Source organism: Floridaenema aerugineum BLCC-F46 (genome assembly GCF_041929345.1).
Taxonomy (GTDB): domain Bacteria; phylum Cyanobacteriota; class Cyanobacteriia; order Cyanobacteriales; family Aerosakkonemataceae; genus Floridanema; species Floridanema aerugineum.
In genome coordinates this window covers 57,672-112,161 of the sequence record NZ_JBHFNQ010000013.1, presented here as the reverse complement: position 1 = coordinate 112,161, position 54,490 = coordinate 57,672, and the positions used below count along the sequence as shown (strand labels likewise).

The 54,490-nt window shown below is 40.7% G+C and carries 65 protein-coding genes, 5 pseudogenes and 1 riboswitch (2 of these 71 only partly in view); of the genes and pseudogenes, 37 read left to right on the top strand and 33 right to left on the bottom strand.

Features of this window, described 5'->3' with window-relative positions:
* Positions 1-2,610, bottom strand: partial view of a PAS domain S-box protein gene (locus ACE1CC_RS01710; RefSeq protein WP_413268743.1) — the 5' portion only. It extends 1,008 nt beyond the left edge of the window; 2,610 of the gene's 3,618 nt are visible here — the first part of the coding sequence; its start codon is at positions 2,608-2,610; its stop codon lies off the left edge, out of view.
* 236 nt (positions 2,611-2,846) lie between these two features.
* On the opposite strand from ACE1CC_RS01710, the gene mtnA reads away from it, so the two are divergent.
* On the top strand, positions 2,847-3,908 hold the full coding sequence (gene mtnA, locus ACE1CC_RS01705) for an S-methyl-5-thioribose-1-phosphate isomerase (RefSeq protein WP_413268742.1): 1,062 nt from the start codon (positions 2,847-2,849) through the stop codon (positions 3,906-3,908).
* 322 nt (positions 3,909-4,230) lie between these two features.
* The gene (locus ACE1CC_RS01700; protein ID WP_413268741.1) at positions 4,231-4,776 is read left to right on the top strand and encodes a type IV pilin-like G/H family protein; all 546 of its coding nucleotides are present in this window, start codon (positions 4,231-4,233) and stop codon (positions 4,774-4,776) included.
* A 9-nt stretch (positions 4,777-4,785) separates the two neighbouring features.
* Here the strand turns inward: ACE1CC_RS01700 and ACE1CC_RS01695 are convergent.
* Positions 4,786-5,028, bottom strand: a pseudogene (locus ACE1CC_RS01695) (Uma2 family endonuclease); the annotation flags it as partial.
* A gap of 358 nt (positions 5,029-5,386) precedes the next feature.
* On the opposite strand from ACE1CC_RS01695, the gene ACE1CC_RS01690 reads away from it, so the two are divergent.
* Positions 5,387-5,605, top strand: a complete 219-nt coding sequence (locus ACE1CC_RS01690; protein ID WP_413268740.1) for a hypothetical protein — start codon at positions 5,387-5,389, stop codon at positions 5,603-5,605.
* A 63-nt stretch (positions 5,606-5,668) separates the two neighbouring features.
* Here the strand turns inward: ACE1CC_RS01690 and ACE1CC_RS01685 are convergent, their stop codons facing one another.
* The gene (locus ACE1CC_RS01685; RefSeq protein ID WP_413268739.1) at positions 5,669-6,709 is read right to left on the bottom strand and encodes a 1,9-bis(guanidino)-5-aza-nonane synthase; all 1,041 of its coding nucleotides are present in this window, start codon (positions 6,707-6,709) and stop codon (positions 5,669-5,671) included.
* Here ACE1CC_RS01685 and ACE1CC_RS01680 point away from each other — a divergent pair.
* Positions 6,698-6,910, top strand: coding sequence for a hypothetical protein (locus tag ACE1CC_RS01680; protein ID WP_413268738.1), 213 nt, complete (start codon positions 6,698-6,700; stop codon positions 6,908-6,910). The genes ACE1CC_RS01685 and ACE1CC_RS01680 overlap by 12 nt on opposite strands.
* Here ACE1CC_RS01680 and ACE1CC_RS01675 read toward each other — a convergent pair.
* Positions 6,907-7,068: a hypothetical protein gene (locus ACE1CC_RS01675; protein WP_413268737.1), complete on the bottom strand. Its 162-nt coding sequence runs from the start codon at positions 7,066-7,068 to the stop codon at positions 6,907-6,909. The genes ACE1CC_RS01680 and ACE1CC_RS01675 overlap by 4 nt on opposite strands.
* Before the next feature lie 416 nt (positions 7,069-7,484).
* Between ACE1CC_RS01675 and rocD the strand changes: the two genes are divergently transcribed.
* The 5 genes from rocD to ACE1CC_RS01650 all read left to right on the top strand — a co-directional run bounded on the left by rocD (position 7,485) and on the right by ACE1CC_RS01650 (position 11,903).
* The gene (gene rocD, locus ACE1CC_RS01670; protein ID WP_413268736.1) at positions 7,485-8,726 is read left to right on the top strand and encodes an ornithine--oxo-acid transaminase; all 1,242 of its coding nucleotides are present in this window, start codon (positions 7,485-7,487) and stop codon (positions 8,724-8,726) included.
* 145 nt (positions 8,727-8,871) lie between these two features.
* Positions 8,872-9,017: riboswitch (cobalamin riboswitch) on the top strand.
* A complete protein-coding gene (locus tag ACE1CC_RS01665; RefSeq protein ID WP_413268735.1) occupies positions 9,018-10,385 on the top strand; it encodes a TonB-dependent receptor plug domain-containing protein in 1,368 nt (455 codons plus the stop codon). It abuts the riboswitch before it with no gap.
* A 9-nt stretch (positions 10,386-10,394) separates the two neighbouring features.
* On the top strand, positions 10,395-11,276 hold the full coding sequence (locus tag ACE1CC_RS01660) for a (2Fe-2S) ferredoxin domain-containing protein (RefSeq protein ID WP_413268734.1): 882 nt from the start codon (positions 10,395-10,397) through the stop codon (positions 11,274-11,276).
* A 37-nt stretch (positions 11,277-11,313) separates the two neighbouring features.
* Positions 11,314-11,550: a hypothetical protein gene (locus tag ACE1CC_RS01655; protein ID WP_413268733.1), complete on the top strand. Its 237-nt coding sequence runs from the start codon at positions 11,314-11,316 to the stop codon at positions 11,548-11,550.
* A 5-nt stretch (positions 11,551-11,555) separates the two neighbouring features.
* Positions 11,556-11,903: a metallophosphoesterase family protein gene (locus ACE1CC_RS01650; RefSeq protein WP_413268732.1), complete on the top strand. Its 348-nt coding sequence runs from the start codon at positions 11,556-11,558 to the stop codon at positions 11,901-11,903.
* Between the two features lie 242 nt (positions 11,904-12,145).
* On the opposite strand, the gene ACE1CC_RS01645 is transcribed toward ACE1CC_RS01650, so the two are convergent.
* Together ACE1CC_RS01645 and ACE1CC_RS01640 are read right to left on the bottom strand one after the other, a co-directional pair.
* Positions 12,146-12,544: an ExbD/TolR family protein gene (locus ACE1CC_RS01645; RefSeq protein WP_413268731.1), complete on the bottom strand. Its 399-nt coding sequence runs from the start codon at positions 12,542-12,544 to the stop codon at positions 12,146-12,148.
* Positions 12,531-13,178, bottom strand: coding sequence for a MotA/TolQ/ExbB proton channel family protein (locus tag ACE1CC_RS01640; protein WP_413268730.1), 648 nt, complete (start codon positions 13,176-13,178; stop codon positions 12,531-12,533). Before ACE1CC_RS01640 ends, ACE1CC_RS01645 begins: the two co-directional genes overlap by 14 nt.
* Positions 13,179-13,295: 117 nt before the next feature.
* Here ACE1CC_RS01640 and ACE1CC_RS01635 point away from each other — a divergent pair, with 117 nt between their 5' ends.
* From ACE1CC_RS01635 to ACE1CC_RS01620, 4 genes are all read left to right on the top strand, one after another.
* Positions 13,296-14,957 (top strand): TonB family protein, encoded by a 1,662-nt coding sequence (locus tag ACE1CC_RS01635; protein ID WP_413268729.1) that lies wholly within the window; start codon positions 13,296-13,298, stop codon positions 14,955-14,957.
* Between the two features lie 17 nt (positions 14,958-14,974).
* Positions 14,975-16,009, top strand: a complete 1,035-nt coding sequence (locus tag ACE1CC_RS01630) for an MORN repeat-containing protein (protein ID WP_413268728.1) — start codon at positions 14,975-14,977, stop codon at positions 16,007-16,009.
* A 146-nt stretch (positions 16,010-16,155) separates the two neighbouring features.
* Positions 16,156-18,681, top strand: a complete 2,526-nt coding sequence (locus ACE1CC_RS01625) for a TonB-dependent receptor domain-containing protein (RefSeq protein ID WP_459563779.1) — start codon at positions 16,156-16,158, stop codon at positions 18,679-18,681.
* Positions 18,682-18,698: 17 nt separating this feature from the next.
* On the top strand, positions 18,699-19,886 hold the full coding sequence (locus ACE1CC_RS01620) for an MFS transporter (protein WP_413268726.1): 1,188 nt from the start codon (positions 18,699-18,701) through the stop codon (positions 19,884-19,886).
* Between the two features lie 60 nt (positions 19,887-19,946).
* Here the strand turns inward: ACE1CC_RS01620 and ACE1CC_RS01615 are convergent, their stop codons facing one another.
* The 5 genes from ACE1CC_RS01615 to ACE1CC_RS01595 all read right to left on the bottom strand — a co-directional run bounded on the left by ACE1CC_RS01615 (position 19,947) and on the right by ACE1CC_RS01595 (position 23,126).
* The gene (locus tag ACE1CC_RS01615) at positions 19,947-20,279 is read right to left on the bottom strand and encodes a hypothetical protein (RefSeq protein ID WP_413268725.1); all 333 of its coding nucleotides are present in this window, start codon (positions 20,277-20,279) and stop codon (positions 19,947-19,949) included.
* Positions 20,280-20,298: 19 nt separating this feature from the next.
* Positions 20,299-21,051, bottom strand: a complete 753-nt coding sequence (locus ACE1CC_RS01610; RefSeq protein WP_413268724.1) for an alpha/beta fold hydrolase — start codon at positions 21,049-21,051, stop codon at positions 20,299-20,301.
* 95 nt (positions 21,052-21,146) lie between these two features.
* Positions 21,147-21,659, bottom strand: a complete 513-nt coding sequence (gene fldA / locus ACE1CC_RS01605) for a flavodoxin FldA (protein WP_413268723.1) — start codon at positions 21,657-21,659, stop codon at positions 21,147-21,149.
* 51 nt (positions 21,660-21,710) lie between these two features.
* Positions 21,711-21,911: a hypothetical protein gene (locus ACE1CC_RS01600; RefSeq protein WP_413268722.1), complete on the bottom strand. Its 201-nt coding sequence runs from the start codon at positions 21,909-21,911 to the stop codon at positions 21,711-21,713.
* Between the two features lie 186 nt (positions 21,912-22,097).
* Positions 22,098-23,126, bottom strand: coding sequence for a chlorophyll a/b binding light-harvesting protein (locus ACE1CC_RS01595; RefSeq protein WP_413268721.1), 1,029 nt, complete (start codon positions 23,124-23,126; stop codon positions 22,098-22,100).
* Positions 23,127-23,609: 483 nt separating this feature from the next.
* Here ACE1CC_RS01595 and ACE1CC_RS01590 point away from each other — a divergent pair, with 483 nt between their 5' ends.
* Positions 23,610-24,836: an FAD/NAD(P)-binding protein gene (locus tag ACE1CC_RS01590; RefSeq protein ID WP_413268720.1), complete on the top strand. Its 1,227-nt coding sequence runs from the start codon at positions 23,610-23,612 to the stop codon at positions 24,834-24,836.
* Between the two features lie 78 nt (positions 24,837-24,914).
* Here ACE1CC_RS01590 and ACE1CC_RS01585 read toward each other — a convergent pair whose 3' ends face one another.
* From ACE1CC_RS01585 to thrS, 3 genes are all read right to left on the bottom strand, one after another.
* Complete coding sequence (locus tag ACE1CC_RS01585) at positions 24,915-25,919, bottom strand: CobW family GTP-binding protein (protein WP_413268719.1); 1,005 nt, start codon at positions 25,917-25,919, stop codon at positions 24,915-24,917.
* Between the two features lie 159 nt (positions 25,920-26,078).
* Positions 26,079-26,459, bottom strand: coding sequence for a DUF1636 family protein (locus ACE1CC_RS01580; RefSeq protein WP_413268718.1), 381 nt, complete (start codon positions 26,457-26,459; stop codon positions 26,079-26,081).
* 15 nt (positions 26,460-26,474) lie between these two features.
* Positions 26,475-28,343, bottom strand: a complete 1,869-nt coding sequence (gene thrS, locus ACE1CC_RS01575) for a threonine--tRNA ligase (protein WP_413268777.1) — start codon at positions 28,341-28,343, stop codon at positions 26,475-26,477.
* A gap of 173 nt (positions 28,344-28,516) precedes the next feature.
* On the opposite strand from thrS, the gene ACE1CC_RS01570 reads away from it, so the two are divergent.
* From ACE1CC_RS01570 to ACE1CC_RS01560, 3 genes are read left to right on the top strand one after another with little or no spacing between them, the layout of a single operon-like run.
* The gene (locus ACE1CC_RS01570) at positions 28,517-29,293 is read left to right on the top strand and encodes a GTP-binding protein (protein WP_413268717.1); all 777 of its coding nucleotides are present in this window, start codon (positions 28,517-28,519) and stop codon (positions 29,291-29,293) included.
* Positions 29,290-30,105, top strand: coding sequence for a metallophosphoesterase family protein (locus ACE1CC_RS01565; RefSeq protein WP_413268716.1), 816 nt, complete (start codon positions 29,290-29,292; stop codon positions 30,103-30,105). The genes ACE1CC_RS01570 and ACE1CC_RS01565 overlap by 4 nt, the downstream gene beginning before the upstream one ends.
* A gap of 46 nt (positions 30,106-30,151) precedes the next feature.
* Positions 30,152-30,901, top strand: coding sequence for a metallophosphatase (locus ACE1CC_RS01560; protein WP_413268715.1), 750 nt, complete (start codon positions 30,152-30,154; stop codon positions 30,899-30,901).
* 176 nt (positions 30,902-31,077) lie between these two features.
* On the opposite strand, the gene ACE1CC_RS01555 is transcribed toward ACE1CC_RS01560, so the two are convergent.
* The 16 genes and pseudogenes from ACE1CC_RS01555 to ACE1CC_RS36685 all read right to left on the bottom strand — a co-directional run.
* On the bottom strand, positions 31,078-31,920 hold the full coding sequence (locus ACE1CC_RS01555) for an energy-coupling factor ABC transporter ATP-binding protein (RefSeq protein ID WP_413268714.1): 843 nt from the start codon (positions 31,918-31,920) through the stop codon (positions 31,078-31,080).
* Between the two features lie 11 nt (positions 31,921-31,931).
* Positions 31,932-32,723, bottom strand: a complete 792-nt coding sequence (gene cbiQ / locus ACE1CC_RS01550) for a cobalt ECF transporter T component CbiQ (RefSeq protein WP_413268713.1) — start codon at positions 32,721-32,723, stop codon at positions 31,932-31,934.
* Positions 32,724-32,744: 21 nt separating this feature from the next.
* Positions 32,745-33,068: an energy-coupling factor ABC transporter substrate-binding protein gene (locus ACE1CC_RS01545; protein ID WP_413268712.1), complete on the bottom strand. Its 324-nt coding sequence runs from the start codon at positions 33,066-33,068 to the stop codon at positions 32,745-32,747.
* A gap of 3 nt (positions 33,069-33,071) precedes the next feature.
* A complete protein-coding gene (locus ACE1CC_RS01540; protein WP_413268776.1) occupies positions 33,072-33,794 on the bottom strand; it encodes an energy-coupling factor ABC transporter permease in 723 nt (240 codons plus the stop codon).
* Between the two features lie 297 nt (positions 33,795-34,091).
* Positions 34,092-35,207, bottom strand: a complete 1,116-nt coding sequence (locus ACE1CC_RS01535; protein ID WP_413268711.1) for an ABC transporter ATP-binding protein — start codon at positions 35,205-35,207, stop codon at positions 34,092-34,094.
* 26 nt (positions 35,208-35,233) lie between these two features.
* A pseudogene (locus ACE1CC_RS01530) lies at positions 35,234-35,623 on the bottom strand (HD domain-containing protein); the annotation flags it as partial.
* Between the two features lie 177 nt (positions 35,624-35,800).
* Positions 35,801-37,489 (bottom strand): annotated as a pseudogene (gene ltrA / locus ACE1CC_RS01525) (group II intron reverse transcriptase/maturase); the annotation flags it as partial.
* Between the two features lie 667 nt (positions 37,490-38,156).
* Positions 38,157-38,336 (bottom strand): annotated as a pseudogene (locus tag ACE1CC_RS01520) (HD domain-containing protein); the annotation flags it as partial.
* A 160-nt stretch (positions 38,337-38,496) separates the two neighbouring features.
* Positions 38,497-38,868 (bottom strand): hypothetical protein, encoded by a 372-nt coding sequence (locus ACE1CC_RS01515; protein WP_413268709.1) that lies wholly within the window; start codon positions 38,866-38,868, stop codon positions 38,497-38,499.
* Between the two features lie 311 nt (positions 38,869-39,179).
* A complete protein-coding gene (locus ACE1CC_RS01510) occupies positions 39,180-39,407 on the bottom strand; it encodes a hypothetical protein (protein ID WP_413268708.1) in 228 nt (75 codons plus the stop codon).
* A 68-nt stretch (positions 39,408-39,475) separates the two neighbouring features.
* Positions 39,476-40,378 carry a hypothetical protein gene (locus ACE1CC_RS01505; protein WP_413268707.1) on the bottom strand — a complete coding sequence of 301 codons (903 nt, stop codon included), beginning with the start codon at positions 40,376-40,378 and terminating at the stop codon, positions 39,476-39,478.
* A gap of 53 nt (positions 40,379-40,431) precedes the next feature.
* On the bottom strand, positions 40,432-40,863 hold the full coding sequence (locus tag ACE1CC_RS01500) for a bis(5'-nucleosyl)-tetraphosphatase (protein WP_413268706.1): 432 nt from the start codon (positions 40,861-40,863) through the stop codon (positions 40,432-40,434).
* A 16-nt stretch (positions 40,864-40,879) separates the two neighbouring features.
* Positions 40,880-41,122: a hypothetical protein gene (locus tag ACE1CC_RS01495; protein WP_413268705.1), complete on the bottom strand. Its 243-nt coding sequence runs from the start codon at positions 41,120-41,122 to the stop codon at positions 40,880-40,882.
* Positions 41,122-41,409 carry a hypothetical protein gene (locus ACE1CC_RS01490; RefSeq protein ID WP_413268704.1) on the bottom strand — a complete coding sequence of 96 codons (288 nt, stop codon included), beginning with the start codon at positions 41,407-41,409 and terminating at the stop codon, positions 41,122-41,124. Before ACE1CC_RS01490 ends, ACE1CC_RS01495 begins: the two co-directional genes overlap by 1 nt.
* Positions 41,410-41,473: 64 nt before the next feature.
* The gene (locus ACE1CC_RS01485) at positions 41,474-41,884 is read right to left on the bottom strand and encodes a hypothetical protein (protein ID WP_413268703.1); all 411 of its coding nucleotides are present in this window, start codon (positions 41,882-41,884) and stop codon (positions 41,474-41,476) included.
* A 55-nt stretch (positions 41,885-41,939) separates the two neighbouring features.
* Positions 41,940-42,038: pseudogene (locus ACE1CC_RS36685) on the bottom strand (type II toxin-antitoxin system Phd/YefM family antitoxin); the annotation flags it as partial.
* Between the two features lie 253 nt (positions 42,039-42,291).
* Here ACE1CC_RS36685 and typA point away from each other — a divergent pair.
* The 19 genes from typA (at position 42,292) to ACE1CC_RS01390 (ending at position 50,953) form a co-directional block, all read left to right on the top strand.
* Entirely contained in the window at positions 42,292-44,082 is a 1,791-nt protein-coding gene (typA, locus tag ACE1CC_RS01480; RefSeq protein ID WP_413268702.1) for a translational GTPase TypA, read from the top strand.
* Between the two features lie 219 nt (positions 44,083-44,301).
* Complete coding sequence (locus ACE1CC_RS01475) at positions 44,302-44,865, top strand: NUDIX domain-containing protein (protein ID WP_413268701.1); 564 nt, start codon at positions 44,302-44,304, stop codon at positions 44,863-44,865.
* A 123-nt stretch (positions 44,866-44,988) separates the two neighbouring features.
* The gene (locus ACE1CC_RS01470) at positions 44,989-45,252 is read left to right on the top strand and encodes a hypothetical protein (protein ID WP_413268700.1); all 264 of its coding nucleotides are present in this window, start codon (positions 44,989-44,991) and stop codon (positions 45,250-45,252) included.
* 43 nt (positions 45,253-45,295) lie between these two features.
* Positions 45,296-45,553 (top strand): hypothetical protein, encoded by a 258-nt coding sequence (locus tag ACE1CC_RS01465; protein ID WP_413258434.1) that lies wholly within the window; start codon positions 45,296-45,298, stop codon positions 45,551-45,553.
* 210 nt (positions 45,554-45,763) lie between these two features.
* Positions 45,764-45,997 (top strand): hypothetical protein, encoded by a 234-nt coding sequence (locus tag ACE1CC_RS01460; RefSeq protein ID WP_413268699.1) that lies wholly within the window; start codon positions 45,764-45,766, stop codon positions 45,995-45,997.
* Positions 45,994-46,461 (top strand): PIN domain-containing protein, encoded by a 468-nt coding sequence (locus ACE1CC_RS01455; RefSeq protein ID WP_413268698.1) that lies wholly within the window; start codon positions 45,994-45,996, stop codon positions 46,459-46,461. The genes ACE1CC_RS01460 and ACE1CC_RS01455 overlap by 4 nt, the downstream gene beginning before the upstream one ends.
* 187 nt (positions 46,462-46,648) lie before the next feature.
* Entirely contained in the window at positions 46,649-46,894 is a 246-nt protein-coding gene (locus ACE1CC_RS01450) for a hypothetical protein (RefSeq protein WP_413268697.1), read from the top strand.
* A 50-nt stretch (positions 46,895-46,944) separates the two neighbouring features.
* Positions 46,945-47,103, top strand: a complete 159-nt coding sequence (locus ACE1CC_RS01445) for a hypothetical protein (RefSeq protein ID WP_413268696.1) — start codon at positions 46,945-46,947, stop codon at positions 47,101-47,103.
* A 62-nt stretch (positions 47,104-47,165) separates the two neighbouring features.
* Positions 47,166-47,426: a type II toxin-antitoxin system ParD family antitoxin gene (locus tag ACE1CC_RS01440; RefSeq protein WP_413268695.1), complete on the top strand. Its 261-nt coding sequence runs from the start codon at positions 47,166-47,168 to the stop codon at positions 47,424-47,426.
* Positions 47,426-47,635 (top strand): type II toxin-antitoxin system RelE/ParE family toxin, encoded by a 210-nt coding sequence (locus ACE1CC_RS01435; protein ID WP_413268694.1) that lies wholly within the window; start codon positions 47,426-47,428, stop codon positions 47,633-47,635. The genes ACE1CC_RS01440 and ACE1CC_RS01435 overlap by 1 nt, the downstream gene beginning before the upstream one ends.
* A 92-nt stretch (positions 47,636-47,727) precedes the next feature.
* Positions 47,728-47,970, top strand: coding sequence for a type II toxin-antitoxin system Phd/YefM family antitoxin (locus ACE1CC_RS01430; protein WP_413268693.1), 243 nt, complete (start codon positions 47,728-47,730; stop codon positions 47,968-47,970).
* Complete coding sequence (locus tag ACE1CC_RS01425; protein ID WP_413268692.1) at positions 47,967-48,353, top strand: type II toxin-antitoxin system VapC family toxin; 387 nt, start codon at positions 47,967-47,969, stop codon at positions 48,351-48,353. The genes ACE1CC_RS01430 and ACE1CC_RS01425 overlap by 4 nt, the downstream gene beginning before the upstream one ends.
* Positions 48,354-48,412: 59 nt before the next feature.
* Positions 48,413-48,562 carry a hypothetical protein gene (locus ACE1CC_RS01420; protein ID WP_413268691.1) on the top strand — a complete coding sequence of 50 codons (150 nt, stop codon included), beginning with the start codon at positions 48,413-48,415 and terminating at the stop codon, positions 48,560-48,562.
* A gap of 114 nt (positions 48,563-48,676) precedes the next feature.
* Positions 48,677-49,093 carry a XisH family protein gene (locus ACE1CC_RS01415; protein ID WP_413268690.1) on the top strand — a complete coding sequence of 139 codons (417 nt, stop codon included), beginning with the start codon at positions 48,677-48,679 and terminating at the stop codon, positions 49,091-49,093.
* Positions 49,081-49,416, top strand: a complete 336-nt coding sequence (locus tag ACE1CC_RS01410; protein ID WP_413268689.1) for a XisI protein — start codon at positions 49,081-49,083, stop codon at positions 49,414-49,416. Before ACE1CC_RS01415 ends, ACE1CC_RS01410 begins: the two co-directional genes overlap by 13 nt.
* A gap of 155 nt (positions 49,417-49,571) precedes the next feature.
* A complete protein-coding gene (locus tag ACE1CC_RS01405; protein WP_413268688.1) occupies positions 49,572-49,838 on the top strand; it encodes a hypothetical protein in 267 nt (88 codons plus the stop codon).
* Between the two features lie 13 nt (positions 49,839-49,851).
* A complete protein-coding gene (locus ACE1CC_RS01400; RefSeq protein WP_413268687.1) occupies positions 49,852-50,088 on the top strand; it encodes a DUF2283 domain-containing protein in 237 nt (78 codons plus the stop codon).
* 212 nt (positions 50,089-50,300) lie between these two features.
* Positions 50,301-50,555 (top strand): hypothetical protein, encoded by a 255-nt coding sequence (locus tag ACE1CC_RS01395; RefSeq protein ID WP_413268686.1) that lies wholly within the window; start codon positions 50,301-50,303, stop codon positions 50,553-50,555.
* Entirely contained in the window at positions 50,534-50,953 is a 420-nt protein-coding gene (locus ACE1CC_RS01390; protein WP_413268685.1) for a type II toxin-antitoxin system VapC family toxin, read from the top strand. The genes ACE1CC_RS01395 and ACE1CC_RS01390 overlap by 22 nt, the downstream gene beginning before the upstream one ends.
* A 27-nt stretch (positions 50,954-50,980) precedes the next feature.
* Here ACE1CC_RS01390 and ACE1CC_RS01385 read toward each other — a convergent pair whose 3' ends face one another.
* The 3 genes from ACE1CC_RS01385 to ACE1CC_RS01375 all read right to left on the bottom strand — a co-directional run bounded on the left by ACE1CC_RS01385 (position 50,981) and on the right by ACE1CC_RS01375 (position 53,850).
* On the bottom strand, positions 50,981-51,205 hold the full coding sequence (locus ACE1CC_RS01385) for a hypothetical protein (RefSeq protein ID WP_413268684.1): 225 nt from the start codon (positions 51,203-51,205) through the stop codon (positions 50,981-50,983).
* Positions 51,206-51,229: 24 nt separating this feature from the next.
* The gene (locus ACE1CC_RS01380; protein ID WP_413268683.1) at positions 51,230-52,543 is read right to left on the bottom strand and encodes a WD40 repeat domain-containing protein; all 1,314 of its coding nucleotides are present in this window, start codon (positions 52,541-52,543) and stop codon (positions 51,230-51,232) included.
* A 128-nt stretch (positions 52,544-52,671) separates the two neighbouring features.
* On the bottom strand, positions 52,672-53,850 hold the full coding sequence (locus ACE1CC_RS01375) for a TRAFAC clade GTPase domain-containing protein (protein WP_413268682.1): 1,179 nt from the start codon (positions 53,848-53,850) through the stop codon (positions 52,672-52,674).
* Between the two features lie 157 nt (positions 53,851-54,007).
* Between ACE1CC_RS01375 and ACE1CC_RS01370 the strand changes: the two genes are divergently transcribed.
* A protein-coding gene (locus ACE1CC_RS01370) for an NB-ARC domain-containing protein (protein ID WP_413268681.1) crosses the window boundary here: on the top strand, positions 54,008-54,490 show its 5' end (the start). 894 nt of this gene lie beyond the right edge of the window; 483 of the gene's 1,377 nt are visible here — the first part of the coding sequence; its start codon is at positions 54,008-54,010; its stop codon lies off the right edge, out of view.

The window sequence follows — 54,490 nt, the reverse complement described above, 5'->3', positions numbered from 1 at the left end:
CGCCACTAATGCCATGCCAATTGCGGCATCATCAAATGCTAGTCGGAATCTGGCTTCACTTTCGCGCAAAGCTGCTTCGGCACGTTTGCGATCGCTAATATCTTGCACAATCCCATGCCCAACAATGTCACCATTGTCTCGCTTTTCCAAGAAAGAACGCCTCGCCAATAACCACTTCAACTTACCCGATGGCGTAATCACTCGCCATTCATAAGAGAACGGCTCTAAGGTGATCAAATTTTGGCGCACAGCTGTATTATAGGCTTCTACATCCAGAGGATGCCATTGTTTATAAATTAGCGAAAAATCTGCCAAAGCTTGCTCAGGCTTAATTTCTAATATATCTTCAACGGCTGCACTGATATATTCCAGCCGAGTAGATCCATCTGGCGAATGAACAATAGTGTAAATCATTCCGGGTACATTACTCACCAACTGCTGAAACCTGGCTTCACTTTCGCGCAAAGCTGCTTCTGCACGTTTGCGATCGCTAATATCCGTAATCAGTGCATAATATCCGTGAACAGTTTCATGTTCATCCATATCTGGAACTAAAACCGCAGAAATATGGCGAGTTTTATTACCTTGATAAGCAACTTCTGCTTCGTAGGTGACAGTTTTTCCCGCCAAAGCTTGAGTGATGTATGGAAGTACTTTTTGATAAGCTTCTTGTCCAATTACTTCCTGAATAGTCTTGCCTAAAATATCTTCTTTGTGACAATTAAACCAGACTTCGTAGGTTTTATTCACGAAACGGTAACGTTGAGAAGCGTCAGTATAAGAAATACAACCAAAAACCGAATCAGTAATTAATTGCAACTGAGCTTTGCTTTCTCTTAATGCCTGTGTTTGTTTTGCAACCTGTTGCTCTAATTCTCGCTCATAGTTGGCTCGTAGTTGTTCGCTTTGTCGTCGTTCGCTAATGTCTCGAAAAGCATTGATTGCATAGAGCACTTTACCACTTTTATCAAAAACCGGAATGGTGTTAACTTCGATCGGCACTCGTCGTTTATTCACTTCAATTTCCATATCATCAATATAAACCGATTCCCCTTGCAATCCTCGAATTGCCGGAAGTTCTTCGGTTGGGTAAAACTCGTTAGTACCTGCTATATAAAGCTGATAAACTTCGGAAAGTTTTTCCGCAGGAGTTGAAGTCACTCCCGGCGTTAAAATTTCTTTGCCTTTGTTATTAACAAAAATGACTTGTCCAGAAGGAGCATGAACGCTGATCCCAACTGGAACACTATCCAAAAAAGTTTCCAGGGTTTGTTGATTTTCTTGAAGTGCCTGAAAAGAAGCGTTAAGCTGAGTCATCATTTGATTAAACCCAACTCGCAGGGCATCGACTTCTTGAATGCCAGTGGGAGTGAGTGGCGAAACGGGTTTTCCCGCAGAAAATGCTTGAGTGCAAAGGTTCAGCGTTTGAATGGGTTGAGTAATTTTCCGCGCCGTCCACAAACCCAGTAAAATGGAACCCATCAAGGCTAAACTACAGAGTAGTGCAGTGCGATAAGTATTTGCCTGGATTTCGCCGAGAAAATCCGATTCTGGAACTACAATTACAATTAACCAATCCAGTCCAAATCGATCGCGAAATGGTATAACTTGAACAAATTGTGTTGCGTTGTTTTGTGCAATATCAAACTGTTCAGTATCATTAATTTGGCTTAAACTTTGGAAGCGTTTGATTAATTGTAGAGTTGTTTCTCGAATGATGGGATTTTTGCTTTCTGTGGCTTTAGTACGCTGCAATTTTCCGCCTTTAGATGTGAATAAGGGGTAGTCGGTGGAACTAGCAATTAATAATCCCGATCGCTCGATCATAAAAACTTGCCCTGATGGACTAATATGCAGAGATGAGAGAAATTGATTGAAATAATCGAGGGTAATATCGGTTGCTACCACTCCCTTAAGTTTGCCGAAACTGTTATAAATTGGTAATCCAGCCGAAATTCCCAATGTTTCTGTGCGGGTGATAAATTGGTAGATCGGACTCCATGTTGCCTGACCTGCTTGCTTGGGAGTTTGATACCAAGGTCTGATTCTGGCATCATAATTCTCAGTCATTACCAGGGTGCGGATCTTGTTACCTTTGGCATCAGTATCAGAAATAGAATATGCGCCTTTGGTAAAGCGTTGAGTGCGGTAAAGACTAATTGATTTTTTTTGCCCAGAATCAATCATACCAGGTGAAGGGAAAGAGGTTCTTTGCGCCGAACCAATCATTCCTCCGCGTTCGTTGGCGATCGCTATTGTACTAACTGAAGGAAACCGCGAGATTTGTTTCCCAAAAAATTTTTCTAAAGTTTCTGTATCTTCTGTTTGGAAGTCGGGTATTATCCCTAAATTAATGGCATCGGCGTTAAGTTGGTTAACCAGATGCGGAACTTCCAGGGTTTTTTCTAGGTAAAGTGTGGTGCGATTTCCAACTTCTTTGCTCAACTGATGCGCTAGGTTTTCAACAACCCGCTGCCCGCTGCGAAAGGATAGATAGCCCACTAAGGTTACTGCGCCTACGGTTTGCAACACAAAGGGAACCACTAACACCCATCGCAAGGGGAGGTTTAACTTTGGGTGAGAGAGGCGTTGCAGGGGAGCGATCGGCATAAAAGTTAGCTGAACAAAGAGATATAATTGAAACCCTGACAATTCCGATTATTCCCCAGACTTTTCTTTAATTCAAGCTTTATAGCAAAAAGCAAAAGGTAAAAGCCAACAAAAGCAATGGTTTTACCAATTAAGAAAGTTCATTAAGCTGTGACAATTGCTCTACAATAAAATTTGCTTTTCTCTATTTTGTGTCACAATTAGGTGCAAAGTAGTTCACGATCTCACTAACTGTTATGACATCTACCGAGTCTCATGTTTATCCGGTAATTTGGCAAAAAGACCAGGTTTTGCTAATAGATCAAAATCGTTTGCCTGCTGAGTATACTTTAGTAGAAATTAGTAACTCTGATGATATGGCATTGGCAATTAAAACGATGATTGTTAGGGGTGCGCCTGCGATCGGAGTTGCTGCTGCTTACGGAATGTATTTAGGGGCGCGAGAGATTCAAACCGAAAACCGGGAATTGTTTTTAACCCAGTTGGAAAAAGTTGCCGAAAAGTTACGCGCCACTCGCCCAACTGCGGTAAATTTATTCTGGGCAATTCAAAGAATGTTAACTACTGCCCGTCGCACTTTAGGCTCAGTAGAATATCTGAAAGAGTTATTACTAGAAACGGCAAAAAATATCAATTTAGAAGACTTACAAACTTGTCGCTCTATAGGCGATTATGGTTTAGAAGTTTTACCAAAAACCCCAGAAAAATTAACAATTTTAACTCATTGTAATGCTGGCGCTTTAGCTACTGCTGGTTATGGTACGGCTTTGGGTGTAGTCCGTTCTGCTTGGCGAGAAGGACGTTTAGCAAGGGTTTTTGCTGATGAAACTCGTCCCCGGTTACAAGGGGCAAAATTAACCGCTTGGGAATGTGTCCAAGATCAGATTCCGATTACTTTAATTACTGATAATATGGCAGCCCATTGTATGAAACAAGGTTTAATTCATGCTGTGGTTGTCGGTGCGGATAGAATTGCTGCTAATGGGGATACTGCGAATAAAATAGGGACTTATAGTGTAGCGATTTGTGCCAAAGCACATAATATTCCTTTCTTTGTAGCTGCACCACTTTCCACTATTGATTTTAGCTTAGTTGATGGCAGTCAAATTCCCATTGAAGAACGCGATCCTTCCGAGATTTACCAAATTGGAAAAACCCTGATTACGCCAGAATGTGTCAATTTTTATAATCCCGCTTTTGATGTAACTCCAGCAAATTTAATTACGGCAATTATTACTGAGTTTGGTGCAGTTGCGCCTGGTGAATTGAAACAGTTTGAGGAAAAGCAAGCGGTTTAATTTAGTTGCGGTTTTTTTGGTGGTAGCGATCGCGTAGCGTGCTGTAGGCGATCGATCCTTTCGGTTTTAGTAATAAGGCAAGTTGCTAGTTATTTACATAAAGGTACGTAGTTGGGCTTTAGCCCTCATAAAGCCAGGTTTCAGAAGAGGGCTAAAGCCCAACTACGTACAAAGAATAAAACTATTCTTATAACTAGCAACTTGGGTTAATAGCACAGCATCGTTAAAATTTCCGGTGATTTTTAGCATTTTTTCTGGTGCTGTGCTTATACTGTTTAGTTAATATAGAACCAAGATTTTTTAGTGTTATTTGGTGCTGAATATGAACATTGAATTGCGGTTAAAGTATTTGTTATATCTTTGCCAAAAAGAGCGCGATCGCGGTTTTACCATTATAGATGTTGTGGTAGCGATCGCTATTCTCGGACTTTTAACCTTAGCAACTTTACCAAGTCAAATTTCCCAAGCACAGAATAGCAGAGAAGCAGAGGGGAGACAATACGTTAGTGCTATCAACAAAGCACAACAAGCTTATTACGCACAACATAGCATTTTCGTAATTAATACCGACCCTATCGCTTGGGGTAGCTTGGGAGTTGGTATTAAAACCCAAACTTCTAGTTACAAATACTTAATTTCAGCAATTGGTAACAACGGAGTTAATGCCTTTGCCACTCCTATGCTACTTAAAGTATTACGAAGTTACACAGGAGTTGTCGGTTTAATTGCACCAGATCCCAAAGGTGAAAAAGTTACCCAAGCCATAGTTTGTGAAACTAAAAATCCTGGGAATTATCCAAAAAGCGGGATAGTAACTCGAACTAAAGTGCAATGTCCAGATAATGCTAATCAAATTTCTCCTAACTAATATAAATATTTAGGGAAATAGTCTAGCAATTTGAACTTCAATTTCAGGAAAAGCTAATAAAAAAAGAGTCGCTTCTTCATTGAGAATAGTTTCTTGTTGATAGGTTTGATTGACAATTTCTCGAAACACTCGAACTTGGCGCGTGTTAACATCAAGAATCCAGTAATCTGCTATTCCGGCTTTAGCATAAGCAGCTGCTTTTTGTTTGCGGTCTTGTTCTAAAGTGGTATCAGAGATTTCTATTAACAAAAAAGTATCTGCTGGAGTACAACGTCTCTACAAGGGTTTCAAGTTGTAGAGTTAGCTACTCCCTATATCTGATGGCTTAGCCCCCCTTATTAAGGGGGGTTGGGGGGATCTAAACCTAGTAATCACAGCCGAAGATCCCCCCTAACCCCCCTTACTCAAGGGGGGAACAGGAAATAATTAATAACTAGCAACTTGCGTTATTAGCCTGCGAATTGATTCGGAGAACGACAGGTGCAAGATATCAGCGATCGAGATCACAAAACTATATGATCTAGATCTCTTTACATTTATTTACAGTTTGTTACATTTATTTACAGAGATGAGAAACGAAGAAAAAAATCAGAAACTTAGGAGATTGAACATGAAAGCTAACTATTCTTATGCTTCCGCTATTTTCAACGCTGACTTCAACAACTTTGCAAATATCACTGGCAATCAAGCTTGGTCGTTATTCTTTACCAATGGTCAAGACGATGCAGCGTTAGGAGATAATCCAGAAGCAGGAAAGTTTTTCACTAATATAACGATCGCAGTCGTCGCTGCTTCCATCTTAGGATCTTGTATTTTCACCTCCATCTAAAGTAGTTAATTTATCAAAAAAGAATCCCCGCCGGATTGAACTGCGGGGGATTCTTTTTTGAGGCTATTTTGCAGATACTAACTGAGTTTTGTCAAATAATTGTGCCAAACGACGCACGGATCGATCGCGCCAGTTCCCCTTGCCATAAGCATAGCCAGCAATCAAGGGCAACGCCACCGTAGCTTCCGAAAATACCATTTGTTCGACGTTTTTGTTGACTTTTCCCCAAGAATGTGCTTCTCGCAAAGTAGAACCAGATAACGCACCATCTCGTTCGTCTGCGACAGTAATTTGAATTGTGTATTTGTGCATTGTCACATCAAATCCCAACATTTCCGCCGCCACAACCGTATCTTGGGCAAAGTTTTTCGGTACGCCACCACCAATCATTACCAATCCAGTATATTTCGCGGCAAGTTTGCACTGGGTTAACTCGCGGAAATCTCCCACCGAATCAATAGTAAGATGAGATTCTGGCGAATTCCACTGGTGATGTACTAAACCAAAACCAGCAGAACAATCACTAAAAGCAGGAACAAAAATGGGTACTTGATGTTGATAAGCAGCTAATACAACTGACGGTGTATCTGTTTTTTGTTTCTCCAGATATGCACCCATTTCTTGAATAAATTCCCGCGAAGAATAGGGGCGCTTTTCTAAAGAATTAGCAATTTCCGCGATCGTCATATCGCACACCCGCAGTTGATCTTCATCAATGTAGGTGTCGTAAATGCGATCGATCCTTTCCTGGCGTAGCATTTCATCATCTGCTAAAGGATCGCCGACATAGTGACGAAAACCTAACGCTTCAAAGAAATCCTGATCCACAATATTAGCACCAGTGGAAACGATCGCATCCACCATATTATGAGTAATCAGGTCATACACTACATTTTTCAATCCGGCGCTAAACAAAGAACCTGCCAAACATAAAATAATTGCACAATCTGGATCTTGCAGCATTTCATCGTAGATTTTCGCCGCCCTTCCCAAGTTGCGTGCTTGAAATGCCATCTGACTCATAGACTCTACCAAGCCTACAACATCAAAGGATTTAATATCAATTGGTTGCACAATTTCTTGCAATAAATCTTGCCGATTCATCACTTTCTCCTGCATTTAATTAAAGTACTAAAAACTAACTACGAAACACACATCGACAGGGAGTATCCCGTTTTGGTAAATATATTTGTAGGGGCGAAGCATTCCGGCAGTAAATCTTTGTTTCTAATCAATAGCTTATCTACCGGAATGCTTCGCCCTTACCAAATTGGGATGCTCCCGATCGACACTTCGATCGATTAAGTACTAGGCGCTTCGCAGTGGTCGTACCAAGAAATAGCAGGATCGGATTCTCGTCGCTTACCTAAGCGAATTTGGAGATCCCAAACCACAGTGGAGATGATGGATGGACTCGCCAATTTAGCTTTTTTACACCTCGTATAAGTCCGCTTTTTAAACATAGCAGATTAGAGTTTAATTGCAATCCCCTTACAGGGGATAGAATCAATGAAATAGAACTTGACTGGGTTTTGCGATCGTGCTACTTTCAGTCAAAGATATGGAAATTTTAGGTCTTCGCACCCAATCGGGGCAAATGCTACAACCGTTAACAGCAGTGATACCAAAACAAGTAAGACTCCTCGCCCAAGTTGAGTGGGCGACAGGTTTCACTCATCTGAATTAACCTACAGGTAGCACAAAAGTTTTTAATTTTGTGGAATAGATCGCTTTAGAGAAGAGAGATTCTCTTGGTTGTATTTTGTGCGAGCCTTAATATCGGATAAATTGAATTTCCCAAATAATTTGGAAGTATCCACTGCTATAAAAATGGGAATTATTACCCATTACCTATTACCCATAGAGGACAAGTTTACAAATGCTAGTTTCTGCTGACCTTTCATCGAATTTAACAATTTCAGATACTCAAAGCTACATTGACCTAGAAACTACTTACGGTGCCGATAATTACCATCCCTTAGATGTAGTAATTACTAAAGGTAAAGGGGCTTGGGTATGGGATATTGAAGATAACAAATATCTCGATTGTTTGAGTGCTTATTCAGCATTAAATCAAGGGCATTGTCATCCGAGAATTTTTCAAGCAATGGTAGAACAAGCCAAAAAAGTCACCCTGACTTCTCGCGCTTTTCGCAATGACCAATTAGGCAAATTTTATGAAAAACTTTGCCAAATTTCCGGCTTACCGAAAGTATTGCCGATGAATTCTGGTGCCGAAGCTGTAGAAACAGCAATTAAAGCGATTCGCAAGTGGGCATATACGATCAAAGGCGTAGCTAAAAGTCAAGCAGAAATTATCGTATGTAGCAATAACTTTGCCGGACGAACTATTAGTATTGTCAGCTTTTCAACCGAAGAACAATATCAACATGGTTTTGCACCTTTCACTCCCGGTTTTAAAGTCGTTCCCTACGGAGATGTGGCAGCTTTAGAAGCAGCTATTACACCAAATACGGCGGCTTTTTTCCTAGAACCAATTCAAGGAGAAGGGGGAATTATGATTCCGCCAGATGGCTATTTAAAACAAGCCGAACGTATTTGTCGTCGAAATAACGTGCTGTTAGTATTTGATGAAATTCAAACAGGTTTGGGACGCACGGGCAAAATGTTTGCGTTTGAACATGAAGGAGTAAAACCCGATGGAATTACAATTGGCAAAGCTTTATCGGGTGGTTTTTATCCGATATCCGCGTTTTTGAGTACATCCGAAGTGATGGATGTATTTAATCCCGGAGATCATGGGAGTACCTTTGGAGGAAATCCTTTAGCAGCTGCGATCGCCATTGCCGCACTCGATGTAATTGTAGACGAAGAATTGCCAGAAAGAGCAGCAGAATTGGGCAATTATTTTATTTCTAAATTACAAGCAATTCCCAGTCCCCACATTGAAGAAGTAAGAGGACGAGGATTGTTAATTGGTGTTGAATTAAAACCGGAAGCAGGCGGTGCCAGAAGATTCTGCAAAGCACTGATGAAAGAAGGGATTCTCGCCAAAGAAACCCGCGAAAACATTATTCGATTTGCCCCACCCTTGGTAATTTCGCGATCGGATTTAGATTGGGCATTAGAGAGAATTGAACAAGTGTTAATAGCCAGTTAATTAGCTGAAGTTGGTAATTGTGCTTTTTTGACATTTCCCCTATTTGAAATACAGGGGAAATGTTAATGTAACTAAAACTTGAGATGAACTAATTACTTTTAGTTAATTTTTGGTTCAGAAGCTTGCAAAAAGTTTTCTAATATATTATTGTTTTATAGCAGTCGGTTCCAACGGGGAGCAGCCGTTGGAGGAAACGGGGAAAGTTCGGTGTAAATCCGGCACTGTCCCGCAACTGTGAAGAGAAGACTAAAATCTCTGAGTCAGGATGCCCGCCGATAAATATTTATTTATTTGCACTTAACTATCTGCGAGGTACAGACGGAGACGCTACGCGAACGCATTAACCTCAAAGATCGCCGTGAAAATGCTGATGTTTTGTACAATAATGCTAATTTAAGGCTGGAAGGACAACTAGACGATCGCAATACTCTCACCTTCAGCGCCCTCTACCTCACCAAAGATTTTGGAGTCGCCGGAGGAGTTCCAATTCCAGATACTATTGGTGCATTTAATACCTTAACTCCTAAAGCCAGACAATATACTGATGAAGTATTGTTAGATTTAACTTGGCAATCTAAGTTAGGTAATAGTAACGATTCACTTTTAACTACTCGTGTTTACAGCGATTTTCTTAACTATAACTACAACAATCCCGACCCAAACAATTTCGGGACAAAAGATGAAGTGAATCGGCGGGCAGTTGGACTGCAAGTGCAGCATAACTGGCAACTGGCGAAAAATCAACGCTTGACTTATGGGGCAGATTATCGGAATACGCGATCGCGCAATACCACCTTTAGTTATGGTACAAACATAAGTGATGTAAACTACGATGGCGATATCAATCAAGGCGCACTATTCGCCCTTTACGAGGTGAATTTTACTCCCAGTTTTAGCGTTAATTTAGGACTCAGGCAAGATTTTAATAGTTTAGTAAATGGTTCTTTTACCTCTCCCAGTGTTGGCGCAAGATTTATTGTGGGAAAAACTACTACCATTAGAGCCAACTATGCTAGAAGTTTTCGCGCCCCGCTAATTTCCAACCTAGAAGGGTTAGCTGCTTTTAATGTAGTAGGTAATCCAGATTTAAACCCAGAACGGGGAGATAGTTTTGATATTGGTATCGATCAACAATTGGGTAAAATTGGGCTGTTGCGGCTGACATTTTTTCATAATACAATTTCCGAGCTAATTAATTTTAAGTTTGGCTCTCCCAGCACTTACGAAAATATCGGAAAAGTGAGAACTTTGGGTTTAGAAGCCGATCTTAACGTGCGACTGGCTCGGAATTTTTTCGCTTTTGCTAACTATACCCTTAACGAACCGCGAATTGTGAGCGATCGCAACTCCGATATCGAAGGTAACTCACTCAGTTTTCGAGATGCCGATAGCCTGAATTTTGGACTTGCCTACGAAACACCCAAAGGCATTTATGCAGGTATTATTCTGCGCTACCTCAGCAGTTACTTTGTTAACAACACGAATACCGAATCTTTACCTGGATACACCACACTCGATTTGAAATTTCGTATCCCCCTGGGAAGGACTGTAATGTTGAACGGTAACTTAGATAATTTACTCGATCGGCAATACGAACTATATCCCGGTTATCCCGCTGTCGGACGTAGCTTTCGCCTGGGTATCAGTTCCACATTTTAGGAGATTGAAATGAGTGAATTTTCTCGCCTAGTTACACCCCTTAACCGTTGCATAACTGAACAGTTGCCAACGGGCGGACAGATTGAATATGAAGACTTTCCTTGCACGATCGATGTAACTGGCCCTCTGTTATATACTCTGTTTCAGGAACGTTGGCAGGAAACTCAGATCGGTCACGTCGTAGAAGGTAGTGTACTAGAACTAGAATTTACTCAACCCCCGAAAATTTGCGTTCTCTACGATGGCTATTTGACAGTAGTTACTGAAGCATGGCATTTGCACCTTTGTTTGGAAGAACATTTAGGTGGACCTTTGGAAAAAACGCCCCCAGAACTGAGACAGCAACGCTTAGTTAATCGTGCATCTTTGTATCGTCGGTTGAATGAACGGGGAGAAGCGCGGAGTTGGGGCATTCAGTTCTGGAATGGTGCTGGGGAAAAGATGATGAATCTGTTTTTGCCTAATCCTTTTGTGGGCGAAGATGAAGAGTTATTACCAGAAGCTAAACCGCAACTTTCAAAATTAAGTCTTTATCAAGAATTACGCGAGATTTACGTTTTGGGTAATCGCCCTATACCTTTTGAGAACAACCCTCTCAAGCGCCCCTATTTGGCAGTTTGTCGTTCTAGTCGCTGTTACCCTTCGCGCAACTGGCAACCGATCGTTGAGGCGTTGCAAGAGGCGGTAAAAGCAGCCGGAATTGATGTGTATGTGATGACTTCCGGTTGTTTGGAGGTTTGCAAGATGGGGCCTGTAGTGTTTTATTCGGGCGATGGTACCTGGTATACCCGCGTTAATCCCGATCTTGCCGATCGGATTGTCCGAGAACATTTGGTACAAGGTCAACCGATTAAAGATCATCTTTATCCACCAGTCAAGGTGGAATGTTAAAGTTTGCAATTTTGATTAATTCAAAGGAGACAATAGTATGAGTTACATTGAATCAAATCTGACATTAAAACCAAATCTAACTCAAGATTGGTTTCGGGGATGTAAAGCGATCGCTAAAAGTCAATTTTGGTTTTTCCTCCTCTTAGCTTTAGCAACGGCAAGTAATGTTCTTTATACTTGTAACATTCCCTTGGTGGGATTTGGTGCGATCGCCGGATCGACTCTTCCCCGTCGTCGCGCCTTAGCTACAGTACCTCTGCCTATCAACAGTTAATTGATTTGATTAGTCCGCTGCAAATTCCTACCTATTGGCTTTCTGGCAATCACGATTGCTTGTCGGTAATGAAAGAAGTTCTCGTTCATCCGCTTTTTCATGCACCAAAAGCTGTAATTATAGGTGGTTGGCAATTAATTTTATTGGATTCAACTTTAGCTAATTCCCGTTTTGGCGAAGGTGAAATATCTCCCCAGTCGTTGCAATTTTTAGCAAAAAGTCTCGAAGTTGAACTTCCTACTTTGATAGCTTTGCACCATCATCCTTTGCCTTTTGGGATTGATTGGTTAGATCTGATAAAAGTTAAAAATGGCAATGAATTACTTGACCTGATCGATCGCGCCCCCAAGTAAAAGCCGTAGTTTTCGGTCATATTCATGCGGCTTTTCACCAAAAACGAGGTAATATTGATTTCTACGGCAGTCCTTCGACTTGCGTACAGCTAGATTTACCGCAAGCTACAACCTTAGAAAAGCAACCTGGTTTTCGCTTGTTTCATTTGCATTTTGATGGCACGCACCAAACTGAAATTCATCGTGTTTTGCTACGCAGCAAAAACCCCTAATAATTTAGCGCAGTAAGTACGAAAGAACCATTATTTTCGAGTAGCGATCGCTAATTTAGCTCCTTTTACCCGACGTAATCGATCCATTACTTCTACTACACGACCATGATTAACTGCTTTATCTGCATTTAAAATTACATAAGATTCAGTGTTAGGATCAATTTTGCCTCTGACTTCAGATTCTAACTTTTCTAATTCGATTGGTTGACGATTCAGCGCGATCGCACCATCAGGTAAAATCGAAACATTAATTTGCTCTGTCTTTTGCACTTGTGCTGTAGAAGCTTGGGGTAAATTTACAGGCAACCCTTCCGAGCGAGTTAAAGATAAAGAGGAAATAATAAAGTAAGCTAAAATTGAGAAGATTACGTCAATCATCGGCGTAATATTAATTCCTATATTTCTTTCTGATTCGTCAGGTAGACGCATAATATTCTTTTCCTTGTTCGTAATGACGACGATATAACAATTCTAATTGACCACCGTATTCTTGAATCATTGCCAATTGTCGTAAGTAAAAACTGCGAAATGTGTTAGCAAATATTAGTGTGGCAATTGCTACTACTAATCCCATAACTGTGGAAATTAATGCTTCACTAATTCCACCCGTTACACCTGCACTTTGAGTTCCTGCTATATTACCAAGTTTTAAGGAAGAAAAAGCTGTCATTAAGCCTAAAACAGTTCCTAATAAACCTAGTAAAGGAGCTAGGGCAACAATGGTTTCAAAAGCATTATTAAATCGCTTTAAGGTTGGAATTTCTGCCTGTGCAGCAGTTTCTAATGCTAAGCGAAACTCTTCAGGTCTAGGATTATCTAACTCTAAAGCTTCTAGGAAAATTCGGGCGATCGGTAAATCTGCATTTTCCTTAAGTAATTTGATTGCCGTACTAGGTTTTAGGGGATACAATTTCAACGCCTCTCGCACTATTCGACTCTGGCGACGATGCACTTTGAGCCAAAACCAAGAGCGTTCTGTAATTAGTGCGATCGCAATTATCGAAAATCCTAACAAAGGCCAAGCGACTATTCCGCCAGCCAAGAAATACTCAACTGCTCTCATACTCTTTGTTTAACTTTTGCTCATAATTATTGTATCGGATAAGGTACATTGTTAAGAGTAATGGCACAGATTACTGCTTGTCACCAATTTGTGCATTTTGGGGAAAAAGTTTAGGGGATGAGTATTTCCAGCTTTTGTTTAAAACAACGAGAGAAAGAGAAAGCAGTATTTAAAAGCATCCTGGCGTACAGCTTTGTAGGTTCAGCAGTATTGCATCTTTTACTAGCTTTCGGGATTGCCCTATTGTGGTCAAAAGAGCCATCATTGGTAGACGATCCAATAGAAATAGTTGTGTTGGATGCACCAGAACCGGAAGTCAAAAAGCCGGAACCAGAAACACCAAAACCAACTTTGCAACCAGTTGTTAAGCCAACGCCGGAAAAACCGATCGCCAAAATTACCCCCGAACCGATTCCCAAACCAAAACTAGAACCAGTTCCCAAACCAAAATCAGAACCGATTCCCGAACCAAAATCAGAACCAGTTCCCGAACCAAAAATAATTACTCCGCCACTGATAAAAGTTGAAACAGTGAAACCCCCAATACCGGAATTACCTGCAAAACCACAGCCAGTGAATGAACCGAACGAAACTCCCAGCGCACCAACACCCGACAGAAGCGCTGAAACATTACCACCGCCTAAAATTGCCCGAACAGAAGATTTGTCAAAACCAGAACCAGAAAAACTTCAAACTCCCCAAGCTTTGCAAAGTCCTTTAGCTAGTGCGAGGAATTTTCGGAATCAATTTACCGAATCGCCGCCTGTGGAAACTGACACAAGAACTGAAGAAACACCAACTTTACCAAGAGGATTAACTCCAAATCAACAACCAGTTAATAATTCGCCTGTCACTAGTCAACCGCTACAATCATCTGTAACAGAGAATCGGACATTTCGCGATCGCATTGCCGCCACAAATAACTCTGCTACTGAAACTAATCCCGCTGACAATGAAACGCTGACCAATCCCACATTACCAGGAACAATTCCCCGATCGCAAGTTAACAACGTGCCTATTACCAGTCAGCCATTGCAATCAAGTAGCAGCGGAAATCGAACATTTAGAGATACTTTTGCTAATAGCAATAATTCACCCACAACTATTAGTCCCAGCAACGAGCTTTCAAATACTACTCCCGGAGTTCCCGGACAAGTAACCGCAAATCGCCAAATCCCAAATCAACCAGTAACTAGAAGTCAACCGCTGCAAACAGCTAGTAGTAACCGAAGTTTTAGAGACAGTTTTACTAATAATAATAGTTCTCCTTCTGACATGAATAATACTCAAATTTCTCCGACAACACCGGGAACTTCCACAGGAGTAGCAGTAAATCAGCCACCTGCGAAAAGGAATACCAGACAACAAGGAGAAAATCAAGAAAATCAAAGGGGCGATCGAACTGCAACGAGAAGAGGTGCAAGAGGTGGAACATTACGTTGCGTTAGTGGGTGCGAACCTGAATATCCATCAGATTTAGAGTTTGTGGAAGGTAGACCAGTAGTTGTGTTTGTTGTGCAAGCAGATGGTAGCACAACCAATCCGCAACTAGTTGAATCTAGTGGGAATAGCCAATTAGATCGAGCAGCTATGGAAGCCGTGCAAAAAATGCGATTCGCGCCTTCAAATGAAGGAAATAAAACTGTAAGATTCGCAATTAATTTTGCTACAAGTGGTTCTGAATTTGAGCGCCAAGCTCGTCAACGTCGAGAAGAAAATGAGCGTTTGCGACGAGAAAGAGAACGGCAACGTCAAGAAAACTTAAATAGGGAAAACTAATTTTTAGGGTGAAATTAATGTCAAAATTTGGAATGGGATTTCTCATTGCTTGTGCTGTAATTGCTTCTCCTTTAGTTGGTCAAGCAGCTGTGATTAATTTGCCTGATGGCGGTCGTTGTGAGGGAGAAATTACTAACGGTCTATTGAATGGGAAAAGTGTTTGTCAGTATGGAAATGGCGATCGCTACGAGGGCACTTTCGTCAACGGCAAAAAAGAAGGTAAAGGAGTTTATACTTTCGCAGATAAAAGCCGTTATACCGGAGAATTTAAAGACGATCGAATTAATGGAAAAGGAGTTTGGGAATATCCCGATGGCGATCGCTATGAAGGCGAATTTAGTAATGGCAAACCGAATGGTAACGGAGTTTATATTACAGCCAATGGTGGTCGTTACGAAGGACAATTTAAAGATGGTGTTCCTGATGGTAAAGGAACTTACATTTTTCCAAATGGAAACAAATGTTCGGGAAATGTTGCTAATGGTCAAATTAGCGGTACTGGCAGCTGTATTTATGCCAATGGCAACCGTTACGAAGGTGAATTAAGTAATAACCAACCAAGTGGTAAAGGAGTTTATACTTTTGCCGATGGTGGTAGTTACAAAGGGGAATTTACTAATGGACAGTTCAATGGTACAGGAGTAAGAGAATATCCTAATGGGAATCGTTATGAAGGGACTTTTCGTAATGGTAAACCGGAAGGACAAGGAACTTTTACCATAGCTAAAGAAGGTACTTACAAAGGGGAATTTAAAGAGGGTCAATTTAATGGCAAGGGAGTTTTCACTTTTGCTAATAATAACCGTTATGAAGGAGATTTTCAGCAAGGGAAGTTTCATGGTAGGGGAATTTATGTGTTTGCTAATGGCGATCGATGTGAAGGACAATTTAGTGCCGGGAATTTAAATGGTAAAGCTGTCTGTAAATACGCCAATGGTGATAGTTATGATGGCGAATTTCGTAACGGAGATAAACACGGAACAGGGGTTTATATTTATGCTGATGGGACAAGGTTGCAAGGTAATTGGCAGGAGGGTAAGTTTCAGAATTAGAAGTAAAAGTTTGACAGTCTGTCGTTTGACGCGAACAGTTAATTGACGTATCTTGACGTAAGTATTTTCAAGGACTGTGTACTGGATACAGTGTGCAATTAAGGGTGTGAGGAATTTAAGTGCAGCGACAGAAGTTATCCAATTGGATGCGGCTGGGTTTTGCCGTGTCAGTCTTTGTAGCTTTCCCGGCAAAAGCTGATGTGGTGCAAGAGAGCCAAGAGAGTTCCAACTCTCAATCTCCCATAACCCAAATTCCCCGACTTAACGAAATCGATCGCCCAGCCACCACTATTAAAGAGTGGCTGTCTCAGTCTTCAACTCCCGTTCCCGATTCCCAATCTCCAATTCAAATAACGGGCGTGCGACTCAATTCAACAGCTAATGGCATTGATGTCATCCTAGATGCAGGAGGTAAGGCACTTCAAGGTTCTACCTCCAAAGAAGGAAACAACCTAATTGTTGACATTCCCAACGCTCAGTTGCAGTTGCCAGAAGGCAAGGAATTTCGTCAGGAAAACCCTGTTGAGGGCATTACCTCAATCGATGTGACTAATGCTACACCTAACAGCGTGCGAGTCATAGTCACTGGAAGCACGGGAACACCAGTGGGTAAAGTGGTTTCGGGTCAACAAGGGTTGATTTTGAGTCTGACACAGCAAGAAGAAATAGAAATCGTTGTAACAGCACAGAAACGACCTGAACCTGCTCAAGAAGTACCCATTAGCCTAACGGTAATTCCTCAACAAACCTTGGAAGATGCCCAAATTAATTCGCTTCAAGAAATTGCTAACAACACGCCCAACTTCAGCTTTTTCCCAACCAATGCTGGAGGCTCTGACTTTAGTTACTACAGCATTCGTGGTCTGAACAACTTTAACTTTTTAGTTAGTCAGGATAGCGTTGGCTATTACATTGATGATGTTCCCTTTGATTTCGGTGCTTTCATAGACTTGGGATTGCTGGACTTGGAGCGAGTTGAGGTGCTGCGAGGCCCCCAGAGTACCTTGTATGGCAGAAGTAGCCCTGCTGGGGTGGTTAACATCGTTTCTCGTGGGCCAACCAATTTTTCAGAACTTCGCATCGCAGGAGGTTATGGTAACTATAACTTCCGGGAAGCACAACTCTCTTACAGTAATGCGATTATTCGCGATCGACTGGCATTTCGATTAGCAGGAGCCTATCAAGCACGGGATGGTGTATTCTCAAATGAAACCCTCGATCGCACAGTGGGCGAACGCGAACAAATCTTGGGACGGGCGCAACTTTTGTGGACTCCCTCACGGGAATGGAATGTTTCCTTCAACACTTATGTCAATAACACTAACGACGGCGATCCTGTATTTACCCGACAGGATGCTGACGATCCCTTTGAAACCTTTAAAGCGGTTGATGGATTCGTTCGACTCAACAGCAATACTCAAGCATTGAGAGTTGGCTACAATGGCACTGGCTTTCGGGCTACCTCGATTACCGCACGGCGCTTCAGCAATCAAGAAGTTTTGTCGGGTGATAGTTTCGCTCCACCGCTCGATCTTGCTCGCTCGGTCATTGACTTCAACTCGACAGTATGGACGCAAGAAATTCGATTTCAGTCACCTGCAAATGCCGACCGCTTCAAGTGGTTAATCGGTGGATATTACGAGCGAAGAGGGTTTAATGTTGACAATGATGCCTTTGAATATACCGCTCTTGGCGCTGCCCGATTTGGCTTGCCTTCTGCTGGACAAAATCGAGTGATTGCCGAACTGGATCGCAATACTTATGCGGTGTTTGGACAGATTGACTACAAGCCGATCGAGCCCCTCACCCTATTTGTTGGGTTGCGGTATGAGACATCGGATTACGACATCGATCGCCGTCGCATTTTTGCAGCGGCAGACAGCGTGACAATCTTAAATCCAAGAATTCAGACAGAAGATAGTAGCAGTGAAGTCATCCCTCGGTTTGGGCTGCAATACCGCTTTAGCCGGAATGTAATGGCGTATGCCACGATCGCCAAAGGCTACCGACCGAGTGGTTTCAACTATCGCGCCGATACGGAAGACATCCGGCGCTATCAGGAAGAAAAGACCTGGACTTACGAAGTTGGGGTGAAATCTTCTTGGTTTGGCGATCGCTTAATCGCAAACTTGTCTGTGTTTCACAATGATGTTGACGGCTATCAAGTGTTGCTGGTTGATGAATTTGGCTTCTTTAGAAATATTGCCAGTGCTGACGTGAAAGCAACTGGGCTGGAATTTGAACTGGGCGCAAAAGTGACAAGAGGATTGGATATTACTGCTGGATTTGGTTACGTAAATAGCCAATTCACAAGGTACAAAAATCCCCTGCTAGGAAGCGACTTCAGCGATAATCGCGTTCCTTTTGCACCAGATATTACTTACAACTTAGCGTTGCAGTATCGCAGTCCCATCGGTATTTTTGCCCGTGCCGAGTTGCGGGGCTATGGCACAACGTATTTTGATGATGCCAATCAGGTGAAGCAAGACCCATTCGCGATCGTCAATTTGCGTCTAGGTTATGAATGGCGCAATTATGGTATTTATGTCTTTGCTAACAATTTATTCGATACTCGCTACATTACTTCTGGATTCCAATTCCCACCGCCCAATGTAACAGCAGGATTTGGTGAACCAGTTACTTATGGTTTTCAAGTTCGGGCAAATTTCTAGGAAAACTGGCTATTTTTATGAAAACGAAACTAATTCTGCTTGCCAGTCTTTATATCTCCCAGTACATTCCAACCACGTTTTTTATCCAGACTGTTCCGGTGTTGATGCGACAACAGAATATGTCACTCGGCGCGATCGGCTTTTTGGGTTTCCTGATCGTTCCGTCTGCCTTGAAGTTTCTTTGGTCGCCCCTGGTCGATCGCTACCGCCTGCCTAAATTAGGACATTACCGGGGTTGGATTATTGGTTTTCAAAGTTTGTTGATTGTAACGCTGCTGGTGACAGCTTCTCTAGATGTACAGACAAACATCACCGGATTACTTGTCTGTATGTTTTTAGCTTTCTTATTTTCTTCCAGCCAGGATATTGCTACGGATGCTTTAGCGGTTAACTTACTTCTACCTCAAGAGCGTGGTATTGGCAACGCGATTCAAGCGAGTGGCAATTTTTTGGGAGCCATTATTGGTGGAGGTGCCGCCCTGATTTTACTAGAGAAAGCCGGATTTCGGACTACGCTGCTGACAATGGCGATCGCCTTGCTGCTGTGTTTAATCCCTATCCTGTTTCATCAAGAACACCATTATCCAGCCGCACAATCTACCACGCTCAAATCCTACCTTCAGCCGTTTATTCGCTTCTTCTCTCGTCCAAAGATGGGGTTATGGCTACTGGTAGTGCTGCTGTATATGATTAGCGAAAATGTTTCGGGTACGTTAATTCGTCCCCTGTTAGTCGATCGTGGTTTGTCTTTATCTGACATTGGTTGGTTATTGGGTGTAGTCAGCTACATTGCTAGAATCATCGCTGCGTTGATGGCAGGAGTGCTGATCGCACGGTGGGGGCGTAAGCGATCGCTCATCACCTTTGGCGTTATTGCCAACGTTGCTGCGCTGTCGTACATCTTACCGGCTGCTGGTGTTGCGAGTCCGTCCATCCTTTACGCGGTGTGCATTCTCGTCAGTGGGTTACAAAGTATGGCATACACCGCCCTCCTCACCGCCATGATGGATCGCAGCAATCCTACTACCGCAGGTACTGATTATACGACTCAAATTTCCGTCGCGTTTGTGGGTGTGGTTGCTACTACAGTTCTGGGTGGAATGGTGGCTGATGCGATCGGATATACACTCACGTTAATCATCGGTGTAGTTGTCAGTTTATCAAGTGTGTTTTTGATTCCCAAAGTGTACAAAGACAGTCACTAATTTTAATTGGGTTTCTTGCCATTCCTGGGAGAGTTGCAGTCATAGTTAATTCCTCAAAATTTAGCAATTACGTGATTGAGACAGACAGTTTTTCCCCGAACTTTTCTGAAACAAACAAATAGGTTGTGGCACTGCGGGTTCATAATCTAAACAATTAATTGCCTCTTCAGATAAAGCTTTACAGGGATGTACTGTACATTTCAAACGATAATCTCCAGTAAAAAAAGCACAGCGAGTACAGGGAATTTCATGCAGCCGTTTTAATCTGGTAATTCCATCATGTACCGCTAAACTAATTGCTAGGAAAAAGCCAACTAATACTAGCCAAATCAAAATCGGACAAAAGGGAATTACTGGAAAACAAGCTGTTGATGTAGAAGCTGAATCAATCATCACTACCTCAATTCCTGGTTTACAAACTAACTTTGAGATTGGCAAAACTGGCATTTCTGTCTTGAGATAAAGACGGTAAATCCCAAAAGTCAACTATTTGTTCGCAGACTTTTTGTGGATGGAAATAGTGGAAGAAATAACGCCCTTTGGGACATTGCCAAATTCGATCGCCTGTCTTTAACCAAGTTTGCCATCCCTCCAATGAATAAGGGTCAACAATAATATCATCTGCACTACCGCAAACTAACATTGGAACTGATACTTTGCTGGGTGAAAAACTAACTCGTCTAAACAAAGTATGCGGAGATAAAGAAATCATGAGATCCTGTTCTAATATTTGCAAAATTTCTCTAATAATTCCAGGAGATTGATGTCCAAATAAGTTAATTACCATCTGGTTTAACAGGATTTCACGGGAACAAGGAAGCTTTTGCAATTGTGCGTAATAATGAGCTTGCCAATCAACAGCAGGATAAGGACCGACGGAAAGAAGTGTGAGCGATCGCACTTTTTCTGGATGTTTATGTGCATAAAGCAATCCTAATAACCCGCTGGTACTATGTCCAATTAAATCTACTGGTCTATTTTGATTCTTCAAATAATCATCTAGCAAATCTATTGCTATTTCTAAAGACATTGGTTCGTCGGGAGTTTGGCAATATTCCCATTGAGCGATCGCAACATGGTGAGATAAATGAATTTTCAGGGGGCGATCGAATTGTTGTAATGCTGGACTAACATTTAACCATAAAGCATTCGGTAATGAAGACATAAGACATTTCCTTTTTGTTGACAATTTTTGCAAATTTAAGAAGTAAGAAAACCGGGGTTATTTGCAGATTATTAGCAAAAAACCCGGTTTTTAATCTATAAGCCAAACTCTCGTTTCAGTTGAGATACCCAAGTTTTGACTCGGCTATCTGTCAAATTTGATTGATTATCTTCATCGATCGCTAATCCCACAAACTTACCATTTTTGACTGCTTTCGACTCGTTAAAATCATATCCATCTGTAGACCAATAGCCAACGGTTTTACCGCCAAGGGATGCAATTTTTTCCTCTAAAATTCCCAGCGCATCTTGAAAGTTATCAGCATAACCAATTTGATCGCCAACACCAAAATAAGCGACTTTCTTCCCATTAAAATCTATGTTTTCTAACTCCTCATAGAAGCCTTCCCAATCAGCTTGAAGTTCTCCCACATTCCAGGTTGGACAACCGATGATGATGCACTCGTAATCATCAAAATCACCAGTTTCACTACTAGAAATATCATGTAAATCAACTACGCCATCGCCACCTAATTCTTTTTGAATTAATTCAGCGATCGTTTCCGTATTTCCGGTTTGAGTTCCGTAAAATAAACCAACTTTTGCCATTTTCTTTCCTAGTTTAATTCAATGTTTCTGTCATTTCCGCAGGGCTAGAAACTATGCAGCATTTTCCCTTGGCTGCATGAGAATGTATAACCAAATTTGATGATTCAGTTTTGCAGAATTTTCTTGTTGCAACAATAGCCGATTCATATCTTCTGAAGCTGGCATTGTTTGACGACAAGAAGGGCAATACCAGTACAAACCTTTTCCATTGATATGGCGCAATAGTTTTCCAGAACAGCAAGGACAGTTCATAATTAAAAAAGTGTGAGGAGGATCGGCTAATACTAAGTCCGGGTGAAAAACTCCCTTTATAATGAACCGCAGAGGACGCAGAGGACACAGAGGAAAGAGGGAGAAGATATCGGGGTAACTAACCCGGAGTTGGTATAAGGAGTAGATGAGTTAACAAATAACTCATCTATTGATTTCCAGAAGAAGTTAAACTTCTACAGAATTCAAAGCTTTTTCAACTCGCTTAAAATCAAATCCCATTGCTCTAAGTGCGTGCCACAAATGCCCCTGTAAGAAGAAGAAAGCGAGGAAAAAGTGAGCATTTGCTAACCATGCACGCGAGGTATGATCGCCCAATGGTAAGTTCACTGTATCGGCAAAGTAGGGCGTAATTCCCATTTTGATTGTCAAGGTTGGGCCGTAAAATTCCACTGGATAAGCTAGGGTATTTACAGCACAGAAATAAGCCGCTACAAAACCAGCCAAAGCAATCCCACCTAACGAGTAAGAAAGAATCGCTTCACCGGAAAAGATTAACACTTTCTTTGCCCATTTCAAAGGTGGAACTAAGATATGCCAAATCCCTCCAGCAATCAACATTACACCAACATAAATGTGACCGCCAACTAAGTCTTCTAAGTTATCAACGCTAGCAAAGTGAGTTTGATAACCGTAGATTACAAATGGATCGAGTGTCGGTTGAGTGACGATGCGAACAGTTTGACTCGCCGCATCATAAAGTCCGCCCCAATACATTGCTTTAGCAACTAGCAATAAGGCTCCTACTCCCAAAAATAAGAGATGATGCCCCAAAATTATGCCTAATTGTTTGGGATCGTTCCAATCAAAATGGAATTTTTTGGCTTGACCGGAGGCTGTTTTCAAGTCTTCTGGTGCTCTGAGAGTGTGGAACAATGCTCCTGCACCTAGTACGGCTGAAGAAATCAGGTGAACTGCACCGACGACAAAGAAGGGATAAGTATCAACAACTTTTCCCCCATCACCAACACCTAAGCCAAGGGTCGCTAAGTGAGGTAAGAGAATCAGCCCTTGTTCGCCCATCGCACGAGTTGGGTCAAACCAAGAAATTTCAAACAGTGTAAATGCTCCCGCCCAGAAGGTAATCAAAGCGGCTTGGGCAACGTGAGCCGCAATAAATAAGCCGCTGAGGTTGGCGAATCGGGCATTACCCGCCCACCAGTCATATTTCACAGTTGGATTTTCGTAAGTCTGCATAGTGTTCAGGAATTGATAAACATTGGACTTGTTGAATATCTTTCTCAACAAACTCTGAAATTTAGTTTAGAATCTTTCTCAATAAAAATATGTTAAGTTTTGTTAAGCTGGATTTTGCACCTGTCCAAAAGCCCGCCTGCGAATCAATTCGCAGGCATAAGGTTGTGTAGGGACACGGCATCCTAAATATTCTGCATTAGAGAATAAGGTTAATTATGCCGTGTCCCTACATATTTGTCTCTTAGGGCAGATTGTCAAAGCTTCTTAATTAATAATTAATGTCAATACTTTGAACTCTACTGTATGCAACTTCTCTGGGGTTTTTATCAAGATCGATCGCCAATCCACCACTTTTCCCCTAAAATGAGAATGAGTCTTATTTTAAGACGACTCTAACCCAAAACCAAGAATACACCACTGAATTGCGGAGCAAGAATTTTCTCTCGGCTCCACTTTTTCCTGCTATTTTTTTGCTGGACTACCATGAATACCCTAGAACTGCCAACTAATATAGACATTGCCATCATCGGTGGTGGGCCTCATGCGCTTACTTTAGCTACTCATCTGTTGCAAAAGCGAAAAACTATGAGAGGTCGGTTTTGGGTGTTCGATCCGGGCGGAACTTGGATGAGTCGATGGAATGAGCAATTTTCTGCGTTAGAAATTCCCCATTTGCGATCGCCTGCGGTGCATCATCCCGATCCTAACCCCCATGCGTTACGAGGCTTTGCAGAAAATCGATCGCCAGAACTATTTCCCCCTTACGATTTGCCGGGAACTCGATTATTTAGGGATTTCTGTGAAAATGTAGTTCAGCGTTGGGAGTTGCAAAACCAGATAATTTCAGCCAAAGTAATGCGCTTAGAACCGCCAAAACCAAGTATAAATCGGCGATTTCACCTGCATTTAGAAAATGGAAAAGTAATTACAGCGCGTCGTGTCGTCAGTGCGATGGGTAATCATGTTTCGCAACTGCCAGAATGGGTAAAGCAAATTCCGCCAAACTATCCCCCAGAACGTTTGTGCCATTCCAGCCAGGTGAAATTACCTGGTTTAAACTTGGCAGGAGAAAGAATTTTAATTATTGGTGGTGGCTTGACTAGCGGACATTTGGCAGTTGGTGCGATCGCTCGTCATGCTAAAGTTAGTTTGATGTCGCGCCGTTGCCTGTACGAAAAGCTTTTTGATGCTGACCCTGGTTGGCTTGGCCCAAAATATCTTAAAGGTTTTTTTGCCGAAAAAAGCTGGGAACAGCGTTGGTATTTGATTCAACAAGCAAGGAATGGTGGTTCCCTAACTCCGGCAATTATGACTTATTTGCGGCGAGTTAGCCACGAGGGAAAGTTAACCTTTCACGAACAATGTCAGGTAACAGCGGCGCAATGGCAAGGGGAAAATTGGCAGGTACATTGCGATGATGGCACAACTCAGGAGTTCGATCGCATTTGGCTAGCAACGGGAAACACCCTCAACGTCACAACAAATCCTTTACTAGCAGAGGTTTTAGAAGATTTTCCAGTGCCAATAGTTAAAGGTTTACCTGTATTAAATTCTTGCTTGAGTTGGCAAGGGTGCGAACTCTTCCTTATGGGTGGGCTCGCAGCCTTGCAAGTTGGGCCAACGGCGCGTAACCTTTCGGGTGCGAGAATGGCGTGCGATCGAATTGTTCCCGCTTTAACAAAAGCTAGTTGTCACTCGATAAAAAATTAATTGTAGAGACGTTGTATGCAACGTCTCTACAAGGGGTATTGACTCTCAGCAGCAGGCTAAACCGCTGAAAGATTTGAATCAGACGCAGCAACGATCTAATTGTTGTCGGATTTGATCTGCTGGCAAGTCGCGCCCGATAAATACAATCTGGTTTTTTGGTGGAGTTAGCCATTCTTCACCCTGGATGTCGAGGCGGGGTCCACTGAGTTGAAAAATGTGGCGTAACTCGCTATCACTAAACCAGAGAATTCCTTTGGCCCGGAATACATTTTGCGGTAATTGTTCTTGGAGAAATGTTTCAAATTTGTGGACATCGAAGGGTCGATCGCTCTGATAAGATATCGATACAAATCCATCATTTTCTAAGTGATGAGAATGATGGTGATGGTGGCGATGGTGGCGATCGTCTTCATTGATAAATTCTTGGTATGCTTCTGGATTAGTCAAACTTAAATCTAAAATTAGAGGTAATGGTACTTGACCATATCTACTGTGTAAAATTCTCGCTCCCTGTTTAACATCTCTAATATATTCTTCCAGTACTTGCAGCTTTTCGCCTGGAACTAAATCGGTTTTATTTAATATGGTGACATCTCCATAAGCTATTTGCTTAAATGCGGCTTCACTCTCAAAATGTTCTTCGGTAAATGTTTCTGAATCCACTAAGGTAATTATCGAGTCTAACCGAGTAAAATCTTTTAGTTCAGTTCCTAAAAAGGTTAAGATTATCGGCAGCGGATCGGCTACTCCTGTGGTTTCAATTACTAGATAATCTACATGATGTTCTCTTAGTAAAACTCGATAAACTGCATCTATTAAACCATCATTTATGGTACAACAGATACAACCATTACTTAATTCTACCATATCTTCTTCTACTGATACCAACAATTGACTATCAATGTTGATATCGCCAAATTCATTAACCAAAACTGCGACTTTTAAATCATGGCGATTGCTGAGAATATGATTAAGTAATGTGGTTTTTCCACTCCCTAAAAATCCGGTGATAATTGTCACTGGCATCAGGATTGAGGGAATATTCAATGGTACTTGGTCTTCACGAGTTTCTGTAGTATTCATAATCATCCTCGCTGATAAATTTGACGAAAAGTTTTATCATAAGCTGTGACGCATTTAAATCACTTATTAACGAGTAGGGTGCGTCAGACGGTAAAGCCTTATATAGAAAGGAAAATATCTAAATCTGACGCACCCTACAATATGACTTGTGAAAAACTTTTAAAAATTTGGTAGGGGTGGAATTCTGGCTAAAATTCCCTTTTTCAAAACTTCGGGACGTTCTTGGTAAGGTACTATTCCATCTGGACTGGCATAGTATTGTTCTGCTAATTGTAGAATCGCTGGGGCACTTTCTAATGGTGGTAAGTCGCCAAACATTAAGGTAGTTTTGTTAGCAGCAGAAAAGGCGATCGCACAAGGTCGATTACACCCACTCAAACAGCTGACTGGTTCAATTCTATACTGCGATCGCAAACTCCATTCTGCTTGTAAATCTAACAAGTTTTGCAGTAAATAATAACCGCCTGATTCCCCTAAATGTTGGCGCTGACTAGATGAAAAGGCGCAGGATTTACAGACAAATAAAACGTGCTTATTCATGTTGATAACGAACTGTTAAATGCTAGATTTTTCTGCGATCGCTTTTTCCATTCGATCGATCAAGTTATCTAATGTCATAGTTCCCAAATCCCCAGTTTGACGAGTTCTGACACTCAAGTTTTTGTTGTCTAATTCTCGTTGCCCAATTACCACAAAAACCGGAATCTTTTGCAGTTCACAGGTGCGAATCTGTTTACCTAAACGTTCTCCAGTGCGATCGATTTCCACGCGAAATCCTTGCTGTTTTAAACTTTGGGCAATTGATTCTGTGTAATGTAATTGGCGATCGCTCACAGGTAATAGTTTAACTTGAACTGGTGCTAACCACAAGGGGAAATCTCCCGCATAATTCTCAATTAAAATCCCAAAGAACCTTTCTAACGATCCAAAGATAGCACGATGAATCATGATTGGACGCTGCCGGGAACCATCTGCTGCCACATATTCCATATCAAATCGTTCGGGTAAATTAAAATCGACTTGAATTGTCGAACATTGCCATAAACGCCCGATCGCATCTTTAATTTTAATATCTATTTTCGGCCCATAAAATGCACCCCCACCTTCATCGGTAACATAATTCCAACCTTTAGTATTCAACGCTTTAATTAACGCTTCAGTAGCTAATTCCCAAACGGCATCATCACCTACAGATTTACTGGGACGAGTGGAAAGATTAATCTCATATTCGGTAAATCCGAAATCAGAAAGAATCTTTTCCGTCAAATTCAACACGCCCAAAATTTCCTCACTTACCTGTTCTGGCAAACAAAAAATATGAGCATCATCCTGAGTAAAACCGCGCACTCGCATCAGTCCATGTAATACGCCCGATCGCTCATAACGATATACTGTTCCTAATTCTGCCCAGCGAATCGGTAACTCGCGGTAAGAATGTAAATTATTTTGGTAAGTCAATACATGAAACGGGCAATTCATCGGTTTTAATTGATAAGCTTGTGCCTCAATCTCCATCCGATCGAACATATTTTCCCGGTAAAAATCATAGTGACCAGAAGTTTTCCAAAGTTCCAAATTAGCAATGTGTGGCGTGTATAATAATTCATACCCTGAATCAAGATGTGCTTTGCGCCAATAATCCTCAATTAATAAGCGCATTCTTGACCCTTTTGGATGCCAAAAAACTAAACCCCCACCAGCATCTTCTTGAATGCTAAATAAATCTAACTCTTGCCCTAATTTACGATGATCGCGTTTTTTTGCTTCTTCTTTTTGCTGCAAATAAGTTTTTAACTCTGCTGCTGTTTCCCAAGCTGTGCCATATATTCTTTGCAGTTGCGCTTTAGTTTCATCTCCTCGCCAGTAAGCACCTGCTACACTTTCTAAAGCAAAAGCATCTGGGTTAATTTCTCCTGTATAATTAAGGTGCGGCCCAGCACATAAATCCCACCAAAATTCTTCTGCTGGAATGGTAACAGGTTCGATCAAAGAAGGTTTTACTTCAGGATGAATTGTCCCACGTCCCACATCTGGACAACCAATAAAATAACGGGTAATTGTTTCTGTTTCGGGAATACTATTGAGGATTTCCAGTTTATAAGGTTCGTTTAATTGCTCGATTTCGGCTTGAATTTGTTCTCGGTTTACTTCTTCCCTAATAATTGGTAAATTGGCTTTGATGATTTTTTTCATCTCGGCTTCAATTTGGGTTAAGTCCTCCGGGGTGAAAGGTTCTTGGCGATCGAAGTCGTAGTAAAATCCGCTGTCAGTCCAAGGGCCTATTGTTACTTTGGTTTCGGGAAATAGCTTCTGCACTGCCATTGCTAGAACATGGGCACAAGTGTGGCGAATGCGCCGCAGCTTTTGTGGATCGCTTTGGAGAACGCTTTCCTCAGAGGTTGCCTGGTTAATTTGACTGACCATAGCCATTTATACAATGATAATGGTTCTTATTTTATCATACTTTTGGGGAAATGGGGGAGCGATCGCACCTGTTTTTAACTTTCCTATTTGAATAACCTGACAATAAATATAAAATGATAATCATTCTAAAATATGATAGATTAAACTGAAAGTTAGCCATAAAAAACTACTTGATGGAACCAGCAAAAATTACCCTGGTAGCAGGAGCGATCGGTGCGGGAAAGACAACCTGGATCAGGCAACAATTGAGCCAAGTTGCTTCTTCAGCAGTCTATCTCAGCTTGGGAACAGGTAGCGTTCCGGTAGATAGCACTTATTTAGTCGCAGAAGTGCCGGGACTAATCGGATTAAACGATCAACAATTAGGGGAATTTCTAGCACAAACTAATGAAGAACCTAATATTTATATTGAATTGGGATTTTATCTGGATTTGGCATCACTGATGCTGCCATTCAATATATCTGATTGTCATAAAGTGGCAGTGTTACCATCAGGAATCGATCCGGCGGAATGGCAAGATTGGGCAGATACGATCGCGATCGGAATCGAAAACCAAATCACTTTATCCCAATCGGAAATTTGGCGTTCTGTGTTAACCGGACAAGTACTTGATTTTCCCAGTTTAAACACTTTTTGGTACGAACTGACTAACGGAGCTTATGGCAAAGTTGGGCGAATTAAGGGGATTTTTGATATTGCTGATGGAAGATCATTTTATTTTGACTTCGTAGCAGGTAATCCCCAAACTAAGCATACAGAATTGAATCTTGACCTTTGGTTAGATGGTAGACCAAATCGATTTAGTGGGATTGAAATAGTAGGCGAACAATTAGATCGAGAAGCGATCGCTCAAACTTTGAAAGATTGCTGTTTAGACGAACAAACGATCGCTTATTACCAACAACAAATAAAAACATCATTAGCACAACAAGAAGAGGAAGCAGCATGAAAATTGCCGTAATGTCTTGTATTCACGGAAACTACGAAGCATTAAACGCCGTATTATCTGATATCGACACACAACAAGCAGAAAAAATTTACTGTTTAGGAGATTTAGTTGGTTATGGACCATACCCCAACGCTGTTGTTGAAATGATTCGTTCTCTTGATATTCCCACTTGTCAAGGTTGTTGGGATGAAGATATTGTAGAAGGATTAAACTCTTGTGAATGTAGTTATCCTTCAGTTTTGGCAGAAAAGCGGGGAAAGGTAGCTCATGAATGGACAAATAAAGTAATTCATCCAGAAGTGAGAGAATATTTAGCAGAACTTCCTCTGAGTTTGCGAGATGGAAATCTTTGTTTTGTACATGGTAGTCCCCACAGTCAGCACGAATATTTAATGCCAGAAATGGATGCTTTTGTAGCAATGGAAAGAGTCATGTCTACAGGTGCAGATATTTTGTTTTGTGGACATACTCATGTACCTTATGTACGATCGCTTGATGCCGGAAAAATGGAAATTCGAGTCAAACTACCGAACAAATCAGAAGTTGAAAATACTAGCTTTAGCGCACCTTTAAAAAGAATTGTTAATGCTGGATCGGTAGGGGAACCGCGTCATGGTAGACCAAATGCTACTTATGTAATTTATGACACGGATAGCGATCGCGTCATTTTTCGTGAGGTTGAATACGAGTATCAACTAACTTGTGCCGCCATCATTGATAAAGGATTACCTGCAATTTTTGCATGGCGGTTAGCCAGAGGGTTAGAGTTTGCAGAAAGGGCTGACGATCCAACTCACGTTTGCGAAAGATAGAACAATTTTAGATTAGGTAATTTTCGGGTTTTTAGGATAATTTCACATGACATATTGGGCAATTCTTAGTGGCATTGAAGGCAATTTAGCTGCTTATGAAGCAGTTTTAGCTGATATTAAAAAAGCACGAAAATCTCTAGAGGCGCTTTATATTTTGGGAGATTTGATTGCTCCAAATGCAGAAAGTCAAAAGGTAATTAAAAGAGTGCGATCGCCACTTGCCAACGAACCTATTCCCCAAGTTTGCCAAGGTTGGTGGGAAGAACAATTACTTATTTTACATGGATTAGGGCGCACCGCAGAACCTACAGAATTAATTGAACGTTATGGAAAACCTGTAGTCAAAGATCTTTGGGATGCAGTACCGAGAGAGTTAATAGAATGGGTGCGATCGCTTGATTTTGGTTTCTTTGAACTTGATTGTTTGTTAATTCACGGGAGTACCGTCAGCGTTAGCGATGAATTAACTCCTGACACTCCGCCAGTTCAAATACTCGATCGTTTGATGCGAATGGATGCTAATTATTTATTTTGTGGGCGATCGGGATTAACTTTTGAGTATGAAATAATTGAAGGTAAAGTAAATTCAACAATTACAACTTTAGAGTATTCAGCTGTTCCTCAAACTGTGATGGTTAAACCCCGAAAACTGATTGGTGTCGGTAATGTTGGGAGAATTGCCGGACAAGCTACTTACACTCTCTACAATCCCTATACTAACGGAATTGAATTTAAAACAGTACGTTATGGAGAGGGCAAAGGTTTCAAAATTTCAACTGCACAAACAAGGCAATAAGTAGGTGCAAATAAATAAAGTGATAATAGTTATCTAAGGGTGGGGCAGGCAGGATGCCTACCCCACAAGAAAGCTGTAACTCTTGTGGGGCAGGCATCCTGCCTGCCTTGGTTTTCATTTGTTTTGATAATTTCCGGGTTGATATTAGATTCAGCCATTGGATTGTTTAATTAATATTAAACCTGGGAAATATTACACCACAAAGAGCGCAATTGAGCAACAGTTTTCGGGGGATTTTGCCGATCGCGTAAAGCCATCGGTAGGGCATTCCAAATTTCTAATAATGTAGGCATTCCTAGTTCTAATTGTTCCAGTAAAGCAACATTATTAAATACTTGATCTGCTGAAGCGGACATTAGCGATCGCCCTTCATGCAACACAATTACCCAATCAGCCCAACTATATGCTAAATCAAGATCGTGAGTTGCCATCACAATTGTTGTTCCATGATGATAAATGCGGTCTAATTCCTGCATTAAATGGCGAGTTTGTAACCGATCTAAATAAGCTGTTGGTTCATCAAGTAATAATAATTCTGGCTTTAATGCCATTACTCCTGCTAAAGCAACCCGCCGTTTTTGTCCTAAACTGAGATAATGTAACGGCTGATTAGCCAATTCTTGCAAATTAAAATCAAGCAAAGTTTGCTTTAATCTTTGGGCGATTTCTGCCTGAGATAATTGTAAATTACAAAGTCCATAAGAAATATCTTCTGCTACAGTTGCGGCTACTAATTGTTGTTCTGGATCTTGAAAAGCTAGTCCGATTCTTTGTCGCCATTGATTGAGCGATCGCGCTTGATATTGCAAAGGCTCACCTTGCCAATAAATCACCCCAGCACTACAACGATATAACCCATCAGCTAATAATAATAATGTTGATTTTCCACAACCATTATGTCCCAAAATTGCGGTTTTTCTTCTCGCCGGAATTGCCAAAGTTAAATCTACAATTGCAGGTTTATGAACACCTGGATAGGTGTAAGATACATTTTCAAATTGCAGGATGGATGGGTTCATGGTTAAGAAAATCACCAAAATGTTAGCTCGAAAATAACTAACCCAATACAACCGCACAAAGATTCTAAAGCATAACGTTTAGAGTATTTATAAGATTGAATTGAGTAAACTTGAAACTCTCCATTAAAGCCTCTTGCTGCTAATCCAAGGGAAAATTGTTGATAACGTTGTAGCGATCGCACTACCAACTGTCCTGTCAACAATGCTACACTTTTCATCCAACGTTGGCGAGTTCTATAACCGCCTCGTGCTTGTTGTGCTAGTTGCAGTTGAGTGGCGACATCCAGAAATAAAAATACAAATCGATACATTAAAAGCATTAGATCTAGCAATAGGGGAGGACAACGAAATCGCCGGAGAATTAATAGTAACTCAGAAAAAGGAATGGTGAATAAAATAAACAGCAAGCAAGAAAAACAGGCGAGCGATCGCATGACAATTTCCCCAGCTTGAATTAATCCAGAATGACTGATAAATAAATACCAATTACCAATGGTTAATCCACCTAAAGAACTTGCTTGGATGAGATTAATTTGATCGATCGCGACAACATTAAATAACAATGCGGGAAAACTGGTGATTAAAAACAAACTGACAACTCCCAAAACACGCCCATACACCTTTAATGGAATTCGAGCATAGCCGATCGTCCACAGATTTAACCAAAGAAAAATTGCCCCTTGGGTGAGAGGATGCGCTACTAAAGCGATCGCTAAAACAGTTAGGGCAAACATCAACTTTTGTAGTGGTGGTAATTTTTTCAGAGAATTAGTATGGCTATAAACATCAAGATGATGGTGCATTTTGTCAGATCTAAAAAACAATCAACTGTGATTTTTTTCTCTAATTTCCTGTCGTTCTCGCTGTTCTTGTCTACCACGATATAACCCAATTACATAACCAATCACCCCAGCACCTAATCCCGCTTGTACTGCAAACAATAGCGATTCAATTTCTCCACTAGCAGGTTCAAAAATTGGAGTTGCCCAAGGTTTATAATTGGGATTAACTTCTTGAATTGCTGATTCTGCTTTGCCATCGGCTCCGCCAAATTCGGCTCCACGAATTAGAATTAATGGTGCGATCGCTAACACCAATACACCCAATACTAAAAACCAATTATTCCAACTTTTTCGGGAAATTTGCATTTGTTATGCTCCTTGTTTAATCACATTTAATGCTTGTAACTCCTGACGATTATAAGTAACAAGCCAGTTCCAAACTAGCACTGTAAGCAAACCTTCACTAATAGCTAAAGGAATTTGAGTTATGGCAAAAATTCCCGCAAATTTAGCAAAAGCTGCTACCACTCCGCCAACTTCTGCCGGAAATGCTAACGCCAATTGAACTGATGTAATTATATAAGTGAAAAGGTTTGCTAAAGAAGCTGCCAGAAAAATTGCTAGAGTTTGTCTACCGCTGGTTTTCATCACCAATTGATAGATTCCGAAAGCAACAAATGGGCCAACTACTGCCATTGAAACTGCATTTGCGCCCAAAGTTGTTAAGCCACCATGAGCCAAAAGTAACGCCTGAAATAATAATACCAAAGCGCCCAATACAGACATCACTGAAGGGCCAAATAATACCGCACCTAAGCCAGTTCCCGTAGGGTGAGAACAACTCCCGGTGACAGAGGGAATTTTCAATGCAGACAAAACGAAAGTAAATGCTCCTGCGAGTGCTAAAAGTAGTTTAGTTTCGGGATGTAGGCGGGTAATTTGGGCGATCGATCGCAAACCCCAAACAAAAAACGGAATAAACACCACCCACCAGAAAATTGCCCATCCTACAGGTAAAAATCCTTCCATAATGTGCATTGCAGATGCAGCATTAGGGGAACCAATTACTAAATAACAACTTAACGTTGCCATCATACCCAAGCGAAACCACTGATGTCTTTTCAAGTAGTAAATACCTCCCAATGATAATGATTCTCATTCGCTCATTTTACACCATTCGCCGCCAATCCCAGATCCTCGTTCCCAGGTTCAACCTGGGAACGAAGAATAGAGGCTCTGCCTCTTGGTGCAAGATCTCAGTTTAGTCAAAATATTGGCATCCCCTCTGAATAATATAGAAGTCAAAACTCGCCCATTCCAAACATCTATAGCAAACTCGCAAAATTCCCCCCACATAACTTGAAATCAGCAAGCGAAAATATTCTCAACTCATTTTAAAGGATAAAGAGTGTCACCACTAGCAGGATCAAAAATAAACAGATGATTTAAATCAAATTGTACAGAAATGCGATCGCCAACTCTACCCCGCCAACCACCCGAAGCCAACACATCCATTTGTAAATCCAACCCAGATAAACTAACACGAACTAAAGTCTCTCTTCCCAAAGGCTCAATAACTTTCACCTCAACAAACAACTCTCCTTCCTCTTCCTCTCTGCGTTCTCTGCGTCTCTGCGGTTCAATTACTTCTATATGTTCAGGACGAATACCCAAATCTAAACTTTGCCCTTCCCTTAACTGTAACTTATCCCGCACAAAACCCGGACAACCTAACACTTGTTCCCCCACTTTAAACAGCTTACCTGCATAAATTGCAGGTAAAATATTCATCTTAGGATTACCCAAAAAAGTCGCCACCATGCGATTAATAGGATGAGCATAAATTTCCTGCGGCTCACCAACTTGTTGAATTTTCCCCCGATTTAAAACTATAATCTTATCAGCCAAAGTCATTGCCTCAACTTGATCGTGAGTCACATAAATAGTAGTAACTCCCACTCTTTGATGCAACTCCTTTAATTCTGCCCTCGTATCATCGCGCAATTGAGCATCTAAATTCGACAAAGGTTCATCTAACAAAAATACTTTTGGTTCTCGTGCGATCGCCCTTCCCAAAGCCACCCTTTGTTGTTGTCCTCCCGACAATTGTTTTGGTTTGCGATCTAAGAGATGGGAAATATCGAGCGATCGCGCCACCTTTTCCACTCTTTCTTTAATAATTGTCGGCGCAACCTGACGCATTTGTAAACCAAAAGCCAAATTTTCCCTTACCGTTTTATGAGGATAAAGGGCATAATTTTGAAATACCATTGCCACATCCCGTTGACGTGCTGGGACATGATTTACTAAAGTATCGCCAATATAAACACCACCACTAGTAGCTGATTCTAAACCTGCGATCGTTCTTAATATTGTAGACTTGCCACAACCCGAAGGGCCAACTAATACCCAAAATTCCCCATCAGGAACTTCAAAGGTAATATCCTCAATAGCGGTGACATGATTAAATTTGCGGGTAACTTCTGTTAATTTTACGTTTGCCATTTGCAATAATTTTTCACCAATCTCTACTAACCATTAACCAAACAATTTAATTCTGTGACAACCCGTTCTAGTTCGTCAATCAGTGGCGAAAAATAAACTTGGCGATATGCTTCCACTAAACTTTTATAATACCAAATACTGCCTTCTTTGCCTCCCTTAAAACGTTGCCAAACAGTTTCGCCTAATTCTCGATAATCTTTTAAGATCGATCGCGAATTATGCAACTTATCCGCCGCCGAAACTAGCAAAACCGATGACGAAGCAGTAGCAAGACTAGCAATAAAAATCTCTTTTCGTTCCTTCCAAGGCGGTTTTGGAATAATTTCTGAATCTGTACAACCATCAACAATAGCTGTTACATTGTCGCCAAAACGTCGTCGAATTTCCTCTCTAGTTTTAGCACCTCCTTGATCTTGTTGGCTAAGGTCGGAGCGTCACCACTCCGCCTCGCCTCCAGAACCGTGCTTGAGATTTTCACCTCACACGGCTCCTCAGTGACTTGGTGCTTTTCACGCATACCTCGATTACCCGTAGGGTTTAGGCGATTAAAAAGGATTAGCATCTAACCATTCCTCATTTAATTCTTTCTTGCCGACAGCATTTTCTGCTGTTACGATGTCGTGGCAGTGTCGATGGAGAAGTTGAAAGTTTTTATATTCATCTTTACCGCCCATTTGGACAGGAATTACATGATGAACTTCCAATAAATCTTCATCTTTGAAATACATTCCACAGTGGGCGCATTTCCCTTTCTGCTTTTTGAGTAGTGTTGTTACTCTTTTGTTAGCTTCTGGGTGTTGTCCCATTCTTGAACTCCAGTAAATCCAATCACCGTCGTAAGGACTGCGATTCCCCTGCACTTTTATGTGTCTAACTATTGGTGTTTCGGAGTGCTTTAAAAGGCGCATTTTGCCTTTTACCGCGAATGTCCATCCTTGCCCTGAATCTATAAGCCAGTACTTATTACTGACCCAGTGTTTATTCTTTTGGGGATGACGGTAATCGGCCCAAGCTCGGAGTTGTTGGTGCATTAAGTGGTCTACTTTTGTAAAAGTAGCTTTACTTGCTTGAGTTGAATAGTATCTAGCCCATCCTCTAATAATTGGGTTTAATCTTGTAATTAACGCCAATTGTGGCGCTCCCTTGTGGGCTTTGATGATTTTTCCAACCTTTTCAAGATGTTCTTTCACCTTTTCTTTGCTTGGGGTGATTAGTGGCTTAAATCCCAGGAGTTTCCCGTTAGTTCCTTTGACGGAGCGGTTTTTCCCAGTCGCATATTGTCTAATATGAAAACCGAGAAAGTCAAACCCCACGCTTCCCTCATGTTCATATAGAGTATGGGTTAGTCGTGTTTTACTTGATTTAAGCTCTAAACCCATGTCTTTTAGCCACTCTGCAATTATCTGCTGACATTTTTGGACAACGGTTAGGTCTTCGTGCATAATTACGAAGTCATCGGCATACCTAATGAGAATGGGCGATAGAATTCTGATACATTTTCCATTAACTCTAGGTTTTTTTTCAGGGAATGCCTGTTTTATCCGATTTTCCATCCCGTGAAGGGCGATATTGGCAAGTAGCGGTGATATTATTCCGCCTTGCGGTGTACCCTCAAATGTGGGGAATAGTTTGGAACCATCCATTACCCCTGCTTTTAACCAGGCTCGAATTTGTCGGCGTGTGGTGGGGGATGTATTTAGTTTTCTTAGCAGTGCATCGTGGTTGATACGGTCGAAGCATTTAGAGATGTCTGCATCAAGCACATATTTGGCTTTAGCTTTTACTCCTTTGAATATTGCGTCCATCGCATCATGACATGAGCGTCCTGGTCTAAAGCCGTAGCTATTTGGCTCGAATTTGGCTTCCCACTCTGGTTCCAAAGCTAGTTTAACTAGCGCCTGCAAAGCCCGGTCCTGTATCGTCGGTATGCCGAGTGGTCTTTTCTCCTCTGTTCCTGGTTTAGGAATCCAGATTCTTCTGGTGGGAGCGGCTTTATATCCTAGTTTTAGGTCGTTTGCCAGGGTGAGTCGTGCTTTTGGGGATAGGTTTTTCCGTCCATCCACTCCTGCCGTCTTCTTTCCTTGGTTGTCTTGTGTTACCCGACGTACTGCCAGACATTTTGCTGACCAGGATTTCATTAACAATCTCTGGAGTCTGTGGACTGTCTTGACATCTCCACGCTGAGAGGCTCGGTAAATCCGTTTTTGCAGCTTGAACACTCTACGCTCTAGCTTTCGCCAGGTTAGTTTGCTCCATTCATACGTAGTCGTTAACTCGCTCATAACTTATAAACCGCTACTGGAGGCTTTACCTTCCAAATCACCGTGTCTCTGTCTGCTTATCCTTGGCATTACCCAAGGCGTTTGCTTCTGAGACAATCCCTCCCACTCAATGCTTGCGCTGGCAACTGCTCAGGTTATCGACCTATCCTGAGAGCAATTGAGTGGGTTACTTCGTTCCTGATTTCCGTTGTTGCGTTGGTTTTAGAGTCTCTCTATCCACCGGGAGTTTTATGGATGCCTGTTAGTTAGCATAGATTAACTAACACCTTTGGTAGCCCCAATCGATGACTATCACTAACTCCTTTCCCATTTTGGGCAAGCCGATAATCCGCGTAGGCTTGTTCACGATGACGATGGTTCAGACGAGAGTTCGTATTCCTACTCATGACCAACTGTGCTAGACGGGATTCTCAAGTCGGATTTTGAGTTACCGCCGTGATTCCCCGTTTCACTTAGTTAGGTTGCCAAACCTAGCTAAATGGGGGACTCGCTGTTACTCCTGCATCTGGAGAGATGGAATTGATTATTCTGGCTTTCGCCCCTAGCTATCTCTGCTTTATTAAGCTCGGCTAGTTATCTCACCATCACGGAAATCAAGTTGTCAAGGTTGTTACCTTGCAGTCTTCCCTGAGTAATAAATTACTCATTTCGACTAACGAATCACACCGATCGCATCATGCAAAAGCGCCGCAATAGCCTCATCTTCATTAGCGCCATAATCCAAAGCAATACTAGTAACAGCCAGTAAATGTGTAATATAAGGAACACCACTTCCCTTTCTCACTTGAGTAGCGTGTAATTGACTGGCAAAAACCAGTGCTTCTGAAAAACGTTCTGAAAGAACCATTGATAGTTTTCAACTACATTTTAATCAATCCCATTTTACTACAAAAATTTCGTAGGGTGCGTTAGCTTTAGCGTAACGCACCCTTTTCCGCTTCTATGAACTAAAGTTTCACTACTAATCAAAGAGGAAAAATTATTTCCTCTGTTCCTTTGGGTTCAATTTAGGGAATGATATTTGTAGCTGCTTCTTTGGCTTGATTCGCGGTTTGTTTAGCACCTTCTATGTAACCTGAACCAAATTCTTGAAAAGCTTTTGCTGATTCTTTACCAATTCTTCCCAGTCTTTCCCCTGGCGAATTTTCAGTTTCCCGTCCTTCTTTTTCCCACTCTCTGGTAGTTTTTGGTCTGACAGAATCGCGATCGTGTGCTATTTCATTAATCTGCTTAGGTAAAGCTTTGTTGTTACTCCCAGAATCAATGTTGGTTGTGAGGAGTAAAAAACCTACTAAGACAACAGCTAAAAACTGCTTAACTTGAAGTTTTTTCAGCAAAGAACTGACGTAAGTAGCGGTGTTAGCAATTAAATTGCTCATGCAAAACTCCTGAATTAACTTTTGTTACGGTTCACTCTATACAATTCATATTCCTTGCTTCTGGGTGCAGCGTAATCTCCCGTAGGAAGTAAATCAAAATTAAGCTGGCAATTCCTTTTAAAACGCCTACTTTACTTATTACCCACAATTTACACTTTGGGGTAAATTTGCGACTATTGATTGATGAAAATATCCAAAAATAAGCTAACCTTGCTCAACAGGATTTTATCATTTTATCACCGTTGTAGGCGCACAGCATAATTTAGGTACGTTGTTGCGCTGTCTTCGCTAAAGCGCAACAACGTACCTAATTAACTACCAAACCTAGCTAACAATTCCTCACGAGATAATTGCAGCAATAATACAGCAATTTCTTCTGACGGTAATTCCACCAAAGGCTCAATAATTCCCGATAATTCCTCATCCAAAATACCAAATCGCACGCGCAACAAATTTTCTATGGTAGCTCGTCTGTCCCTCCTTACTCCTTCCTCTAAAGCTTCATCCCGCCATTGCAAAAGTAATGGTGATAATTCCATAACTAGCTCCCAATTTTCTCTTTGCTACGTAGTTACGCTTTAACGCTAAAGCGCAACTACGTACCTAATTAACTACCAAACCTAGCTAACAATTCCTCGCGAGATAATTGCAGCGCCAATACCATAATTTCCTCTGGCGGTAACTCCAACAAAGGCTCAATAATTCCCGATAATTCCTCATCCAAATTACCAAATCGCACGCGCAACGCATTTTCTATCATGGTGCGCTTTCCCATCCTTACTCCTTGCTGCATTCCTTCCTCTAAAGCTTCATCCCGCCATTGCAAAAGTAATGGTGATAATTCCATAACTAACTCCCGATCTTCTCGATCTATATTTTGACTCGCTTGGATAGTTGCCTGCAAATTAGACAATAACAAAAGAGCATTTGAACGTAATGGATGATTGGGGGGAAGTTTCCCTATTTCATTAATAGCTTGTTTTTGCACATTTCCTTTTCCCAACATTCTCAACCATAGAGTTTCCGGGGTGCGCGGTAACTGGTGAATTACCACAATTGCTGTTTTCAGAATTTCTCCGAGAAAATACAAGCCTTGGGGCCAGTTATTTTCATCTTGTTTGGCATTACACCCATTTAAAATGTTTGCTGAAACAGTTGGAGAAAGAATCCACAACCAAGGTAAATCAGCTTCTTCAAGGCGGCTGTTTTCCCGCTGTCGCTGTCGCAACAAATTGGCGTGGATATCATATAGTTTACCCATACAACTGCGAATTTGGTTAGGGCTAACGGCATTGCGGAAAGGTTCAAAAATGGATGGGGTACTGGCAAGTTTTCCTAACAATCCTAACACTGTGGCATCGCCTCTTTGTTCGGATGGGTAAGGAGTAAACCACACATCTATTTCTCGTACTTCGCCAGGAACGTCTCGGCTAGTTTCTACTTCGCCAAGAGGGGTTAACAATTCTTTGAGATAGTCTTTGGCAAATTGATCGTAAATCAGTCTAGTCATTTATAGTATACTAATGTTATTCAGTATTGTTCAAAGTGCGATCGCAAACAAATTTAACTATTTAAATATTGATTCACATCTTGCAGAATTTGCCGACTAGGTGCATAAGTTATCAGATTAATCGCTGTTTCATAATTAGCCCAAGTATAGTTTTGAATTTCTTCAATTTGATGGACAACTGTTGTTGATTTCACTAATGCTAAAAAGTAAGTAACTGTTTTAGCAAAAGTTTCTCCTTTACGAGTAAAAGTGTAACTTTCCGAAAAGGAAACTCCCTCAAGTAAAGTGTAATCAGAAATTCCCGTTTCTTCCTGCAATTCTCGACAAGCAGTTTCCACAGGTGACTCCCCAGAAATAGCGTGACCTTTGGGAAATCCCCAATGTCCTGCTTGATGTTGAATTAGCAAAAATGAATAGCTATCTCCTTGGCGCAAAATTGGAATAATGCCGAAAGATTCGTCTTTTTGTATTTGTGGTTCATTCATTTGATTTAATATGTTTCTATAACTTTTTTGGTTTGCCAAATTCAGGTACAATTCTATTAAAGCTTTCTATCTCATATCCAAAAGCTTCTAATTGTGATTTTAATATATCCAAGGCATCGTAATAGGTAAAACTTGCTCCTTGGTAAAATGCGGCATCAGCTTCATTTTGAGATTTTTCAGTTTTAATTAAAGATTGATTGTATTTTTCTTGCAATAAGGTAACGTAGTCTTGGATAAAGTTTTGAAGTTCTTGATTCATTATCTTCTCTCCTGAAGAATACCTTCGAGAATGATTTTTTGCTCTTGCTGACGCACAATATCACTTAACCACTTATCTTCGAGTAGTGCGCGTTGTTGTCTAGGGTCAAGACTGCTAAAGTTAGGAATATGTAATTCCGGGTTTTCAATCCAACTTTGATGTTCTGCAATGCGTTTTTCTAAAGAACGAATTGCTTTTTGTATTTCCAAATCTGGTTTATTGACATATTGATTATAAAATCCCGAATGTTTCCCTCCCGCTTTAGCTATCTCAAAAGGATTTGACACTTGATAATTTGCCCTAATTTGTCAGAAACGATAAACTATTATAACATTTTCCCTAAAAATCATTTTAACTGTAACTTAGACAAGCTTCATTCATCATTTTCATTGCTAAGGGATGATAACCATTGTGATTTAGCGAAGCTAAAGCAGACTCTTTTACCTGATAACTAACAGCTTCACCAGTTGTTACCAGCCTAGCAAAATGTTCACAATTCCATCCTAATAAGCCATAATGCCAGTTTTTGAATAGTTGGTAAGCGATTAAACACCTATCAAGCACTTCCTTTTTATCTAATAAATTTACTTGCCTTACTTCCTGACTGTTTAACGGAATTGGCAACAGAGCAAATCCATTGCCACCAAAGTTAAAAACATGAGTATCAGAGATAGTAATGTAATAGTGCCATACACCATCCCAGTTGTGAATTAATCTTCCAGCATTTGAGCTTTGATAATCTGCATAAGCTTTAAATGTCAAAATAATAGTATCTGTTTCTGGTTTGATTTCTATACCTTTGCGAATTGCTTCGTCAATTAATTATGTATACCTGATGATCTTGTACTACCAAATCTAATAACTTAAAAAAGTCATTTCTCGCATCTGTTGGAGATGTGATTTTATAAGACAGCATTAGCTAATGTACAGAAAAACGTGCATCTACTATATAACATTAATTAAACTGGCATAAGTGAAAATAATTGTCAGTGCTGCCTACGTCAGGCTACACCAACGCCAACTCACTACAAACTTTCCCACACAAAAAGCCGCTCTGTAAGCTAAAATTATTAAAGATTCTTTACAGAAATGTGATTTAACCAACAATTCTGTTAAGAACCCGAAAAACCTCAAATTATACTCCTACAAAGTCCTGTACGCTCATCAATATGACTCTTCCCATTCGCAACGTAGCTATTATTGCCCACGTAGATCACGGCAAAACTACCCTAGTAGATGCTTTACTCCGACAATCAGGCATTTTCCGCGAGGGGGAAGAAGTACCTGACTGCGTGATGGACTCTAATGCCATTGAACGGGAACGCGGAATCACCATTTTGTCGAAAAATACCGCTGTTCGCTACAAAGACACTCTGGTTAACATTGTGGATACACCCGGACACGCCGACTTTGGTGGCGAAGTCGAACGGGTACTTGGCATGGTCGATGGTTGCCTTTTGATTGTCGATGCTAACGAAGGGCCCATGCCTCAGACCAGATTTGTGTTAAAAAAAGCCTTAGAAAAGGGATTGCGTCCGATCGTAATTGTAAACAAGATCGATCGCCCCCAAGCCGATCCTCACGGCGCAATTGATAAAGTATTAGACCTATTCTTAGAATTAGGTGCAGACGACGATCAATGTGATTTTCCCTATCTATTTGCCTCCGGTTTATCAGGTTACGCCAAAGAACAACTGGAAGACGAAGGCGTAGATATGCAGCCTTTATTTGAAGCAATTTTGCGCCACGTACCACCACCAGTCGGCGACATCAACAAACCATTACAACTGCAAGTTACCACTTTAGATTATTCCGAATATTTAGGTCGAATTGTCATTGGCCGGATTCACAACGGCGTAATTAAAGCAAGTCAACAAGCAGCTTTGGTCAAAGAAAATGGTGAGATTGTCAAATCCAAAATCACTAAATTGCTGGGTTTTGAAGGATTAAAACGCATCGAAATTGAAGAAGCTTCTGCGGGAAATATTGTCGCTGTTGCTGGTTTTGCTGATGCCAATATTGGGGAAACAATTACTATTCCTGATAATCCCCAAGCATTACCACTAATTAAAGTAGACGAACCTACTTTACAAATGACATTCTCAGTTAATGATTCACCTTTTGCTGGACAAGAAGGAAAATTTGTCACTTCGCGGCAATTGCGCGATCGCTTAATGCGAGAATTAGAAACCAACGTCGCCTTGCGCGTCGAAGAAACTGACTCCCCCGACAAATTCCTAGTATCTGGACGGGGGGAATTACATCTGGGAATCTTAATTGAAACCATGCGCCGCGAAGGTTACGAATTCCAAGTTTCCCAACCTCAAGTTATATATCGGGAAATCAACGGACAACCCTGCGAACCTTTCGAGACATTAGTATTAGACGTTCCCCAAAGCAGTGTCGGTAGCTGCATCGAACGCTTAGGACAACGGAAAGGTGAAATGCAGGATATGCAACCGGGCGGAAATGGACGCACCCAACTAGAATTTGTAATACCCGCTCGTGGTTTAATTGGTTTCCGAGGCGAGTTCATGCGCCTAACTTGCGGCGAAGGCATCATGAATCACAGCTTCTTGGAATACCGCAACCTCAGCGGAGATGTAGAACTGCGCCGCAACGGAGTCTTAATTGCCTTTGAAGAAGGTGTTGCCACATTCTACGCCATGAAAAACGCCGAAGACCGAGGAGTTTTCTTTATCACTCCAGGTGTCAAAGTTTACAAAGGCATGATTGTTGGCGAACACAACCGCCCCCAAGATTTAGAACTCAACATCTGCAAAACCAAGCAATTAACTAACCACCGCGCCGCTAGTGGTGACGAATTAGTTCAATTGCAAGCACCAGTAGATATGAGTTTGGAACGTGCTTTGGAATACATCGGCCCCGATGAATTGGTAGAAGTGACACCACAATCAATTCGCTTACGGAAGTTGAGTAAGAAATTGGTAAAACGCTAAATTTTAGGCAATTAGCTGACAGAAATTGATTGAATAATTCAGAAAGTCCGCTTATTGAAGCGGGCTTTTTTTTGTGTAATTGAGATCTGGCACCTGCGATTGCGAGCCCGCCCGGAAATCAATTTCCGGGCTAATAGCTTAAGTCCATTAAAATGGACTTAAAACTTTGATTTCTAAATAATTTTCTGGTAAATTTCTAATTTTGGGAGTCTAATCAAAATGCTACCTTCATCAGAACAGCACTGGAAATTGTGCGATCGCTTTTTGGAAATCCGTTCCCGCTGGTTTACACTATTTGGGGAACATTTGGAAGATTCTCAAGGGCAGCAATTAGAATATTGGCGCATTGAAAAAGCCGACTCAGTAATTATTCTCCCCATTCACAATCATCAAATTCTGCTACCACCTCCAAGTTATCGCCCTGGAGTAAGCCAAATGACTTTAGATTTCCCTGGTGGAAGAGTTCCAGAAGGACAAACTCCCCAAGAAGCAATACCCAAAATTTTGCAACGAGAATTAGGCATTGAAGTAACAGATATTGCTCAATTAACGCCCTTAAACTCTCAAGGATGGACAGTAAATAGTTCCTTTTCTAATCAAAAACTCTACGGTTTTGTAGCTTATTTGCGAGACGATCTAAAATTACTACCAGAATTTGTTACTAACACCTATCCGACAACTTCAGAGGGAGTTCAAGATTTACTGAAAGAACTAATTTGTTTACAGTGTCGTGTCGTACTTTTAGAATGGTGGAATAGTGCGTTATGCGATCGCTTTTTCTAAAAAAGATGGGGATGTACGATCTGCCTCCGACAAGCTACACCAACGCTCCAGTAAAAATAGTGAAAAGCGAGGAATACCTATGTTAAAATGTATAGTAATTTTCCTAAAAAATGTAAACTATTTATGCTACGTACATTTGAGGCTATTTTGAAAGGAAACTCTTTGGAGTGGTCTAACGATGCTCCAAATCAAAGCGATAGTCCTTTAAAGGTTTACGTTACTTTTTTAGAAGAAGATTCAGGTTTAAACACCGATATCCGCCGTCAAAAAATTGGGGAAATTTTGCAAAAACTGGCGGCAACTAATAGCCTTGCTAGTATTAGCAATCCAGTGGAATGGCAGCGAGAATTGCGTCAAGATCGTCAGCTGCCAAATCGGGATGAATAATGTTACGCAGAACTAAAAATCATTAAAGGAACAGATCTTTATCATGTTATCCCACGTACCAGACCTCGCCGTACAAGTCAGTAATTGGCAATTTTTAGAATTATGGGTAGACCCGATAGTTTTTCCGCCACGAATTTTAATGTTAGTGAGTGATAACGATGGCAAATGCGGTGTCTACGATCCAAGTGCTAATTATCAATTGAAATTTTCCAGTTTAACTTATGATGAGGCACATTCTTGGCTATTGGAAGATGATTATGAAAGGGTTGATGGTAGGTTATTAGCTGAGGAAGTAATGTGATCTTTTGTTATTTAGAGTAGTTTTGTTATTAAAGCGATATGCCTACGGCAGGCTACGCCAACGCATAAAAGGAAAAAATGGGGGTGTGCGATCGCTTTTAGAAACAGATGTTCGTGCGATATGCAATTCTTTCAGGCTACACCTACGCACTTTTGGGTCAGTAGCTAATAAAGATGATAAATGCTATTCTAGTTATTATAGCTGGATTTTATGGAACTATTTAAAATAATGGGTAATTCTTTGACACCTTTTTTGAAGCATAAAGGAAAAACGGAAGCAGAACAGCTGCAAAAGAATCAGGCAGCAATGCAACTTCTAAAAAGTTGGTTAGAAGAAGAAGTTACTGAAGAGGAATCAAAGCAAAGAGAAAGTTACTTTGAATCTTTCAAAAAAATAGTTGATAGTGCGCGAATACCAGGACATAAGCTTTACAGTAAAGAATGATTGTTTTTTTAGATACGGGAGTACTTGGGCTAGTTGCTTCGCCAAATAATACTGGTGAGGCGAAAGAATGTAAAGAATGGCTCTATGGTTTACTGGCTAAAAGTGTATATGTGGTAACTTCTGATATTTGTGACTATGAAGTAAGACGAGGGTTGCTATTAGCTTCTTTGACTAATCCAACAGTTCAAGGTATACAAAATCTAGATAATCTCCCAGCCGTAATTGACTTTTTACCGCTAACTCAAATGGTAATGAGAGAAGCGGCTCATTTATGGGCACAAGCTCACAGTCAAGGCATTCAAACAGCAGACAATAAAAATATTGATGCGGATATAATTATCTGCGCTCAAGTAAGAGTTATCCAACAAGAAAATCCAGGTCAATATATTGTAGTGGCGACTACAAACACCAAACATTTGCAACGTTTTACAGAAGCAAATGTTTGGAGAGATGTCAAATTTTAGTATTTTGGCTTAAGCTTGAGGGGAGAGCGATCGCTTTTGGGAAAGATGGAAGAGAGCGATATGCCTACGGCAGGCTACGCCAAAGTTACTCCCTTCACCCCAAAATTTATATTTGCGGAATTTCGGATGAATGCAGCTTCAAGTGGTATATAATAGACCAAAAATTAAATGTTTAAAGAGCGAATTTATGCTGACTTATAATGAGGTACTCAATCAAGTTCAACAACTTTCTATATCTGAGCAACTGCGGTTATCAGAAGAATTGAAAAATATACTTAATCAGGGGGTGGAAGTTGAAGGCGATTCGGAAGTGATTCCAGCTGAAGAAATAGCCGAAAGTGAAGCAGCTTGGCAAGATTATTTAGCAGGACGCGATCGCGGAATATCTTCAAAAGAACTAAAGCAAAAGCTGTTTGGAGAAAGTTTTGACTGATTATATTCTTTTGAAATCAGCGCAGCGCTATCTAGAACGGATGCAGCCAGATGACCAAATGCGTATTGTTAATGCTTTGGATGCTAGAAATGGCGAGAACTTTTGAGCAGCAAATTAGAGAACAGTGCGAACAAGCTAAGGTAATCTACGATCGATGTGCAAAACAAATTGGTGAACTCAGCAAATCAAGTGTTCAGAAGACTTGTTGACTCGACTATAAGGTTTATTTTCTATGCTAAAATTCAAGTGCATAGCAAACGAAAAGAAATTTATGAATATCTTATTAACACCAGAGTTAGAAGAATTCGTTAACAAGCAAGTAGAGAGCGGAAAATATCAAGACGGTCTAGCAGTGATTCGAGAAGCATTGCAACTGTTAGAAGAACGGCAGCAAATCTACAAAGGGCGTTTTGAGGAATTGAAAAGGGAAGTGATGATTGGAGTAGAACAACTGGAACGGGGAGAAAAAATAGATGGGGAAACAGCAATGAGACAATTAACGGAAGAAATTATCCAACGATCTAAAAAGTAATGGCATCTTATAGTATTTCAATCCAAGCTTTGCAAGACTTGAGAGATATAGTTGCTTTTAAAGAACAATATAGTTCTAGGGCAGCACTTAACATAGTTGAGAAAATCACCCAAAAATTCCAAACTTTAGCAAAGTTTCCTAGTATAGGTAGCATAAAAGCAGAAAATTTAGAGTGCGATATGCCTACGGCAGGCTACGCCAGCGCATAAAAGCAGAAAATTTAGAGTGGGATTGCAATCTTGGCAGGCTACGCCAACCTAAACTAAAATAAAAGATGTTGAGGTGACTCTAATAAACCAATATGACTGCCGAGCAAAAAACACTTGATGTTAGTCAAGCAGAAATGAGTCTGCAAGAATTAGCGCATCTCATTGATGAAGGCAAAGAAATCTTATTGCTAAATGGTAGAAAACCGCTAGCTCGTATAGTTCCTATAATCGAACATAATGCACCCCGAATAGCTGGATTACATCCAGGAGCAATATCCACAAGTAATGATTTTGATGAACCGTTACCAGAAGAATTTTGGACAGCAGGTGCATGAAATTATTGTTTGATACTCATACTTTTATTTGGTGGGATAGTCAGCCGAATAATCTCTCACAAACAGCTTTGACACTGTTGCAAGATAGGTCAAATATTTTGCTCCTGAGTGTAATCAGTATTTGGGAGATGCAAATTAAATTACAGCTAGGTAAGATAACACTAAATCGCCCTTTGTTAGAAATTATTGAAAATCAGCAAAAAACAAATCAAATAGAAGTGCTATCTGTAAATCTGGCTCATGTTTTAGTATTGGATAGCTTACCAATTGTTCACAAAGATCCTTTCGATCGCTTGTTGATTGCACAAGCAAATGTGGAAAATGCTGCCTTAGTTAGTTGCGATCCAATTGTTGCCCAATATCCAGTAAATGTGATTTGGTAAGTTACTTTTTCTTTGGTAGTTAAATGTATTAGGCGATATGCTTACGGCAGGCTACGCGATTGCGCGAAGCGCAGCGCCAAAGGCGATCGCATAAAAGCAGAAAATTGAAGTGCGATATGCCTACGGCAGGCTACGTCAACGCTTTTTCCAGAAAAGATGGGGATGTGCGATATGCCTACGGCAGGCTACGCCAACGCAAGAATATATAATAAACTAATAGTGAAAAATTACTAAAGTAAAGTCTGTTCCCTTTGTAACAATGTACTAAATAAAGTTAAGAGTCTCACTCTCACTGAGCAATTTAGGTGATTATAAGTTTGAAAATGCCAGCTAAAGACCTTTATCACGATATAGTTAGAAGAAGCTTAGAGAAAGATGGATGGATTATTACTGATGATCCATTAAAATTAAAAATAGGATTGAGAGAATTATTTGTTGATTTAGGAGCTAAACAACTGCTAGCAGCCCAGAAAGAGGAATATAAAATAGCTGTAGAGATCAAAAGCTTTATTGGATTATCGCCAGTTGCGGATTTAGAAAATGCTTTAGGCCAGTTTACTCTCTATTCTGATATTTTAGAAGAACTTGATCCAGATAGAGTGCTTTATCTGGCTGTTCGACAAGAAATATTTGACGGCATATTTGAAGAAGCAATAGGTAAAATTTTACTCAAAAAAGGTCGGTTGCGTTTGCTGGTTTTTCATGCCAAAAAAGAGGAGATTATCCAATGGATACCTTAGATAAATATCGTCAAATTATTGAAACAATTCTCCAGGAATATACGACTATACCTTATAGATACGGAGATGTAAAAGATGAATTAATTATCAGTAGAAACCAGTGCCGTTATTTAGTAATAACGATGGGTTGGGAAGCGGAAAAAAGGGTACATGGCTGTCTCATACACATCGATATTATTGATCATAAAATTTGGATTCAACGGGACGGAACTGAAGACGGTATTGCTAATGATTTAGTAGCAGCAGGCATTCCTAAAGAGGAAATTGTCCTGGCTTTTCATCCTCCAGAAATTAGGCAATATACGGGCTATGCTATTGCTTAATTAATAGTGCGATCGCATAAAAGGAAGAAATATTCGTGCGATATGCCTCCGGCAGGCTACGCCAACGCATAAAAGCAGAAAATTGGAGTGCGATCGAGCCAGGGTATACTAAAATAAGTTGCGTATTATTGTAATAATGATAAGAGTTTAAACGGATGGTAAAACCTATTTACTTTTCGACCCATGCCAGAGAGAGAATGCTACTGCGCGGTGCTGAAGAAGTTGAGGTTATTGCAGCCATTCGTTCTGGTTCATGGGAATCTGCCAAACGAGGTAAATTTTCGGCTCGCGCTCAATTTAATTTTAACAATCAATCGCCAATTAATCAACAGTTTTACAGCTACAAAGCTGTTAAGCCAATCTTTACCGAGGAATCGGGAAGAATTCTAGTAGTAACAGTAAATGTCTATTATTTCAACTAGAAGGAAGAAAACTATGAAGATCCACTACGATCCAGAAGTTGATGCACTCTATATAGAGTTACTGCCATTAGCGCCAGGGACAGCCGAAAATCGAGAACTGACAGAAGATATTATTGCTGATTACAGTCCTGATGGCAAATTAGTTGGATTAGAAATCCTTGATGCTTCGCAAGTTTTGGGTGAACAACTACAAGAAATAATTGTCGAGGATGCTTCAGTTGGTGTAATCCATCGACTTGCTCTTTTATAAAGAGGAGTACAATAGGTGCGATCGCTTTTTCCAAAAAAGATGGGGATGTGCGATCGCATAAAAGCAGAAAATTAGAGTGCGATCGCGCAGCGATGCGTAGGATTATCGCATAAAAGCAGAAAATTAGAGTGCGAGATGCAATCTTGGCAAGCTACGCCCATGTCAGAATATATAATATAAACTAAAAGTTAAAAATTGCTAACCTAAAGTCTATGGCTGTTTATCAGGATATACTTAGTCAAGTTGAAAGTCTCACGGCTGATGAGCAATTGCAACTATTAGAAGATTTGGCGGCGCTGGTACGTCAAAAAGTTATATCCGATCGGCAAAAACTGCCAGAATTAACCTCAGATCCATTAGTCGGTTTATTTGCCGGATCGATCGATCTGGCTACAAAGTCAGAAGATATTTTACAACAAGAGATTACTGAAAAATCTGGGTGGACATGGAAAGAAAACCACCTGTAGTTGATACGGGTTTTATTGTAGCTTTAGTTAACAGTGCAGATAAAATGCACGGGAGTGTTACTAAGGTGTATTCACAACAGCAACAGATTTTGTTACCACAAACAGTATTAACCGAAGTTGCTTATTTGGTGGGACGTGAAGCTGGTGTAGCGACAGTTGTCGCCTTCTTAAGAGGATTATTTGCAAGTCGATTTCATTTAATAGCTTTAACAGATGCAGATTTATTGCGTGCAGCAGAAATTTTGGAGGAATATACTGATAGCCGAGTTGATTTTGTTGATGCAACTGTTATGGCTGTAGCAGAACGTTTTGGCAGTACGAAGATATTAACTTTAGATCAACGGGATTTTAGATTATTTCGACCTCGACATTGTAAGAGTTTTGAGATTTTGCCGTGAGTTGAGGGGCGATATGCCTACGGCAGGCTACGCCAACGCATAAAAGCAGAAAATTAGAGTGCGATCGCTTTTGAGGAAAAGATGGGGATGTGCGATCGCATAAAAGCAGAAAATTAGAGTGCGATCGCTTTTTGGGAAAGATGGAAGTGCGATCGCGCAGCGATGCGTAGCATTATCGCTTTTTGAGAAATCGCATTTCGTGAAGTAAGAAATCTCGAAACCTCTGCTTACAAGCTGTAAAAAAAATACCAATTTATTTGTTTTACTTTCTCCTCCCTAAACTTGCTGGCACACTGCAATTCTACTATCCTTACTACCACTAATTAGAGTACTTGAATCGGGACTAAAAACCACTGAATTCACTGCATTAGCGTGTAAGTACTCCTTAAAAACCTCTTTCTTACTTTGGAAGTCCCAAATTTGAATATTACCGCCGTCGTCTCCACTTGCGAATAAAGTACCATTAGGACTAAAAACTACTGATGTAATCCCATAAGTAAATTTCAAAACATTAGATTCTTCGCCTGTTTTTACATCCCAAAACCTAATTGTGTGGTCATCACTCGCACTAATAAGGGTTTGACCATCAGGACTAAAAGCTAATGAATTAACAGGCCGCGAATGTGATTTTATCACTCTCACTTTTTCTTGAGTTCGTAAATTCCAGAGCCTAATCTCTCCCTTGCCATCACCACTAGCAAGAAGCCAATTATTAAAATCAACAGCTAGACATTTTACCTGCCCAGTGTGGCTTAACAATGTACCAATTTCTAGCCCTTCTTCTCTAGCATCTAACAACTTTATTCTACCATCAGCACTACCAACAATAACTGTTCTACTATCTGGAGTAAAAGCGATAGATTTAACTCTATGAGTCAGACCAGTTCCTAGATTCGCTATTTCTTTAGATTCTTTTGTATTTAACTCCCACACTTTAACTTTATTTTGCTCTGGAATCTCAATTATTGCAGTTGTAAGTAAATGCCCTGTAGGATCGATCGCGATCGGAGTAGGATGCTCTCCTATTGGCGTAGTTAGAAAAGACAATTGTGAAATCTTATCAACTTCTCGTCTATTTTGCAAATCCCAGATAATAATCTTCCAATCGCTATATCTGATAGCAATATCTTTTCCATTTGGAAAAATTGCAATAGAATGAATTTCTCCTTCAAAATGTTCAGACTTATATACGCACTGCCATTTAGTAGCTGCCACTTTAGTAGCTGCTATGTGAGGTTTAAGTTTGATATATTCTAAACCAGTTTCTTCTCCTTGGATCTGCAATGTAAAAGGCTCTGAAGCAACAGTAGAAAACGAATCTTCAGCCTCCCAAAACTTACGATAATCCCCTAAAATTCGCTTATGAGCTTCTTCAAGATTCTTCGCAGTCGTCAAAATATTTGGTACGATTCCTTGTAAAACAATACCTTCTATTAAATAAATTTCTCTCCCGAAAAGGTCTTTAAGAACGCCGCTACTTGATATCCCTATATCTTCTGCTAGCGCCTCTACTACTCGGAAAACTAAGGTTAGATCTCCAACTTTTGAATTATGTATTTCCCGGTATAACGCTGTTCCTTGTTCCGTCAAATCTCCTTCTGTTACTCTAGCTAGTAACCCAGGTATACCAGCCGCGCACATAAAATCTGGAGCGACAACTGTTCGGTAGTCAAGAAACTGATTACAACTAACCAAAAAACTCCAAGCTGTAGTATCTTTCATGGCAATTTTAAATCTGATTCTGGAAATCTAAGATTAAGTTCATTTTGCACAGACAGGAAACAACTCAAAGCATATTTAAAAGCAGTTTCTTCATTCTGTACTTGCTTAAGTAATTCTTCTTTTTCCTGACGTAATTCTTCGGCTCTTTTAGCAGCTGCTTCTTGTTTTTGCTTAGCTGGTGCTTCCGCATATTCACTAGCAAAATCAACCATCTTTAAGACTGTATCTTGCAATATGGCATATTTCTTTGGCACAAATAAATCTACTATAGTAGGTAAGATTTCTTGTGCTGCTTTAAGCCCTCCACCAACAACTTGACCTACTTGCTCCCAAAAACTTAGGTTTGCTTTAACTTCTACCGGACGGTTAAGTTGTTCTCTCATTTTATTTATAGCCTCTTTGCAATCAGCTTGAATTAAATCAGGCAAGACACAGGCTAAAGGAATTTCTACTTGAAAAGGTTGGGGTAATATGCGAAGATTTTTTGCCATACTGCCATCTGGTTGTAGAGTGGCAAAATCTTTACCCACTGCACTAACAGGAATTAATCGAACTGGTTTTCCTGCCTTATGATAACTAGTAACTAAATTTTTAAAATGTGAAATCTCATTAACTAAACAATCGCGTATTTGTTCCAGGGTATATTCCTTTTCTACAATATCCCACTTACTAATGACAAAATGGATCGGTTTACCACTCTTTTGCATCATCGAAAGAAGTTTAGATACCTCGTTGACTGCCCACTTTTGGCCTAATTTTTCATTTCGCATCAGCGCACAAAGTCTTTGCCCATCCAGCAAGCCAAGTAAAGCATCTGCTTTCTTAACTTGCTCATCAAATTTAGGATCATCCTCTTCTGTTTGCTCAGTTAACAAACCACCTGAATAATCTAAATAAGTAAACTTGCAAGCTGGATAAATAGGCAGATCTTTCGTTTGTACGTGGCAAGTGAAAGTCCATTCTGATACTTCGCTGCGTCGAGTTCCGCTAGGCCACTTTTCTTCAAAAGCGATTTGTGTATATAAATCGTGTAATTGTTTGCTTTTCTCTGTACTGTCAACCTCTAGAAAAAAGCCTCCTTCTCCCTGCGTACATAACTTGTTATACATACTGGCTAAAAATACTGTTTTTCCTGATCCGCGCGGCCCTAGTATGATGACTGTATAAGTATTCATAGAAGAATAATGAACTATTACTAAGTCTTTCTGTATAGTAACTACCGAAAGGTAGCTATTGTATATCGGAAATGTCGGGACTTTCGCAAACCGACAAGATCGGAAAATGACGGAAAGATCGGATAAAATACTAGAAACCATAGCAAATACGTAACCTATGGATATTTCCACAGTCCTGAAACTCGCTGATGAGCTAGTTTTTGCTAAAACAGGAAAACACTTAGAATATTTGGAAGAAGCTATACTTCAGGGTACGTTGTATGGTCAAAAATATTCTCAAATTGCAGAAGATTTTCATTTGAGTGAAGGTCATATTCGGGATGTTGCTTGCAAATTATGGAAAAAACTTTCGGATGTTTTAGAGGAAAATGTTAGTAAAGCAAATGTTCGTTATATTTTAGAAAAAGCAAAATTTTATAATTTTTCAACTATAGGCAACGACAATTTAACAATTAATAACGTCAATATTTGTCCACAAAGTTCTCAACCTTCACAAGCTACGCCACAAACCGAACAAACCCCAAAACCGCACATCGACTTGGGCGACGCACCGGAAATTTTCAGCTTTTTCGATCGCACCCCCCAACTAACCACCCTAGAAACCTGGATCTTACAACAACACTCACGCCTCATTGCAATT

Excerpts from the sequence above, each read along its gene's own strand:
- mtnA (WP_413268742.1), top strand. The coding sequence starts at position 2,847 with ATGACATCTACCGAGTCTCATGTTTATCCGGTAATTTGGCAAAAAGAC.
- ACE1CC_RS01700 (WP_413268741.1), top strand. The coding sequence starts at position 4,231 with ATGAACATTGAATTGCGGTTAAAGTATTTGTTATATCTTTGCCAAAAA.
- ACE1CC_RS01690 (WP_413268740.1), top strand. The coding sequence starts at position 5,387 with ATGAAAGCTAACTATTCTTATGCTTCCGCTATTTTCAACGCTGACTTC.
- ACE1CC_RS01685 (WP_413268739.1), bottom strand. The coding sequence starts at position 6,709 with ATGAATCGGCAAGATTTATTGCAAGAAATTGTGCAACCAATTGATATT.
- ACE1CC_RS01675 (WP_413268737.1), bottom strand. The coding sequence starts at position 7,068 with ATGTTTAAAAAGCGGACTTATACGAGGTGTAAAAAAGCTAAATTGGCG.
- rocD (WP_413268736.1), top strand. The coding sequence starts at position 7,485 with ATGCTAGTTTCTGCTGACCTTTCATCGAATTTAACAATTTCAGATACT.
- ACE1CC_RS01660 (WP_413268734.1), top strand. The coding sequence starts at position 10,395 with ATGAGTGAATTTTCTCGCCTAGTTACACCCCTTAACCGTTGCATAACT.
- ACE1CC_RS01655 (WP_413268733.1), top strand. The coding sequence starts at position 11,314 with ATGAGTTACATTGAATCAAATCTGACATTAAAACCAAATCTAACTCAA.
- ACE1CC_RS01645 (WP_413268731.1), bottom strand. The coding sequence starts at position 12,544 with ATGCGTCTACCTGACGAATCAGAAAGAAATATAGGAATTAATATTACG.
- ACE1CC_RS01640 (WP_413268730.1), bottom strand. The coding sequence starts at position 13,178 with ATGAGAGCAGTTGAGTATTTCTTGGCTGGCGGAATAGTCGCTTGGCCT.
- ACE1CC_RS01635 (WP_413268729.1), top strand. The coding sequence starts at position 13,296 with ATGAGTATTTCCAGCTTTTGTTTAAAACAACGAGAGAAAGAGAAAGCA.
- ACE1CC_RS01630 (WP_413268728.1), top strand. The coding sequence starts at position 14,975 with ATGTCAAAATTTGGAATGGGATTTCTCATTGCTTGTGCTGTAATTGCT.
- ACE1CC_RS01625 (WP_459563779.1), top strand. The coding sequence starts at position 16,156 with ATGCGGCTGGGTTTTGCCGTGTCAGTCTTTGTAGCTTTCCCGGCAAAA.
- ACE1CC_RS01620 (WP_413268726.1), top strand. The coding sequence starts at position 18,699 with ATGAAAACGAAACTAATTCTGCTTGCCAGTCTTTATATCTCCCAGTAC.
- ACE1CC_RS01615 (WP_413268725.1), bottom strand. The coding sequence starts at position 20,279 with ATGATTGATTCAGCTTCTACATCAACAGCTTGTTTTCCAGTAATTCCC.
- ACE1CC_RS01610 (WP_413268724.1), bottom strand. The coding sequence starts at position 21,051 with ATGTCTTCATTACCGAATGCTTTATGGTTAAATGTTAGTCCAGCATTA.
- fldA (WP_413268723.1), bottom strand. The coding sequence starts at position 21,659 with ATGGCAAAAGTTGGTTTATTTTACGGAACTCAAACCGGAAATACGGAA.
- ACE1CC_RS01600 (WP_413268722.1), bottom strand. The coding sequence starts at position 21,911 with ATGAACTGTCCTTGCTGTTCTGGAAAACTATTGCGCCATATCAATGGA.
- ACE1CC_RS01595 (WP_413268721.1), bottom strand. The coding sequence starts at position 23,126 with ATGCAGACTTACGAAAATCCAACTGTGAAATATGACTGGTGGGCGGGT.
- ACE1CC_RS01590 (WP_413268720.1), top strand. The coding sequence starts at position 23,610 with ATGAATACCCTAGAACTGCCAACTAATATAGACATTGCCATCATCGGT.
- ACE1CC_RS01585 (WP_413268719.1), bottom strand. The coding sequence starts at position 25,919 with ATGAATACTACAGAAACTCGTGAAGACCAAGTACCATTGAATATTCCC.
- ACE1CC_RS01580 (WP_413268718.1), bottom strand. The coding sequence starts at position 26,459 with ATGAATAAGCACGTTTTATTTGTCTGTAAATCCTGCGCCTTTTCATCT.
- thrS (WP_413268777.1), bottom strand. The coding sequence starts at position 28,343 with ATGGTCAGTCAAATTAACCAGGCAACCTCTGAGGAAAGCGTTCTCCAA.
- ACE1CC_RS01570 (WP_413268717.1), top strand. The coding sequence starts at position 28,517 with ATGGAACCAGCAAAAATTACCCTGGTAGCAGGAGCGATCGGTGCGGGA.
- ACE1CC_RS01565 (WP_413268716.1), top strand. The coding sequence starts at position 29,290 with ATGAAAATTGCCGTAATGTCTTGTATTCACGGAAACTACGAAGCATTA.
- ACE1CC_RS01560 (WP_413268715.1), top strand. The coding sequence starts at position 30,152 with ATGACATATTGGGCAATTCTTAGTGGCATTGAAGGCAATTTAGCTGCT.
- ACE1CC_RS01555 (WP_413268714.1), bottom strand. The coding sequence starts at position 31,920 with ATGAACCCATCCATCCTGCAATTTGAAAATGTATCTTACACCTATCCA.
- cbiQ (WP_413268713.1), bottom strand. The coding sequence starts at position 32,723 with ATGCACCATCATCTTGATGTTTATAGCCATACTAATTCTCTGAAAAAA.
- ACE1CC_RS01545 (WP_413268712.1), bottom strand. The coding sequence starts at position 33,068 with ATGCAAATTTCCCGAAAAAGTTGGAATAATTGGTTTTTAGTATTGGGT.
- ACE1CC_RS01540 (WP_413268776.1), bottom strand. The coding sequence starts at position 33,794 with ATGGCAACGTTAAGTTGTTATTTAGTAATTGGTTCCCCTAATGCTGCA.
- ACE1CC_RS01535 (WP_413268711.1), bottom strand. The coding sequence starts at position 35,207 with ATGGCAAACGTAAAATTAACAGAAGTTACCCGCAAATTTAATCATGTC.
- ACE1CC_RS01515 (WP_413268709.1), bottom strand. The coding sequence starts at position 38,868 with ATGAGCAATTTAATTGCTAACACCGCTACTTACGTCAGTTCTTTGCTG.
- ACE1CC_RS01510 (WP_413268708.1), bottom strand. The coding sequence starts at position 39,407 with ATGGAATTATCACCATTACTTTTGCAATGGCGGGATGAAGCTTTAGAG.
- ACE1CC_RS01505 (WP_413268707.1), bottom strand. The coding sequence starts at position 40,378 with ATGACTAGACTGATTTACGATCAATTTGCCAAAGACTATCTCAAAGAA.
- ACE1CC_RS01500 (WP_413268706.1), bottom strand. The coding sequence starts at position 40,863 with ATGAATGAACCACAAATACAAAAAGACGAATCTTTCGGCATTATTCCA.
- ACE1CC_RS01495 (WP_413268705.1), bottom strand. The coding sequence starts at position 41,122 with ATGAATCAAGAACTTCAAAACTTTATCCAAGACTACGTTACCTTATTG.
- typA (WP_413268702.1), top strand. The coding sequence starts at position 42,292 with ATGACTCTTCCCATTCGCAACGTAGCTATTATTGCCCACGTAGATCAC.
- ACE1CC_RS01475 (WP_413268701.1), top strand. The coding sequence starts at position 44,302 with ATGCTACCTTCATCAGAACAGCACTGGAAATTGTGCGATCGCTTTTTG.
- ACE1CC_RS01470 (WP_413268700.1), top strand. The coding sequence starts at position 44,989 with ATGCTACGTACATTTGAGGCTATTTTGAAAGGAAACTCTTTGGAGTGG.
- ACE1CC_RS01465 (WP_413258434.1), top strand. The coding sequence starts at position 45,296 with ATGTTATCCCACGTACCAGACCTCGCCGTACAAGTCAGTAATTGGCAA.
- ACE1CC_RS01460 (WP_413268699.1), top strand. The coding sequence starts at position 45,764 with ATGGAACTATTTAAAATAATGGGTAATTCTTTGACACCTTTTTTGAAG.
- ACE1CC_RS01455 (WP_413268698.1), top strand. The coding sequence starts at position 45,994 with ATGATTGTTTTTTTAGATACGGGAGTACTTGGGCTAGTTGCTTCGCCA.
- ACE1CC_RS01450 (WP_413268697.1), top strand. The coding sequence starts at position 46,649 with ATGCTGACTTATAATGAGGTACTCAATCAAGTTCAACAACTTTCTATA.
- ACE1CC_RS01445 (WP_413268696.1), top strand. The coding sequence starts at position 46,945 with ATGACCAAATGCGTATTGTTAATGCTTTGGATGCTAGAAATGGCGAGA.
- ACE1CC_RS01440 (WP_413268695.1), top strand. The coding sequence starts at position 47,166 with ATGAATATCTTATTAACACCAGAGTTAGAAGAATTCGTTAACAAGCAA.
- ACE1CC_RS01435 (WP_413268694.1), top strand. The coding sequence starts at position 47,426 with ATGGCATCTTATAGTATTTCAATCCAAGCTTTGCAAGACTTGAGAGAT.
- ACE1CC_RS01430 (WP_413268693.1), top strand. The coding sequence starts at position 47,728 with ATGACTGCCGAGCAAAAAACACTTGATGTTAGTCAAGCAGAAATGAGT.
- ACE1CC_RS01425 (WP_413268692.1), top strand. The coding sequence starts at position 47,967 with ATGAAATTATTGTTTGATACTCATACTTTTATTTGGTGGGATAGTCAG.
- ACE1CC_RS01415 (WP_413268690.1), top strand. The coding sequence starts at position 48,677 with ATGCCAGCTAAAGACCTTTATCACGATATAGTTAGAAGAAGCTTAGAG.
- ACE1CC_RS01410 (WP_413268689.1), top strand. The coding sequence starts at position 49,081 with ATGGATACCTTAGATAAATATCGTCAAATTATTGAAACAATTCTCCAG.
- ACE1CC_RS01405 (WP_413268688.1), top strand. The coding sequence starts at position 49,572 with ATGGTAAAACCTATTTACTTTTCGACCCATGCCAGAGAGAGAATGCTA.
- ACE1CC_RS01400 (WP_413268687.1), top strand. The coding sequence starts at position 49,852 with ATGAAGATCCACTACGATCCAGAAGTTGATGCACTCTATATAGAGTTA.
- ACE1CC_RS01395 (WP_413268686.1), top strand. The coding sequence starts at position 50,301 with ATGGCTGTTTATCAGGATATACTTAGTCAAGTTGAAAGTCTCACGGCT.
- ACE1CC_RS01390 (WP_413268685.1), top strand. The coding sequence starts at position 50,534 with ATGGAAAGAAAACCACCTGTAGTTGATACGGGTTTTATTGTAGCTTTA.
- ACE1CC_RS01375 (WP_413268682.1), bottom strand. The coding sequence starts at position 53,850 with ATGAATACTTATACAGTCATCATACTAGGGCCGCGCGGATCAGGAAAA.